Source organism: Actinophytocola sp. KF-1 (genome assembly GCF_054661535.1).
Map to the genome: position 1 here is coordinate 1 of NZ_BAAFVK010000004.1, position 57,460 is coordinate 57,460.

48 protein-coding genes and 1 pseudogene (1 of these 49 cut by a window edge) are annotated in these 57,460 nt (G+C 71.6%); 16 read left to right on the top strand and 33 right to left on the bottom strand.

Translation table 11 applies throughout. The features are described from left to right. Window positions 1–169 precede the first annotated feature (169 nt). Window positions 170–3,793, bottom strand: a complete 3,624-nt coding sequence (locus tag ACYQ77_RS13075) for a S8 family serine peptidase (RefSeq protein ID WP_459710777.1) — start codon at window positions 3,791–3,793, stop codon at window positions 170–172. A gap of 92 nt (window positions 3,794–3,885) precedes the next feature. On the opposite strand from ACYQ77_RS13075, the gene ACYQ77_RS13080 reads away from it, so the two are divergent. After that, window positions 3,886–4,803 carry a YihY/virulence factor BrkB family protein gene (locus ACYQ77_RS13080; RefSeq protein WP_459710779.1) on the top strand — a complete coding sequence of 306 codons (918 nt, stop codon included), beginning with the start codon at window positions 3,886–3,888 and terminating at the stop codon, window positions 4,801–4,803. 20 nt (window positions 4,804–4,823) lie between these two features. Here the strand turns inward: ACYQ77_RS13080 and ACYQ77_RS13085 are convergent. The 3 genes and pseudogenes from ACYQ77_RS13085 to ACYQ77_RS13095 all read right to left on the bottom strand — a co-directional run. Continuing rightward, window positions 4,824–5,024 (bottom strand): annotated as a pseudogene (locus tag ACYQ77_RS13085) (IS982 family transposase); the annotation flags it as partial. Window positions 5,025–5,354: 330 nt separating this feature from the next. Then, entirely contained in the window at window positions 5,355–6,479 is a 1,125-nt protein-coding gene (locus ACYQ77_RS13090; RefSeq protein WP_459710780.1) for a VanZ family protein, read from the bottom strand. A gap of 14 nt (window positions 6,480–6,493) precedes the next feature. After that, complete coding sequence (locus ACYQ77_RS13095; protein ID WP_459710782.1) at window positions 6,494–8,473, bottom strand: glycosyl hydrolase family 28-related protein; 1,980 nt, start codon at window positions 8,471–8,473, stop codon at window positions 6,494–6,496. A gap of 163 nt (window positions 8,474–8,636) precedes the next feature. On the opposite strand from ACYQ77_RS13095, the gene ACYQ77_RS13100 reads away from it, so the two are divergent. After that, window positions 8,637–9,473 (top strand): hypothetical protein, encoded by an 837-nt coding sequence (locus ACYQ77_RS13100; RefSeq protein ID WP_459710784.1) that lies wholly within the window; start codon window positions 8,637–8,639, stop codon window positions 9,471–9,473. Next, entirely contained in the window at window positions 9,440–10,282 is an 843-nt protein-coding gene (locus ACYQ77_RS13105; protein WP_459710786.1) for an ornithine cyclodeaminase family protein, read from the top strand. Before ACYQ77_RS13100 ends, ACYQ77_RS13105 begins: the two co-directional genes overlap by 34 nt. Window positions 10,283–10,321: 39 nt before the next feature. On the opposite strand, the gene ACYQ77_RS13110 is transcribed toward ACYQ77_RS13105, so the two are convergent. The 10 genes from ACYQ77_RS13110 to ACYQ77_RS13155 form a co-directional block, all read right to left on the bottom strand. Then, entirely contained in the window at window positions 10,322–11,893 is a 1,572-nt protein-coding gene (locus tag ACYQ77_RS13110; protein ID WP_459711909.1) for an alkaline phosphatase D family protein, read from the bottom strand. 47 nt (window positions 11,894–11,940) lie between these two features. Then, a complete protein-coding gene (locus tag ACYQ77_RS13115) occupies window positions 11,941–12,768 on the bottom strand; it encodes a carbohydrate ABC transporter permease (protein ID WP_459710788.1) in 828 nt (275 codons plus the stop codon). Then, entirely contained in the window at window positions 12,765–13,643 is an 879-nt protein-coding gene (locus tag ACYQ77_RS13120; protein ID WP_459710789.1) for a carbohydrate ABC transporter permease, read from the bottom strand. Before ACYQ77_RS13120 ends, ACYQ77_RS13115 begins: the two co-directional genes overlap by 4 nt. A gap of 3 nt (window positions 13,644–13,646) precedes the next feature. Then, complete coding sequence (locus ACYQ77_RS13125) at window positions 13,647–14,900, bottom strand: ABC transporter substrate-binding protein (RefSeq protein ID WP_459710791.1); 1,254 nt, start codon at window positions 14,898–14,900, stop codon at window positions 13,647–13,649. A 2-nt stretch (window positions 14,901–14,902) separates the two neighbouring features. Then, window positions 14,903–17,521, bottom strand: a complete 2,619-nt coding sequence (locus tag ACYQ77_RS13130) for an alpha-L-rhamnosidase (protein ID WP_459710793.1) — start codon at window positions 17,519–17,521, stop codon at window positions 14,903–14,905. Window positions 17,522–17,607: 86 nt separating this feature from the next. Next, entirely contained in the window at window positions 17,608–18,399 is a 792-nt protein-coding gene (locus ACYQ77_RS13135; protein ID WP_459710795.1) for a DeoR/GlpR family DNA-binding transcription regulator, read from the bottom strand. A 60-nt stretch (window positions 18,400–18,459) separates the two neighbouring features. Further along, the gene (locus ACYQ77_RS13140; RefSeq protein WP_459710797.1) at window positions 18,460–22,146 is read right to left on the bottom strand and encodes a glycosylhydrolase-like jelly roll fold domain-containing protein; all 3,687 of its coding nucleotides are present in this window, start codon (window positions 22,144–22,146) and stop codon (window positions 18,460–18,462) included. A 99-nt stretch (window positions 22,147–22,245) separates the two neighbouring features. Continuing rightward, window positions 22,246–23,541 (bottom strand): M28 family metallopeptidase, encoded by a 1,296-nt coding sequence (locus ACYQ77_RS13145; RefSeq protein ID WP_459710798.1) that lies wholly within the window; start codon window positions 23,539–23,541, stop codon window positions 22,246–22,248. Window positions 23,542–23,643: 102 nt separating this feature from the next. Further along, on the bottom strand, window positions 23,644–24,624 hold the full coding sequence (locus tag ACYQ77_RS13150; RefSeq protein ID WP_459710800.1) for a methyltransferase domain-containing protein: 981 nt from the start codon (window positions 24,622–24,624) through the stop codon (window positions 23,644–23,646). A 154-nt stretch (window positions 24,625–24,778) separates the two neighbouring features. Next, the gene (locus ACYQ77_RS13155; RefSeq protein WP_459710801.1) at window positions 24,779–26,344 is read right to left on the bottom strand and encodes an ABC-F family ATP-binding cassette domain-containing protein; all 1,566 of its coding nucleotides are present in this window, start codon (window positions 26,342–26,344) and stop codon (window positions 24,779–24,781) included. A gap of 55 nt (window positions 26,345–26,399) precedes the next feature. Between ACYQ77_RS13155 and ACYQ77_RS13160 the strand changes: the two genes are divergently transcribed. From ACYQ77_RS13160 to ACYQ77_RS13180, 5 genes are all read left to right on the top strand, one after another. Further along, a complete protein-coding gene (locus ACYQ77_RS13160; RefSeq protein ID WP_459710803.1) occupies window positions 26,400–27,095 on the top strand; it encodes a TetR/AcrR family transcriptional regulator in 696 nt (231 codons plus the stop codon). Window positions 27,096–27,115: 20 nt separating this feature from the next. Next, window positions 27,116–27,559 carry a MarR family transcriptional regulator gene (locus ACYQ77_RS13165; protein ID WP_459710805.1) on the top strand — a complete coding sequence of 148 codons (444 nt, stop codon included), beginning with the start codon at window positions 27,116–27,118 and terminating at the stop codon, window positions 27,557–27,559. Beyond that, window positions 27,556–29,274 (top strand): MFS transporter, encoded by a 1,719-nt coding sequence (locus ACYQ77_RS13170; RefSeq protein ID WP_459710806.1) that lies wholly within the window; start codon window positions 27,556–27,558, stop codon window positions 29,272–29,274. The genes ACYQ77_RS13165 and ACYQ77_RS13170 overlap by 4 nt, the downstream gene beginning before the upstream one ends. 370 nt (window positions 29,275–29,644) lie before the next feature. Then, complete coding sequence (locus ACYQ77_RS13175) at window positions 29,645–31,717, top strand: choice-of-anchor J domain-containing protein (RefSeq protein ID WP_459710808.1); 2,073 nt, start codon at window positions 29,645–29,647, stop codon at window positions 31,715–31,717. Between the two features lie 78 nt (window positions 31,718–31,795). Beyond that, on the top strand, window positions 31,796–32,566 hold the full coding sequence (locus tag ACYQ77_RS13180; protein WP_459710810.1) for an alpha/beta fold hydrolase: 771 nt from the start codon (window positions 31,796–31,798) through the stop codon (window positions 32,564–32,566). Here the strand turns inward: ACYQ77_RS13180 and ACYQ77_RS13185 are convergent. Further along, entirely contained in the window at window positions 32,547–32,954 is a 408-nt protein-coding gene (locus ACYQ77_RS13185) for a PGPGW domain-containing protein (RefSeq protein WP_459710812.1), read from the bottom strand. The two genes, ACYQ77_RS13180 and ACYQ77_RS13185, sit on opposite strands and share 20 nt — an antisense overlap. Before the next feature lie 79 nt (window positions 32,955–33,033). Between ACYQ77_RS13185 and ACYQ77_RS13190 the strand changes: the two genes are divergently transcribed. After that, window positions 33,034–35,136, top strand: a complete 2,103-nt coding sequence (locus tag ACYQ77_RS13190; protein ID WP_459710814.1) for a glycoside hydrolase family 15 protein — start codon at window positions 33,034–33,036, stop codon at window positions 35,134–35,136. Window positions 35,137–35,330: 194 nt separating this feature from the next. Here ACYQ77_RS13190 and ACYQ77_RS13195 read toward each other — a convergent pair whose 3' ends face one another. Continuing rightward, the gene (locus ACYQ77_RS13195) at window positions 35,331–36,539 is read right to left on the bottom strand and encodes an alpha/beta fold hydrolase (protein ID WP_459710816.1); all 1,209 of its coding nucleotides are present in this window, start codon (window positions 36,537–36,539) and stop codon (window positions 35,331–35,333) included. After that, on the bottom strand, window positions 36,536–37,432 hold the full coding sequence (locus ACYQ77_RS13200; RefSeq protein WP_459711910.1) for a LysR family transcriptional regulator ArgP: 897 nt from the start codon (window positions 37,430–37,432) through the stop codon (window positions 36,536–36,538). The genes ACYQ77_RS13195 and ACYQ77_RS13200 overlap by 4 nt, the downstream gene beginning before the upstream one ends. Before the next feature lie 69 nt (window positions 37,433–37,501). On the opposite strand from ACYQ77_RS13200, the gene ACYQ77_RS13205 reads away from it, so the two are divergent. After that, the gene (locus ACYQ77_RS13205; RefSeq protein ID WP_459710817.1) at window positions 37,502–38,116 is read left to right on the top strand and encodes a LysE/ArgO family amino acid transporter; all 615 of its coding nucleotides are present in this window, start codon (window positions 37,502–37,504) and stop codon (window positions 38,114–38,116) included. A 7-nt stretch (window positions 38,117–38,123) separates the two neighbouring features. Here the strand turns inward: ACYQ77_RS13205 and ACYQ77_RS13210 are convergent, their stop codons facing one another. Beyond that, on the bottom strand, window positions 38,124–38,393 hold the full coding sequence (locus ACYQ77_RS13210) for a hypothetical protein (protein ID WP_459710819.1): 270 nt from the start codon (window positions 38,391–38,393) through the stop codon (window positions 38,124–38,126). Between the two features lie 106 nt (window positions 38,394–38,499). Between ACYQ77_RS13210 and ACYQ77_RS13215 the strand changes: the two genes are divergently transcribed. Continuing rightward, complete coding sequence (locus ACYQ77_RS13215) at window positions 38,500–39,228, top strand: thymidine kinase (RefSeq protein ID WP_459710821.1); 729 nt, start codon at window positions 38,500–38,502, stop codon at window positions 39,226–39,228. 247 nt (window positions 39,229–39,475) lie between these two features. Next, entirely contained in the window at window positions 39,476–39,820 is a 345-nt protein-coding gene (locus ACYQ77_RS13220) for an RNA polymerase-binding protein RbpA (protein WP_184809837.1), read from the top strand. Between the two features lie 66 nt (window positions 39,821–39,886). Here the strand turns inward: ACYQ77_RS13220 and ACYQ77_RS13225 are convergent, their stop codons facing one another. Further along, a complete protein-coding gene (locus ACYQ77_RS13225; protein WP_459710823.1) occupies window positions 39,887–41,089 on the bottom strand; it encodes an FAD-dependent monooxygenase in 1,203 nt (400 codons plus the stop codon). A gap of 74 nt (window positions 41,090–41,163) precedes the next feature. Here ACYQ77_RS13225 and ACYQ77_RS13230 point away from each other — a divergent pair, with 74 nt between their 5' ends. Beyond that, entirely contained in the window at window positions 41,164–41,697 is a 534-nt protein-coding gene (locus ACYQ77_RS13230; RefSeq protein WP_459710825.1) for a TetR/AcrR family transcriptional regulator, read from the top strand. Window positions 41,698–41,747: 50 nt separating this feature from the next. On the opposite strand, the gene ACYQ77_RS13235 is transcribed toward ACYQ77_RS13230, so the two are convergent. The 3 genes from ACYQ77_RS13235 to ACYQ77_RS13245 form a co-directional block, all read right to left on the bottom strand. After that, window positions 41,748–42,497 carry a polyprenol monophosphomannose synthase gene (locus ACYQ77_RS13235; RefSeq protein WP_459710827.1) on the bottom strand — a complete coding sequence of 250 codons (750 nt, stop codon included), beginning with the start codon at window positions 42,495–42,497 and terminating at the stop codon, window positions 41,748–41,750. Window positions 42,498–42,545: 48 nt separating this feature from the next. Next, window positions 42,546–44,087: an apolipoprotein N-acyltransferase gene (lnt, locus tag ACYQ77_RS13240; protein ID WP_459710829.1), complete on the bottom strand. Its 1,542-nt coding sequence runs from the start codon at window positions 44,085–44,087 to the stop codon at window positions 42,546–42,548. Window positions 44,088–44,261: 174 nt separating this feature from the next. Further along, window positions 44,262–44,666 carry a DUF5313 family protein gene (locus ACYQ77_RS13245; protein WP_459710831.1) on the bottom strand — a complete coding sequence of 135 codons (405 nt, stop codon included), beginning with the start codon at window positions 44,664–44,666 and terminating at the stop codon, window positions 44,262–44,264. Between the two features lie 48 nt (window positions 44,667–44,714). Between ACYQ77_RS13245 and ACYQ77_RS13250 the strand changes: the two genes are divergently transcribed. Then, window positions 44,715–45,188, top strand: coding sequence for a MarR family winged helix-turn-helix transcriptional regulator (locus ACYQ77_RS13250; protein WP_459710833.1), 474 nt, complete (start codon window positions 44,715–44,717; stop codon window positions 45,186–45,188). Here ACYQ77_RS13250 and ACYQ77_RS13255 read toward each other — a convergent pair. From ACYQ77_RS13255 to ACYQ77_RS13265, 3 genes are read right to left on the bottom strand one after another with little or no spacing between them, the layout of a single operon-like run. Beyond that, the gene (locus ACYQ77_RS13255) at window positions 45,152–45,814 is read right to left on the bottom strand and encodes a response regulator (RefSeq protein WP_459710835.1); all 663 of its coding nucleotides are present in this window, start codon (window positions 45,812–45,814) and stop codon (window positions 45,152–45,154) included. The genes ACYQ77_RS13250 and ACYQ77_RS13255 overlap by 37 nt on opposite strands. Next, entirely contained in the window at window positions 45,811–46,941 is a 1,131-nt protein-coding gene (locus ACYQ77_RS13260) for a sensor histidine kinase (RefSeq protein ID WP_459710837.1), read from the bottom strand. Before ACYQ77_RS13260 ends, ACYQ77_RS13255 begins: the two co-directional genes overlap by 4 nt. Before the next feature lie 8 nt (window positions 46,942–46,949). After that, window positions 46,950–47,291, bottom strand: a complete 342-nt coding sequence (locus tag ACYQ77_RS13265; RefSeq protein WP_459710839.1) for a hypothetical protein — start codon at window positions 47,289–47,291, stop codon at window positions 46,950–46,952. 89 nt (window positions 47,292–47,380) lie between these two features. On the opposite strand from ACYQ77_RS13265, the gene ACYQ77_RS13270 reads away from it, so the two are divergent. Beyond that, entirely contained in the window at window positions 47,381–47,749 is a 369-nt protein-coding gene (locus ACYQ77_RS13270; protein WP_459710840.1) for a VOC family protein, read from the top strand. On the opposite strand, the gene ACYQ77_RS13275 is transcribed toward ACYQ77_RS13270, so the two are convergent. From ACYQ77_RS13275 to kdd, 7 genes are all read right to left on the bottom strand, one after another. Further along, the gene (locus ACYQ77_RS13275; protein ID WP_459710842.1) at window positions 47,736–49,787 is read right to left on the bottom strand and encodes an AMP-binding protein; all 2,052 of its coding nucleotides are present in this window, start codon (window positions 49,785–49,787) and stop codon (window positions 47,736–47,738) included. The two genes, ACYQ77_RS13270 and ACYQ77_RS13275, sit on opposite strands and share 14 nt — an antisense overlap. Window positions 49,788–49,876: 89 nt before the next feature. Further along, window positions 49,877–50,347 (bottom strand): GNAT family N-acetyltransferase, encoded by a 471-nt coding sequence (locus ACYQ77_RS13280; protein WP_459710844.1) that lies wholly within the window; start codon window positions 50,345–50,347, stop codon window positions 49,877–49,879. Window positions 50,348–50,384: 37 nt separating this feature from the next. Next, the gene (gene kal / locus ACYQ77_RS13285; protein WP_459710846.1) at window positions 50,385–50,771 is read right to left on the bottom strand and encodes a 3-aminobutyryl-CoA ammonia lyase; all 387 of its coding nucleotides are present in this window, start codon (window positions 50,769–50,771) and stop codon (window positions 50,385–50,387) included. Continuing rightward, the gene (kamE, locus tag ACYQ77_RS13290) at window positions 50,768–51,508 is read right to left on the bottom strand and encodes a lysine 5,6-aminomutase subunit beta (RefSeq protein WP_459710848.1); all 741 of its coding nucleotides are present in this window, start codon (window positions 51,506–51,508) and stop codon (window positions 50,768–50,770) included. Before kamE ends, kal begins: the two co-directional genes overlap by 4 nt. Further along, window positions 51,505–53,079: a lysine 5,6-aminomutase subunit alpha gene (kamD, locus tag ACYQ77_RS13295; protein WP_459710850.1), complete on the bottom strand. Its 1,575-nt coding sequence runs from the start codon at window positions 53,077–53,079 to the stop codon at window positions 51,505–51,507. The genes kamE and kamD overlap by 4 nt, the downstream gene beginning before the upstream one ends. 14 nt (window positions 53,080–53,093) lie before the next feature. Beyond that, on the bottom strand, window positions 53,094–54,644 hold the full coding sequence (locus ACYQ77_RS13300) for an amidohydrolase (protein ID WP_459710852.1): 1,551 nt from the start codon (window positions 54,642–54,644) through the stop codon (window positions 53,094–53,096). Beyond that, the gene (kdd, locus tag ACYQ77_RS13305) at window positions 54,641–55,669 is read right to left on the bottom strand and encodes an L-erythro-3,5-diaminohexanoate dehydrogenase (RefSeq protein ID WP_459710854.1); all 1,029 of its coding nucleotides are present in this window, start codon (window positions 55,667–55,669) and stop codon (window positions 54,641–54,643) included. Before kdd ends, ACYQ77_RS13300 begins: the two co-directional genes overlap by 4 nt. A gap of 83 nt (window positions 55,670–55,752) precedes the next feature. On the opposite strand from kdd, the gene ACYQ77_RS13310 reads away from it, so the two are divergent. Continuing rightward, entirely contained in the window at window positions 55,753–57,177 is a 1,425-nt protein-coding gene (locus tag ACYQ77_RS13310) for a KamA family radical SAM protein (protein ID WP_459710856.1), read from the top strand. Between the two features lie 60 nt (window positions 57,178–57,237). Here ACYQ77_RS13310 and ACYQ77_RS13315 read toward each other — a convergent pair whose 3' ends face one another. Beyond that, a protein-coding gene (locus tag ACYQ77_RS13315) for an aldo/keto reductase (RefSeq protein ID WP_459710858.1) crosses the window boundary here: on the bottom strand, window positions 57,238–57,460 show its final stretch. It continues 602 nt past the right edge of the window; the window shows 223 of its 825 coding nt (coding positions 603–825); its start codon lies off the right edge, out of view; the stop codon is at window positions 57,238–57,240.

Genomic DNA, 57,460 nt, shown 5'->3' on the forward strand with positions numbered 1-57,460 from the left:
CAAACCCACCCACCCACTCCGCCAGCAAACCCACCCACCCACTCCGCCAGCAAACCCACCCACCCACTCCGCCAGCAAACCCACCCACCCACTCCGCCAGCAAACCCACCCACCCACTCCGCCCTTCGAGGCACCGCATGCCTCGAAGGGCGTCGCTCCTCCTCGGTGATCACCGAAGGGCGTATACCCTCGTCACCGTCTCCGTGACCGCGTTGCCGTTGTGCGCGACGGCGGTGGCGCGCAACGACGCATACCCGCCTGCCTCGCCACCGCCCGGGAGACGGACCTGGAACTTCCCCGCCTTGCGGTCGACCGTCGCCTGGTGCCAGGTCTTGCCCTCGTCGTACGAGACCGCCACCGTCACCGACCGGATGCCGGACTCGCGTGCGCCCGGCTGGGTCGCCACCGTCACGCCACCGGTCAGTGCACCGCGGGCAGCGCGGTTGTGGGCGTCGAGCGGCAGCGACCACCGGATGTCCAACAGCGGGAGCGCCACCCGCTCCCCCGTGCCTGCCGCCGCCGTGAACGTCCACGTCGCGCTCGTGTGGGTCGACAGCGCCGGTTCCAGCGTCGCCGCGGCCGGGCGGTTCGCGGTCGCCTCCACCGTGAACGTGCCCGGGCCCGGCGGCACGTCGAACGTGCCCAGGGCCGGGACGTCGTCGCGGCGGGCGATCTCCCTGCCCTGCGCGCGGACGACCGTGGTGCCGGTGTTCGTCGCGTCGAAGGAGCCCGCGTTGGCCGGGTCGTTGTCGGCGAACATGGGGATCGCCAGTGTCAGCCTGTTGCCCTGGCGGTACGCGTACGGCACCGGTTCGCCGTCCTGCCTGCTCGTCGGGGCCGCGGTCAGCTCCGGGCCGAACGGGGCGCCGAACATCCGCACGTGCTTGCGCTCACCGCGGCGCACCGTCATCGGGATCGCCACCTCGTTGCCGAAGCCGCCGTCGTCGGTGAAGCCCGCCGAGCCGTACATGGTCAGCGCGGCGCCCGGGGTGACGTAGTCGGTGCCCCGTCTCGGCCACGCGACCTCCACGTCCGCGCCCGCCGTGAAACCGCCGTACGACCAGTTCGCCGGCAGGTACCGGTACTTCTTCGCGGGCAGCGTGTCCACCAGCTCGCGGTCGATGGCGCCCAGCTCCTCGCGCGCGAAGCGGAACGCGTGCCCGTCCGGGACGCGGCCGTCGACGCGGCCCGCGAGGAAGTACGACGCCGGGCTGTTCGCCCTGCCGGTCGCGGTGACGGTCACCGGGCCGTCCGCCAGCCGCGCCGCCATCTCCTGCAGGTCCGCCAGGTTGAACACCATCACGACCGGCAGCGGCAGGTCCGGCTCGTCCGGGTCGCTGTACTGCGGGTTGAAGTTCGACAGCACCAGCGTCGCGCCCCGCTCCGCCAGCAGCGCGATGCCCTCCTGCAGCTGTTCCTCCGGCGGGTACACCGGGTCGTCCGGGCCCGTCGAGGCGATCACCGCGATCTTGCCGCGCACGTCGCCCGCCGCGTCGATGGCCGCCCGGTCACCGTGACCGACGTACGCGATCTCACCGGTGATCGTGCCGGTCAGGCGCGGGTGGTGCGCGACGTAGATGTCCTCGACCTCGAAGCCGTCCTGTCCGTCGACGGTGATGGTCGCGAACGGGTGGGTCCAGTACCCGAAGTGGACGAGGCCGACGCCCTTCATGCGCGGGCCGCCTATCGTGTACAGCTTCTGGCGGCGGGACACGTTGCTGGTGCGCGCCACGCTCGCGCCGGTGCCCGCCACCTGGGACTGCACGGCCGTGCCGCCGCCGTACTGCCACCGGGCGCCCGGGTCGTCCAGCGACACCGTGATCTGCTTGCCCCGCTTGGTGTCCACGACCAGTTCCGTGTCACCGGCGACCGCCGCGGGCTCGACGAACAGCGTGTCCGTGCCCTCGGTGAAGTCCATGGCGCGGCCCAGCACGCGGTAGTCGCCCTCGGGCACGGTGAACGTGGCGGTCTCCCCGGCGAAGAACACGCCGCTCTGCGCCTTGCCGGTGCGCGTGTCCTGCACGACCAGCAGCGACGTCACCGGGTTCGCGCCCCGGGGCACGACCGTGACCGTCAGCGTGCGCGCGGTCCCGGGCAGGTACGCGGTGAGCGGCGTGGTCAGCCGGACACCGTCCCCCGTGGCGACGAGCGCGCCGCTCGGCTCGCCCGCGGCCTCGTCCGGCACGCGGAGGGTCACGGTGACGGCCGCCGTGCCGTGCGCGGGCACCGTGACGCGCGTTCTGTCCACAGTGAACAGCTCGCGGTCCGCGCCGAGCGCGAGGTCCAGCGCGACCGGGGTGTCGCCGTCGTTGACGTAGCCGACCTTCCTGGTCACGGTGTCCGCGTCACCGGCCCACGTCGTGCCGAAGCCCAGCACGCCCTCGGCACGCACCCGCTGGCTCACCGCGCGGGCGACGTCGAGCCGTCCCGCGCCCTGCGCGTAGGTGTCGACACCGGCGAGCCGGTGCGCGCTGCCGACGAGCGCGTCCTTGATCCGCGCCGCGTTCCAGTCCGGGTGCTGCCCGGCGAGGATCGCGGCCGCGCCCGCCACGTGCGGGGTCGCCATGGAGGTGCCGGACATCCGCGTGTAGTGCTCGTCGACGGACGTCCCCGGGTCGGTGCCCGCGGCGCGCGCCGCGACGATGTCCGAGCCCGGTGCGGCGAGCTCGGGTTTGAGGCCGTGGTCGCCGATGCGCGGGCCCTGGCTGGAGAACACCGACAGCCGGTCGTCCTTGGTGACGCTGCCGACGGTCAGCGCGCGGTCCGCGGTGCCGGGCGAGCCGACGGTCTCGCGGGCCCCGCTGTTGCCCGCGGCCACGACGAACAGGGTGCCGCCGGCGTCGGACAGCTCGTTCAGCGTCTGCGACATGAGGTCCGTGCCGTCGGTCGGGCCGCCGCCGAGGCTCATGTTGACCACGTCCGCGCCCTGGTCGACGGCCCACTGCATGCCGGCGATGATCCCGGCCTCGGTGCCGCCCCACTCCCCGAGCACCTTGCCGATCAACAGCCGCGCGCCGGGCGCCACGCCCTTGCGGCGACCGTCGGACGCGGCGCCGGAACCGGCGATCGTGCTCGCCACGTGCGTGCCGTGGCCGACGGTGTCGGCGATCCCCTCGTCGGTGAAGTCCGCGGTGGCGTCGACGATCCCGGCGAGGTCGGGGTGGCCCGCGTCGTAACCGGTGTCGAGGACGGCGACCTTCGCGCCCGTGCCGGTGAACCCGGCCGCCCACGCCCGCGGCGCGCCGACCTGCGGCACGCTGTCCTCGAGCGTGGGGTGCACGCGGCCGTTGAGCCACACCTTGCCCGAGGACCGGGCCGTGCGCATGCCCCGCCACGCGGTCCCGTCCTTGGGCGCCTCGACGACGGTGAGCCCGCGCGCGGGCACGGCCGCGGTGCGTTCGGTCGCCCGTGGCGCGGCGCCCTCGACGATCAGCGGCACGGTGGCGGTGGCCGCGTCGTCCAGGCCCTGCGCGACCAGTTCGGTGACGTCGAACAGCCGCCGGTCCAGCCGGTCCTGCTCGACCAGCGGCGCGGCGTCGGCGGGCAGCACGTACTGGTGGCCGTTCATCTCGTACTGCCACACGGGTTGTGTCTCGCGTCCGGGCGCCATCCGGATCCCGGCGACCTTCCCGTCCAGGACGCGGACCTGATCGCCGGTCAGCAGGGTGACCGTGGTCGGCGTCCCGGCGGTGGGTGCCACCGGGTGCGGGACCGCGATCCCGGGCGGGGCGGACACGACCGCCGCCACGACGGCGAGACCGGCGACGGCGCCGGTGGTTCTGCGCAGGCTCATGCATGTTTACACGCGAATGGTGCGAGCGGGGTTGCATCGGCTGCCGCGGGGGGTAACCGCGTTCTCGACGCGATGCAGCACAGGAGGACACCATGCGTGCCGAGACGCCGACCGACCTGCCCAAACACGCGTGGTGGAGTGCGCTGAAGCGGACGTTCAAGGAGTTCATCGACGACAACCTCCCCGACTGGGCGGCCGCCCTCACCTACTACAGCGTGCTGTCGCTGTTCCCCGCGGTGCTCGTGCTCGCCAGCCTGATCGGGCTGGTCGGGGATCCCGACAAGCTCGCCGACAACCTGCGGCAGTTCGCGCCGACCCAGGCGCAGGACACGCTCGTCGACGTGGTCAAGCAACTCGCGGGCTCAGCGTCGATCGCCGGGCCGCTCGCGATCATCAGCCTGCTCAGCGCGCTGTGGGCCGCGTCCGGCTACCTGGGCGGGTTCATCCGCGCGTCCAACGCGATCTACGACGTGGAGGAGGGCAGGCCGATCTGGAAGACCGTGCCGCTGCGGATCGCGTTGACGCTCACGATGATGGTGCTGCTCACCCTCACCGCCGTGGGTGTCGTCCTGAGCGGTGGCATCGCGGACCGCGTCGGCCACGCGCTGGGCTTCGGGTCGACCGGCATCGTGGTGTGGAACATCGCGAAGTGGCCGGTGCTCGCGGTGCTGGTCAGCCTGGCGATCGCGATCCTGTACTGGGCGGCGCCGAACGTGCGGCAGCCCGGGTTCCGGTGGATCACGCCGGGCAGCCTGGTGGCGATCGTCGTGTGGGCGGCCGCGTCGGCCGGGTTCGCCATCTACGTCGCCAACTTCGCGTCGTACAACAAGGTCTACGGTTCGCTGGCCGGTGTCGTGGTGTTCCTGATCTGGCTGTGGCTGTCGAACCTGGCCATCCTGTTCGGCGCCGAGTTCGACGCGGAACTGACGCGTGGCAAGGAAGTCGCGGAGGGGTTGCCCGAGGACGAGGAGCCTTTCCTCCCGCCGCGCGACACGCGCGCGATGGACTAGACGGGTAATGCGTAACTCGGTCAGTGGTCGTAGGCGGTCAGGGATCGGGTGACGGGTTGGCCGGTGGCGCGGTTGTGCCAGATGGTTGCGGTGAGCGCGAGGAGGCGTTGGGCGATGCGGACTCCGACGCCCTCGATGGTGCGTCCGCCGTGTTGTTCGAGGTTGAGCTGGCCTGTGAGGGTGTCGTTGACCGACTCGATGAGCCGGCGGATCGACTTGAGCAGTGGCTCGCCGGGGTGAGGTGTGCGGTTGCGGTAGGTCCGAGGTGAACCCGAGCAGGGCCTGGGCCACCGCGAGGGTGACCAGCTCGGCGTCGGTCAGTCTCGGCGGTCTGCCCATGCGGGGCCTGTCCGCGAGGTGGTCATCGATCTTGACGTAAAGTGTCGCGAGAAGGGTGTTCAGCTCGAGTTTCCTGTTCGGCGGGGTCGTGGCATCCGGGCCAACACGCCCACCGGCAGATCACTCAGGAGGAAAAGCGGACCGAAGGCCGCCGCCGTCCCGTCCCGCAAAAAAATCGGACATCAACATAGCAAGTAGCTGTTTATCGCAAGCTACGAACCGGATGTGCTTGCCACCGCGGGCTTCTCGACCACGATCGCCACGTTCTGTGTCCTGGACAGGCGTTCGTACGGGGCGGGTTCGTCGCCGAAGAAGACTGCCAGTGGGGTCCACACACCGACGACGAAGACCGACACCAGGAGCCCCGCGGGGATGAGGAGTTGTTGCGGCGAACCGAAAACGTCCCACCGGTCCACCGTCAGCGCCAGCCACACCAGCCAGAGCGGCGACAACAGCACGCCGTTGCGCACCAGCCACGACAGCGGCCCCGCACGGCGGCCGTCGGCACGTTCCACGCGCAGCAGCATGGCCCGCTTCCCGACCGTGCCATCCGCCAGCACGGGCACCACCCAGAAGTACCCCAACGCCAGCACCGCCACGACCAGGCCGCGTGACACGTCGACGCCGAACAGCTTCGCCAGCCCCAGCACCAGGACCACGAGCACCCCGAACGCCACGGCGTCGGTCAGCAGGGCCAGCACGCGACGGCTCGCGGTGACGCGGGTGGCGTACCGGCGGCGGTCACGGGACGGGTCGAGGTCCGGCAGCAACCGGATCAGCGGGCCCGCCACGACCCACCCCAGCACGGCGCCCGCCGTGTTCAGGATCAGGTCGTCCACGCTGAACAGCCGGTACGCGCACGGGTAGATGAACCACAGCCCGGTCAGCTGCGTCAGCTCGAAGAACAGCGACGTCCCGAACCCGAGCGCGACCGCGGGCAGGAACCGCGTGCCGAACAGGTACCGGGCGAAGAAGGTGAGCGGCGCCAGCAGCACCACGTTCAGCGCGGTGCTCCACAGCGCCGGGTTCAGCCACGTCCCCGACACCCGCGCCCGCGTCTGGAGCACGTCCACGAAGTAGAACGGCCGCAGCTGCGGTGTCGACGCGTACGACTGGCCCGCGCAGTACTCCCCCGGGTTGGCGGGCAGCGGCACGATCGTCTGCATCAGGGCCGCGAGCAGGTAGAAGAGAAAGCAGTAGAAGACGAGCGTCGTCCACCCACCCGCCCGGCCGCGGCGGCGGTACGACACCACCGCGACCGGGAGCATCACGATCAACGCGAGCAGCGGGAAGACCGTCAGCGCCGTGGTGACCGGCAGCAGGTAGGTCTCGAACACCCGCTAGTAATACCTCACCACTCCGACGGCGGCGGCGGTGGCACCACCGGGGGACGGTCGTCGCAGGTGATGGTGTTCGGGAGCATCCACGGCTGGAGCCAGCCGCCGTCGTTGCCGCCCGCGTCGGTCACCGTGAACTCCGAGCCCGTCGCCGGGAAGTTGAACGAGCCGCAGTTGTTCACGCCGACCGCGCCCACGTTGCGGGCGTCGGTGTTCTCGAACGTCGCGCCGCCCATCACGCGGGCACTCAGTACAGATGTACCGGTTCCGTCGATCCGCGTGTCCATGAAGCGCACGCCGCGGATCGAGTACCGGTCCTTCACCGGCCAGTCGCTCACGAACATGATCGCGTTGTACGTGCTGTCGAGGAAGTGGTTGCCGGTCACCTGTATCGCGGCGTCGATGTCGCGGTCCAGCGCGTAGAACCAGATCGCGCCGAGGCCGATGTTCCAGTTCAGCTCGTACGTGCCGGCGCGGACCGTGGTGTTGCCGGTGATCCACACGTGCCCGGTGAACGGCTGCGCCCCGAACCGCGAGCCGACGTGGATGCCGCTGCCCTCGCGGATCGGGTCGGCCACGAGGTTGCCCGAGACGGTGTTGTCGGTACCGCCGTACAGCGCGATGCCGTTTGCCAATACCGGTGTCTGCACGGTGTTGTGGTCGACGACGTTCCTGGCGTTCTGCTGGTGCTCCGCCCACATGGCGAGGCCGTCGTCGCCGGTGTTGCGCACGAAGTTGTTGCGCACCACCGAGTCCGTGACGCCTACGTGGAAGTTCAGCGCGTCCGCGATCTGGTCGGTGACGATGTTGTCCGCGACGACCGTGCGCGCCATGGGCCCGTCGAACCACAGGCCGACCTTGGTGTGGTGGATGTACAGCCCGCGGATCGTCGAGTCGCTCATCGCGCCGCCGATACCGTTGACCTGGTCGGTGTCGATGCGCTCGCGGACGTCGCCCTCGATGGTGAACCCGCGCAGGTGCACGTTGCGGGAGCCGCCGTCGGCCGCGTCCCGGCCGTAGAACCCGACGCCGGTGTGCGCGGAACCGTCCGGCGCGGGCGGGTCGAGCGCGACCTCGCGGCCCTTGACGACCGTGTGCCAGTTGCCCGCGCCGACGATCGTGACGTCGTCGACGATGATGTGCCGGTTGACCTGGAACGTACCCGGCGGCAGGTAGACGGGGACGTTCAGGAAGCGGGCCAGCGCGACCGCGTGCTCGATCGCGGGCGCGGCGTCCCGGCGACCGGTCGGGTCGGCGCCGAACAACCGCACGTCGAGTGCCCTCTTCTCGACGTGCGGCCGTCCGACCAGTTCGGAGTCGAGCAGGTCGACGACGGTCCACGCGGCGCCGTCGGTCGCGGTGAGCCGGATGGTGTCGCCCGCGCGGTAGGTGCGGTCGAGCCGCAGGCGCTGCTCGTCGTAGAAGTGCGTGGGGCGGAACGGTTTGCTGATCACCGGCGGCGGGTTCGTCTGCGACGGCACGCACGAGCACTCGGTGATCCACCAGTCGGGGTGCAGGAGGTCGGCGCCGGGATCGTTGGTGAACGGGTACTGGTTGTAGAGCCACGCGTACTGCGACGTGAGCGTCATCGTCGCCCGGTGCTTGCCGTTGACGGCGACGCGCAGCGGTGCGGTGATGCCGCCGCCGCGCGGCGCGTCGGGAATGCTGTACCGGACGGTGATCGCGTTCGCGTCGGCCGGGAGCGTGAACTCGACGTGCTGACCGGGCGCGAGCCGGACCGCGGTGCGCCCGGACGCCTCGGCGGGCAGCGTGTAGGCGGTCCGGTCGGGCCCGATGACCGTGCCGTTCGTGGCCGCGTTCTCGGCCTCCTGTTCCAGGAACGCGACGTCCGCGCCCCGGCCCGCGACCAGCTGCGGCGCGAGCGCGGCCCGCGTGACGACCGGAGCCGCCCTCGGCACCTCGGCCACCGCCGCCGCGTCACCCACACCCAGGGCGACCACCGCGCCCACCACCCACCACCGTCTCCACGTCACGTGGCGGACCGTAACCCAGATCACACCGCATTGCTAGATAGTTGCGCGGATTCGTCGAAAATTTGCACTACGCACCGCAACGGACGTGACACTCTGTAGTCACGACCACGTAACGCCTCGGGTCGCCCCGCAACACCCAGCGCCCGCGGGGCGAGCCTCCAACATGGACGATGAATACGCTCTCAAGTCGTACAGATATCTCCGGATCGCCATGATCACGGTCATTTTCATGCTGTTGATCGCGGTGGTCGTGGAACGGTTGAGCACCGATCCACGTTGCTGGCAGGGCTCCCTCAGCGCGTATTACTACACCCCGGTCCAATCCGTTTTCGTCGGCGCGCTCATCACCATCGGGGTGTGCATGGTCGCCCTGCGGGGTCAAGGAGACGGGGAAGACGTCCTGATGAACCTGGGCGGCATGCTCGCCCCGGTCGTCGCCCTGGTGCCGACGCCGCACCCCGGTGGCTGCCGATCGGTCGGCGTGGCGGTGAACGCCGCCCCGGAGAACATCAAGAACAACATGACCGCCTTCTTCATAGCCGGGGTCATCGCCCTCGTGGCGGGGTTGATCACACTGCTCAGGCAGAAGCGGCGCACAGCCTGGCAAATCGCGGGATTCGCGGCGGCCGTGCTGATCTTCTTGGGCGGTGTTTACTGGTTCCGGGAAGGTCGTACCGGTTTCGACGCCTACGCGCACTACAGCGCGGCGATCCCCCTGTTCGTCTGCATCGTCATCGTGGTGTTCCTGAACGCGCGGCGGACGTGGAAATGGCTGTACGGGACGATCGGCATCCTCATGGCCATCAGCGCCGGGGTCCTCGGGGTGATCACCTGGCGCACCGGCTGGGCGCACGGGATCCTGGTCATCGAGGTCACGCTGATCCTGCTCTTCGCGGTCTTCTGGGTCGTCCAGACCGTCGAACGCTGGAAGAAAATGCCCGAGCAGCAGCAGCGTACTGTGCGGAAATGGTCCCGTTCCTCGGTCATGACACCGTCCTGAGGCTCGGCTACGCGGGTGCCGTCGCCGCGTTGCGGGAGGCGCTGCTGTCCGGGTTGGACGTGGACGCCGATCCCCCGCGCGCGGTCGTGCCGGTGCCCGCTGGTCAGGTGCTGCTGATGCCGTCGTCGGGTGCCCGGTACACGGGCGTGAAGCTGGCGACGGTGGCGCACGAGGGCACACCGCGGATCAAGGGCGTGTACGTGCTCATGGACGCGGCGACCCTGGCACCGCTCGCGCTGCTCGACGGTCCCGCGCTGACCACGCTCCGCACCCCGGCGGTCTCCGCGCTCGCGGTGGACCACCTGGCACCGCGGGCCCCGGCCCGCCTCGTGGTCTTCGGCAAGGGCCCGCAGGCACACGGCCACGTGGCGGCCATCGGCGCCGTCCGGGAGGTGGCGGCGGTGACCCTGCTGGGCCGCACCGACGACCCGGCGCCGGTCGCCGACGCCGACATCGTCTGCTGCGCGACGACGGCCCGCACTCCCCTGTTCCCCGCCGGCCTGGTCCGTCCCGCCGCGACGGTCGTGGCGGTCGGCTCCCACGAACCCGACGCCCGCGAGCTGCCGCCGGACCTGATGCGCACGGTCGTCGTCGAGTCGGTCCCGACCGCACTCCGCGAGGCGGGCGACGTGATCCTCGCCGGGACGACGGACCTGATCCCCCTCGCGTCGATCGTCCGGCGCGAGACCACGGTGCCCGCCGACCGTCCACGCGTGTTCAAGAGCGTCGGCATGGCCTGGGAGGACCTGACCGTGGCCGCCGCCGTCTACGAGGCGCAGACTCCGGCGGCCACCGGCTCGGTCCGGTGACCGGGGCTCGTTGGCGGACGTGCCCCGGTCACCGGGGTCTCAGGCCTCCTGGACGCCGGGCACGCGGTCCTCGACCACGAAGCTCGCCCGCGTGGTCACCGGGGCGCCCGGCTGCTGCACGTACGGCAGCACCCGGAAGTCGCTCTGCCAGCGCTCGCGGTTGACGTTCACGCGCACGTACCCGCGCTGCGCGTTGAAGAACTTCATGTGCGGGTTGGCCGCCATGAACTTCACGCCGTCGTCGTTCATGTCGGCGCCGTCGCCGCCGCTGGTGACCGACGTGCCCACGAACTCCGTCGCCACCGTGGGCGAGGTCGGGTCGGCGTAGTCGCGCTTCAGGTCCCACGCGTAGTTCTGGTGCCGGTCGCCGGTGATCACCACCAGGTTGCGCACGCCCCGGTCCTGCGCCGCCGCCAGCACGCGGTTGCGGTCCGCCACGTAGCCGTCCCACGGGTCGTACCACACGTCGACCGCTGGGCCCGGGTCGCGGTCGGTCTGGCCGATCGGGGCCTGGTTGCCCAGGATCTGCCACCGCGCGTGCGAGCGGGAGAAGCCGTCGACCAGCCAGTCCCGTTGTGCGGCACCGAGAATCGTGCGGTCGTCGTCGAACCGGTCGGCGCAGTCGACGCCGCCGCCGTCGCCGCACGGCTGGTCGTCGCGGTACTGCCGGGTGTCGATCATCGTGAGGTCGGCGAGCTTGCCGTAGTACAGCCGCCGGTGCATGCGGATGTCCGGCCCCGTCGGCATCTGCGCGCGGCGCAGCGGCAGGTTCTCGTACATGGCCTGGAACGCGTCCGCGCGGCGCTTGCGGAACACGGCCGGGTCCTGGTCCGGCTCGGTGTCGGCCTGCGAGATGTCCCCGGCCCAGTTGTTCTCGACCTCGTGGTCGTCGAACGTGGTGATGAACGGGTGCGCCGCGTGCGCGTTCTGCAGCGGCGCCTCCACCTTGTACAGCGAGTACTGCAGCCGGTAGCGCGCCAGGTCGAACGTCTCGGTGTGGAAGCGCGGATCCGTCACCACGCCGCGGCGGTTGGTGCGGACGCCCGACTCGTACAGGTAGTCACCGAGGTGCACCACGAAGTCGATGTCCTCGGCCGCGATGTGGTCGAAGGCGGTGAAGTACCCGTCCTGCCACGCCTGGCAGGACGCGAACGCGAAGTTCAGCTCGCGCGGGTTCGAGTGCAGCGCGGGCATGGTCCTCGTGCGGCCGGCCGGCGAGATCTCGTCGCCGACGCGGAACCGGTAGTAGTACTCGTGGTCCGGGGCGAGCCCGTGGATCTCCGGGTGCACCGAGTGCCCCAGCTCCGGGGTGGCGACGACGCTGCCGCGCCGCACGACACCGCGGAACCGCTCGTCGACCGCGACCTCGTACTCGACGCGCACGGGGCGGTCCGGCATGCCGCCCTTGCCGTCCACCGCGAACGGGTCGCTGGCGAGCCGGGTCCACAGCACGACACCGTCCGGTGCCGGGTCACCGGACGCGACGCCGAGCGTGAACACGCCACCCGCCTTGGGTGCCGCGAACGCGCCCGCCGCGTTCCACGCGCCGGTGCCCAGCAGCACCGCCGCGGCGCCGGCACCGCCGAGCCCTAACGCCCGTCGCCGGGACATGGGTGTGGTCAAGACAACCTCCTTGGTGGGGAAACCTGGGAGTTGAGCTAGCCCTTCAGGCCGCTGGAGAAGCCCTTGATCACGTACTTCTGGAGCACCAGGAAAATCGCCAGGATCGGCAGCGCGGCCAGCACGAGCCCGGCGAACACGAGGCCGTAGTCGGACACGTACTGCCCGACGAACGAGAAGACCCGCACGGGGATCGTCTCCTTCTCCGACCCGCCGAGGTACAGCAGCGGGGTCAGGAAGTCGTTCCACACGAACACCGCGTTCAGGATCAGCACGGTGCCGGTGACCGGCCGCAGCAGCGGGAACACGACCTGCCGGAACGCGCGGAAGTGGCTCGCGCCGTCGATCAGCGCCGCGTCGGCGTAGTCGTTCGGCAGCGCGCGGATGAACCCGGTGTAGAGGAAGATCGTGAACGGCAGCTGGATGCCGGTGTAGAAGACGATCATCCCCTGGTAGGTGCCGAGCAGGCCCGCGTCGTCGGCCATCGAGAACAGCGGGATCATGCCGAGCTGGAACGGCAGCACGATGCCGAGCAGGAACAGCACGTACAGGCCGTACCCGAGCCGGGTCTGGCAGCGCGCGATGAAGTACGCGGCGAACGAGCCGATCCCGATCAGCACCACCACGCTCGCGACGGTGATCACCGTGCTGTTCAGCAACGCGTCACCGAACGACGCCCGTTCCCAGGCGCTGCCGAAGTTGTCGAACGTCGGCGACGACGGGAGTCCCAGCGGCGACTCCGCGACCTGTCGCTGGTCCTTCAGGGACAGCGTCACCAGCGCGTACACAGGGAACAGGAAAGCCACCGCGACCGCGATCATCAACAACTCGAGCGCGAACGTCCGGAGTCCATATCGGAAACTCATGACGTGACCTCCCGACCGCGCAGGAAGTGGATCTGGACCAACGAGACCGCCGCGACGAACAGGGCGAGCACCAGCGCGATCGCCGTCGAGTAGCCGTAGTTGCCGAACACGAACGCCTGCTTGTAGAGCACAGTGGACAGCGTCTCGCTGGCGTGCCCGGGGCCACCGTTCGTGGCCGCGTACACCTGGTCGAACAGCTTGAGCCCGCCGATCGTGGACAACATCACGTTGACGGTGACCGCGGGTGCGAGCAGCGGCCACGTCACGTGCCGGAACCGCTGCCACCGCCCGGCGCCGTCGATCATCGCGGCCTCGTGCAGGTCGCCGGGCACCGACTCCAGCCCGGCGAGGAAGATCACCATCGAGTAGCCCGCGAACTGCCACACGACCATGAACGCCACCGACCACAGCGCGAGGTCGGGGTCACCGAGCCAGTCCTGCCGCCAGCCACCGAGCCCGAGCGCGCCGAGGATCCCGTTGAGCCCGGACTCGGGATCGGGGTTGTAGACGTACTTCCACAGGAACGCGACCATCACCGGGCTCACCACCGCGGGGGCGAAGAAGATCACCCGCAGCAGTGCCCGCGACTTGATGCGCGCGTGCACGCCGAGCGCGAGCAGCAGCCCGATCCCGTTCTGCACCACCACGATGGCGAGCGTCAGCAACAGCGTGTTGAGCAGCGACCCGCGTGCGGCTTCGTCGTTCCACAGCTGGCTGAAGTTGTCGAAGCCGACGAACGAGAAGTCGCCGATACCCGTCCAGTCGGTGAAGGCGTACACGATGCCGGCACCGCTCGGGTACAGCACGACGAGTGCGTACACGAGCAGCGCGGGCACCGCGAACCACCACGGCGGCAGGAGAAACCTGTGCCGCACGGGCTAGCTCTTCCGGTAGGTCTGGTCGAGCTTCGCGAGGGCCTCCGGGATGGTGGTCTGGCCACCGAGCAGCTCCTGCACGACCGCGAAGTGCGCGGGCTGCACCTCGGCGTTGGGCCACGCCTGGTCCATGAACGGCACCGCCCTGTTCTCGTCGAGGAACGGCAGGAACGGATCGAGCACCGGGTCGATCTTCGAGGAGGCGTCCCGCACGAGCGGCACGCACGCGACCGCCTCCGACCACGCGTTGATGTTCTCCTGCTCGCCGAGGAACTCGATGAACGCCGTGGCGTCGGCGAGCTTCTTGCTGCGGGCGTTCACGCCGAGCCCGACGACGATGCCCGCCGGGATCCACACGCCGTCCGCGGTGTCCGCGCCGGGCACGGGGAACATCGACAGGTCGTCCGGGCTGGGCGCGGCGTCGCGGAAGTCCGGCAGGACCGCGCTCACCTGGATCGCCATGGCGGCCTTGCCGGTCGCCACCATCGAGGTCTGCTGCTCGAACGTGGTGCCGTTCGGGTTGTCGTTGAAGTAGCCGCGCTTCTGCAGGTCCAGGTACATCTCGAACGCGTCGGCCCAGCCCGAGTCGGCGAAGCTGGCAGACCCGTCAGCCATCTTCTCGTCGAAGTCCGGGTCCTTCGCGTACACGGTGGACGGCACGAGCGCATAGGTGATCAGCTGCGTGATCCACGGGGTCTGGGCGCCGAGCGCGATCGGGACCTTGCCCGCCGCCTTGAGCTTCGCGCACACGTCGAGGAACTCCGGCCACGTCGTCGGCGGCTGCACGCCGACCTCGGCGAACACCTTCGTGTTGTAGATCGCGCCGATGACGCTCGCGCCCGCCGAGTAGATGTAGGTCTTGCCGTCTTTCTGGAAGGCCGGCTTGAAGTTCTCCGGGATCTTCTTCGTCCACTCCTGGTCGGACAGGTCGGCGAGCAGGTTCGCGTCCGCGATCTGCACCATGCTCATCGCGCTGCCGTTGCCCGGGTACACGACGTGCACGTCCGGCGCGTTGCCCGCGCCGAGCTGCGTGCGCACCGACGTCTGCACCTGGTCGGTCGGCGCGTACGAGGTGGAGAACCCGATCTTCTTGTACGCCTTGGTGAGCTGGTCGAGCGGCTTCTGCTGGTCGGCGACACCGATGAGCCGCAGCGTGTCGCCGCTGCCCGAACCGCCGCAGGCGGCCAGCGCCGCGGTCGCGGCGACCCCGCCGGTGAGCGCGAGGAACCCGCGCCGGGACAGCTTGTCGATGGTCATGATCACTCCTGAGGTGGCGGCGCTGCCGAGGTGAAATGGAAGTCCCCCGAGGTGAGCAGGCAGACGAGCGCGCCTGGCTCGGTGTGGAGCACGCGGACGCCGGCGGCCTCCCGCACCGGCAGGCCCCGTTCCCGCACGCTCGAGGGGTCGGCGGTCGGCACGTGCACGGTGGCGGTCGCGCCGGGTGGCACGGTGACGGCGAGGGTGAACCTGCCGTCCTCGATGGACCAGCCGGTCGCGACGGTGCCGCGGACCGACTCGTACCGGGCGCCCGCGCGCGTCAGCGGTCCCGGTCGCGGGCGGATCAGCAGGTCGCGGTAGCCGACCGAGCCGGGGGCCTGGTCGAGGCCCGCGACGCCGCGGTAGAGCCACTCGCCGACCGAGCCGAGCGCGTAGTGGTTGAACGAGTTCATGGCGGCGACCTGGAAGCCGCGTTCGGCGGTGTAGCCGTCCCAGCGTTCCCAGACCGTGGTCGCGCCGTGCCGCAGCGGGTACCGCCACGACGGCGGTTCGTCGTTGGCCAGCAGGGCGTGCGCGCGTTCGGGGTGGCCGAAGCGGTCGAGCACCGGCGCGATCAGGGAGACGCCGAGGAAGCCGGTGGCGATGCCGTCCTCGGTCAGCTCGACGAGCCGGGCGACGGCGTGCGGGACGAGGTCGCCGGGCAGCAGGTCGAACGCGAGCGCGAGCAGGTAGGCGGTCTGGGTGTCGCCGTGGAGGCGGCCGTCGCGCCAGAACCGCTCGACGAACGTCGCGCGGATGCGCTCGGCGAGCGTCGCGTCGTGCGGCTGTCCGAGGACGGCGGCGGCCCGGGCGGTGAGTTCGGCGCTGCGGGCGAAGTAGGCGGTGGCGACGACCTCGCGTGGCGTGGGGACCGGGGCGAGCCAGTCGGCGAAGTGCGGGCCGACCTTGTCGCGCCACACCAGGTCCGGGTTGTGGCGGTGCACGAAGGCGACCCACGCGCGCATGGCGTCGATGTTGTCCGCCAGGAACCGTTCGTCGCCGTAGACCTCGTAGAGGTGCCACGGGATGAGGACACCCGCGTCGGCCCAGCCGGGTGCGCCCTCGTCGGCGACGCCCGCGAGGCGCGGGGCGACGTTGGTGAAGCCGCCGTCGGGTGACTGCGCGCCCCGGACCTCGCGCAGCCAGCCCGCGAAGAACGCGGCCACGTCGGCGTTGAACGCGGCGGTCGGCAGGAACACCTGCGCGTCGGCGAGCCAGCCGAGGCGTTCGTCGCGTTGCGGGCAGTCGGTGGGGACGGACACGAAGTTGCCCCACTGGCCCCAGCGGATGTTCTCGTACAGCCTCTGCAGTTCCGGGTCGTCGCACGTGAACTCGCCGGTGTGCGGGGTGTCGCTGTGCAGGACGACGGCCGTGATGTCCGCACCGGACAGTGCCGGCACGCCGGTGATCTCGGCGTACCGGAAGCCGTGGTAGGTGAAGCGCGGTTCGAAGGTCTCGGTGTCCGCCCCGGCGATGAGGACGTCGGTCGCCGCCGCCGTGCGGAGGTTCGCGGTGTGGAGCGTGCCGTCGTCGTTCAGGGCCTCGCCGTGGCGGATGACCACGCGGTCGCCCGGCGTCAGGTTCCGCGCGGTGACGCGGACGCGGCCCGCGATGTTCTGGCCGAAGTCGACGAGGTGGCGGTCGCCCTGCTTCGTGATCGTCCAGGCCCGCAGTCGCCGCGTCGCGCGGACCGGTGGCGCGACCTGTGCGGTGAGGCGGCTGTGGTCGGTGTCGACGACGGTCGCGGGACGCCACTCACCGGGGTTCGCCGCGCGGTCGTGGCACTCCCCCATCAGCAGGTCGGCGTAGCGGACGCGGCCGCGGCGGGACTGCCAGGTGCCGTCGGTCGCGATCACCTCGTGGGTGCCGTCGGCGTGGTCGAGGTGCAGCTCGGCGAGCAGCTGCGGGAACGTGCCGTAGTGGGCGCCCGCGCGCCGCGGGTCGAACCCGACGTAGCCGCTCCACCAGCCGTCGGCGATCGTGACGTCGACGGTGTTGGCGCCGCTGGTGATCAGGTCGGTCACGTCGTGGGTCTGGTAGTCGATCCGGTCGCGGTAGTCGGTCCAGCCGGGCGCCAGCTCGTGGTCGCCCGCCTTGACGCCGTTGAGGTGCGCCTCGTACAGGCCGCGGGCCGTGACGTACAGGCGAGCGCGGACCGGTGCGGTGTGGACGGTGAACGTGCGGCGCAGGTCGATGGCGGGACGCAGGCCGTGGTCGGGGAGGGCGACCACGCCCTCCTCCGGCGCGTCCACGACGTCCACTTCGGACGGGTCGTGGGTGATCCAGGCCGCGGTCCACGTGCCGTTGCCGGTCTCGAACCAGGACGCGGCGGTGGCGGCGGCGCCGTCCTCGGCGGTGACGGTGACCTGCCAGTGGTAGCGGGTCCGGGGCGTGAGCGGCACGCACCGGGTGGACACGGCGGCCGGGTCCGCGACCTCGCCGGAGTCCCAGACCGTGGCGCCGCCGTCGGTCACCACCACGCGGTAGGACGCCGGGGTGTCGCCGCGGCGGCCGGAACGGAGGCGCCAGGACAGCAGCGGACGGTCGGTGCCGACGCCGAGCGGCTCGACCAGGTGATCGCAGCGGAGACCGTGAGGCGCCACCGTCGCGTTGTCGGTCATCCCGCTCCGATCACATGTCACCGATGAGATGTGAAGTTAACACCAGAGAGTGTGACGTGGAGCGTAGAGAGCCGAATTGAAACGTGTCAAGAAGTGGCGGCGACCTCGTGGACGACCTTGTGCTCGTCCAGCTCACGCAGGACATCGGCGCTCGCGCCGTCGTCCACGACGACCCGGTCGAACACCGCGAGCGGCGCGACCCGGTGGAGGGCGACCCGGCCGAGCTTGGTGTGGTCGACGAGCAGGACGCTGCGGGCGGCGGCGGCGAGCATGGCGCGCTTGACCGAGACGATGTGCTGTTCCTGGTGGTAGGCGAAGCCGCCGGACACCGCGGACGTGGAGACGAAGCAGAGGTCGACGCGCAGCGACTCGATGGCGTCGACGCAGGACATGCCGAGGAACGAGTCGTGCAGCGGGTCGTGGTCGCCGCCGAGGGCCATGAGGCGGATGTCGCGCTCGCGCGCGAGCAGGTTGATGGCCTCGAGGAAGTTGGTGACCACGGTCAACGGCGTGATCCCGACCAGCTGGCGGGCCAGCGCGAGTGCCGTGGTGGAGTCGTCGAGCATGACGGCCATGCCGGGCTCGATCATCGGCACGACGTGCGCGGCGATCGCGTCCTTGGCGCGCCGCATGGACTTCATCCGGTAGGCGACGTTGCTCTCGAACACCCCGGACGGCTGCGCGGTGACCCCGCCCCGGTACTTGCGGACGATGCCCTGCCGCTCGAGTTCGTCGAGGTCGCGGTGGATGGTCATGAGGCTGACGCCGAACAGCTCGGCCAGGTCCGCCGCACTCACCGAGCCCGCGGACAGCACGTGGTCGGCGAGTGCCTTCCGCCGCGAGTCCGGCCCTTTGCGGCTGCTCGTGTCGTTGCTCATGACCCTCTTAACATTTTCCGCGCCAACATCACAAAGCCTGTATCAGCCGGTGCGGTCCGGTCAAGTCCACAGCGTGACGGGGCCGAGCAGGCCGGAGACGCGCTGCCCCGCGTAGACCCCGAGCGTCGGCGAGGTGTCGTCCAGCCGGGGCCCGAGCGTGTTCCGCACGGTGACGGTGATCGAGTTGGTGCCGTCGCGGACGAGCCCGGTGAGGTCGAACCGGTACGGCGACCAGATCCGCACGCCCGCCGGCCGGCCGTTGACGTGCACCTCGGCCGTCCCGCGCACGGCGCCGAGGTCGAGGACGACGGTGCCGGGGTTGCTGAGGTCGAGGTCGCGGTGGTAGCCGACGGCCCCGGAGAACGACCCGAGCCCGAGGTCTTCCCATGGCCCGAGTTCGACGGTGCCGTCCTCGTCACGGAAGAACTCCGCTGGACCGTCCCACAGTGCGCCGCCTGTGCGGCCGTCCTCCGGGGTCACCCTGATCAGCAGCTCCCGGCCCGGCGGCAGCTCCGCACCGGTCACCGGCACCCCGTCGACCGACGCCTCCACCTCCCCCACGATGGGCAGCCGCACCCGTCGCGCGCCCGGCGGCACGACCAGCCGGAACCACTCGTCCCGACGCTCGTGCCCCGAGTCCGGCACGACGTCGAGCACCCCGGTCACCGGCGCCCCGTCCAGCCACGTCGCCCTCGGCAGCGGGTGCGGCCGCGCACGCAGCAGCGGCCACCTCGGGTCGTACGACTGCCGTCGCCGCAACGCCGTCGCCACCGGCGCGCCGTCGCGGGTGAACGACCACGTCGCCGCCGGGCCGTCGAAGATCAACGAGACCGGCGTGCCCATGTCCCGGAACACGACCTCGAGGCGGTTCTCCCCCGGCGCCAGCACGATCTCGTGCGGCAGCACCCGGGGATTGGGCCGCGTCGCGTACGGGTCGAACGCGCCCTGCACCGCCGCCTCAACGCCGTTGACCAGGAACGTCGCCGCGCCTTCCGTCCCCAGCTGCACCATCACCGGGCCCGGCTCGCCGACCACGGAAGCCGACGCCCGCACGGTCGTCCCCGGCACGCTGCCATCGGCAGGCGTCAGCCACTCCGGCCGCGCGAACGCCGCCGGGTCGTCGGTCAGCGCCCAGTAGCCGCGCAGCGGACCGTCCTCTTCGGACCGGACGACGACCGCCAACCGGTTGCGGTCAGCGCACTCCACGTCGAACAGGCGCAGGTAACCACCCGGGTCGTCCGGCAGTCGCGTCCCGTTCCACCACACCTCGACAGGCCCGTTCGCCGCGACGGCGAGCGTCCGCGCGCCCGGCGGCGCCGGCAGGAAGGTCCGCAGCCGGACCGTCGACGCCTCCTCGACGTGCCAGAACTCCTCCGGCACCCGCCCCTTCGGCCCGAGCGCGTGCACGTGGACGGGGTCCTTCTCGATCCCGCGCGACAGGGAGTACGCGACCGGCCGCCACGGCCCGCCATCCACGCTGACCTGCGCGAACTCGCCGTACGTCACGAGCACCTGCCGCCACTCGCCGTCGATCCGGTGCCACGGCCGCCACTGCTCGACCACCTCGGCGTCCACTGTGGACCGCCACGGGCCGGGCAGCGGCGACGGCGTCAGCGCAGGCGACGGCGCAGCGGTGACCGGCGGCCCCGCCTCGCCCGACCACACCAGCACTGCCGCGGGCGCCGAGTCGAACGCGACCGTCACCTCCGTGCCGCCGTCGACGGGCTGGCACGGCGCGGGCGACGCCGTCCCGGTCAGCGGGTCCCACTGCTCGACGTCGGTCACCGTCCCGGCCAGCCACACTGCGGTCGTCGCCGCGCGGCGGGACGGGTCGAAGGTGTACCCCCGCTCGCGCAGCAGCCGGTTGTACCGCGGCATGTCCAGGTCCTCGGCCTCGTCCGACCACGCCGTGCCCGGCAGGATCGGGTTGACCGTCGCCTCGCCCGCGGTCACCAGCAGCACCTCGCGGTCGCCGACCCGGCGGCGCAGCACGGGCGTGTCCGCGCGCACGGGCCGGTCCACCGACGGCAGCTCCGCCACCCCCAGCTCCCGCAGCCGGGCCACGGCCTCGTCGCCGTCGGGGGTGTCGGCGTGCTCCGGCAACGCACCCAGCAGCACCACCTGCCCGCCGTCCGACGCCAGCTCGACCAGCCTGCGCGCGGTCGCGGCCGCCAGCACCGTGCACGCGGGCACGACCACCACGCGGTACCGCTCCCCCCGCGTGTGCAGCGCGCCGTCCCGCACCGACGCGGTCGCGACGGTGTGGTCGTCGAGCACGTCGAAGTCCAGCCCGGCGGACCGCAACGCGCCGGGCGCGGTGTCGAACCACAGCATGCGGCCGACGACGTCGAGGTACGTGCGGTGCGCCAGCGCGGCGTCGGCGCGGGTGCCGTCGACGAGCGTGCCCGCGGCCACGGTCGTCGCGGGGAACAGCACGCCGACGTCGCACACGTGCTCGCCGCGGGTCAGCAGCTTGCACAGGCGGCTGACGGTGTCGGCGAAGTGGCGGTAGTGCGGCCAGTACGGCTGGCGCCAGCACGTGCTCGGCGGCGCCCACTCCCACCAGTCGGCGCCGGCCGAGGAGCCGGTCGCGTAGTAGACGGCGTGCGGGTTGTAGAGCGTGGCGCCGGAGAGCAGCCACGGCAGCAGCCAGTCGACGGTCTCCTCGAGGGTGCCGCCCCAGCCCGTGGAGTGGAACGCCTCGATCCACGTGCGCGGCCTGCCGTAGTGGTGGGCCAGCGAGCTGTGCAGCTTCGCGTCGCCCCAGTGGTCGCTGCCGGGCGCGCTGTACCAGCGGTGCGTGCGCGGGTAGTCGGCGTACTGGCGGACGGTGCCGAGCGGCTCCCCCGCCCGCGACGGGCTCTGCTGGTCGACGCCGACGGTCATGCCGTGCCGCTCGTGCCACTCGTGCAGGGGCGCGAAGAACGCCTCCTCGGCGAGCGCGGCACGGACCCGCTGGTAGTCGACGCGGACCCGCGCGGACTCGGGGCCCCAGTCGTGCCAGAGCGCGCCGATCAGCGTCTCGATCCGGTACCCGCAGCGCTTGGCGAACTCCTCGGCGAACCGCGGTGACCAGGTCGGCAGCGACGGCAGCTCGTCCTGGAAGGACCCGACGACCACGTCGCCGAGGTACTCGGGGAGCCGCCGTTCGAACTCGCCGTGGACCTGGTCGAACAGGACGGCGCACGCCTGCGGTGAGGTGTAGTCGAACCCGCGGCGCAGCTGGTAGGCGAGCAGGATCTCGCCGTCGTGGGTGGCCCGTCCGTCGTGGACGGCCAGCGGCCGCCGCTCGTCGACCGCCCACGCGGCGATGGCGTCGCCGCCGTCGGGCACGCGCAGCTCACCGCGTCCGGTGAGGTACTCGAGGGAGGCGCCCGCGAACGCCGGCCGCCCGGCGACGATCCGGCCCTGGAGGTTGGCGCCGGAGAACCCGATCTGGTCGTAGAACCAGAGCCGGGCGCCGCGGTCGCGGGCGTGGGCGCAGAGGCCCGCCCAGAGGGCCCACCAGTCGTCGGACAGGAGCGCGGGCTCGTCCGCCAGTGCCCCGTAGCTGGGCCCGGACGGTGCCAGGTTGATCACGACGACGTTGTGCACGCCCTGGTCGACGAGCTTGTCGAGCTGGTCGCGCAGGCCGGGCAGGGTGACCCGGCCACCGCTCCACCACCAGATCGGCGCGGGCGAGAACGCCGGGTCCGGGGTGACGAAGTCCGCGTGCAGCTCCGGGTGCCGCGACCGGTAGTCGACCATGCGCGTACTTAACCACAGTCGATGAGAAGTTCTCACCCCTCGCTGAGGTGAGCCAGGGCGCGACCAGCGGCGTGCGCTGCTCGCGCCCGGCCCGTCAGCTCAGAACTGCATGCTCCACCCGTTGATGTAACCCGTGTCCAGCGACGCGGCGTCGCGCACGCGCAGTCGCCACGTGCCGTTCGCGAGCTCGCTCGACGCGTTCACGACGTACGTCGTCGTGATGTTGTCGGTGCCGCCGCCGGTGCGGTTGTGGAGGTTGTAGACCGAGCCGTCCGGCGCGACCAGGTCGACGACGAGGTCGCCGATGTAGGTGTGCCGGATGTCGACGCCCACCTCGAGGTGCGGCGGAGCGTACCCGGAGTGCGCACTGACCGTGATCGTGCTTTCCACTGTGGACAGATCGGGGATGGTGACGTCCGTGGTGTTCTCGTAGCGCGGACCGGTCGGCGGCGGGGTGCCCGCGGACAGCGTCCAGACGGCGTAGGCGATCGCGTCGGCGTTGCGGTCGAGCGCGGTCACGTTGATGTTGCTCGTCGTGTCGCAGGAGGCGTGGTAGCAGCGGTCGAACGCCTGTCCCGCCGTGCCGCCCCACTTCTGCGCCTGCGCGGACGTCTTCGTCACCTCGGCGCCGGTGAACAGCCCGCCGACCGGGATGCCGGCGTTCGCGAACGCGGCGTGGTCGGACCGCCCGCCCACCGACGTCAGCTCGGTCGGCACGCCCATGGTCGCGAACGGCGCCTGCAGGGTCTGTTGCAGGGCAAGGGAACCCGACGGCTGACCGCTCGCCGAGTACACGAAGTAGCCCGGGTTCGGCGAGCCGATCATGTCGAAGTTGAGGTACGCCTTGATGCGCGACCGTTCCGCGGACGGCAGGTTGTTGACGTAGTAGGTCGAGCCGACGAGGCCGCGTTCCTCCGCGCCCCACCAGCCGAAGCGGAGCCGCTTGCCGGGGTTGAGGTCCTGGCTCGCGACGGTCAGCGCGACCTCCAGCAGCGCGGCCGAACCCGAGCCGTTGTCGTTGATGCCGGGACCCGCGGTCACGCTGTCGAGGTGCCCGCCCGCCATGACCACGTTGTTCGCGTCGCCGCGCGGCCACTCGGCGATCAGGTTCCAGCCGGTCAGGCCACCGGACGTGAACGACTGCACCGACGTCGTGTAGCCGACGGCGTTCAGCTTCGCCTGCACGTAGTCGATCGACGCGCGGTACCCGGGTCTGCCGTGCGCCCGGTTCCCGCCGTTGGCGGTCGCGATCGACTGGAACTGGTTCAGGTGCGCCTGCACGTTCGCGACGGGGATGTCCGGCGCGGCGAGCACGGCGGGCGGCGCGGTGGCGGCCGCCGGGACGGCGAACGCGACGAGCGCGCCCGCGGTGAGTGAGACGAGGAAGGTACGCATGCTGCCTCCAGCAGGGGGAAGAAGGACAACGCCACACAGCGTGCGCCACGAACCGGTCGCGCACTACAGCCGAAAGCGTCCGGTAATTCCCGTACTTCCCATTCACCGCCCGCACACCGTGATCACCGGGTGCTGCCCGAACAGGCTGATCGGGTGGCGGCCGACCACGCGCCAGCCGGGCGGCGGGTCCTGCGGGCCGAGGTAGGTCAGCCGCCCACCCGGTCGCAGCACGCGACGCCACTCGCGCACGAACTCCGCGAACGTGCCACGGGACGCCACCTGCCGGTCCCACGGCGGGTTCGTCAGCACGTGGTCGACCGACCCCGTCGGGTACGGCAGCCGCCGGGCATCGGCGGTGAACCACGGGATGCCGGGCGCGTTCGTCCTGGCCGCCGCCACCCCGGCCCGGTCGCTGCCTGCGCGGAACGTGTCCGCCGGGGCCTCGGCCGGCAGGGTGCCCGCGCCACAGCACGGGTCGACGACCACGTCACCAGGCCGGATCCCGGCGAGGCGGACCATCGCGGCGGCGACCGGCGGGTGCAGGGTGCCGGGCACCGACGCGACCTTCCACGGCCGCCGGTGCAGCGGCGGCCTGGCACCGCGGAGTCCGATGTGGACACCGGAGGCGTCGATGGCCACGCGCCAGTCCACCGCGCCGGGCGGTGGTTTCGCGCCGCCGCGGCGGGACGCGTAGACCGCGCCGAACCGGGCCGCGAGGACGGTGCCGACGGCGTCCGCCACGTCGAGGTGGCTGTAGGTGCGGCGGCCGGCCGTCGACGCGGAGACGCTGAGCACCGGCGTCGGCGGCACCCCCAGTGGCGCCGACGCCAGTGCCCGCGCCAGCGCGCCGAGATCCGCTTTGGTGGCACCGGGATCCGGCAGGGCGAGCACGAGGTCGAACAGGTCGTCGACCGTCCTCGGTGGACAGAGAGCGGCCGGTGCGGTCAGCACGAGCTGGCGTAGGGTCACGGCGTGGACCGTGCAGCCCTGTTCGCGCAGTTCCGCCTCGGCCACCTTCTCCAGGCCGTGGACCGTGCGTGCGAACAGGCGGGTACCCACCGCCGGGCGGCGGTGTGCGGGCATGACGACACTCCCGAAGAGCGACCTGGCGCGACGGACAGCCGCCCCACATCGCCAGCCGCGGGTGTTCCTCGATCCGGCTAGCGGCGGCCGGCCGATCGGAAGAAGAACGTCGTCATGCGGTGCAGATTACCGGGAGTGAGCAACCGATTTCCGCTCACGTCCACACCGGGTGGTCCACCTCGGTCACCCGGCCGTCGCGGCCGAAGTGGAGGAAGCGGTCCAGCTCGCCCGCGAACCAGCGGTCGTGGGTGATCGCCACGACCGTGCCGGTGAACGCGGCAAGCCCGGCCTGCAGCGCCTCCGCGCTCGCGAGGTCGAGGTTGTCGGTCGGCTCGTCGAGCAGCAGCAGCGTCGCGCCCGCCAGCTCCAGCAACAGGATCTGCAGCCGCGCCTGCTGCCCGCCGGACAGCGTCTCGTACGTCTGGTGCCCGGCCGCGGCGATCTCGTAGCGGGCGAGCGCGGCCATGGCGTCGTTGCGGTGCAGCGCCGCGTCGGCCATCACGATGTCCGCGACGCGGCGCCCGCGCAGGTCCGGCCGGACGTGCGTCTGCGCGAACAGGCCGGGCACGACCCGGGCGCCCAGCTCGACCGTGCCGTCGTGCGCGACGTCCGCCCCCGCCAGCAGGTGCAGGAAACGGGACTTGCCGGAGCCGTTGCCGCCCAGCACCCCGACCCGCTCGCCGAACCAGACCGCCAGGTCGAACGCGTCGGTCAGCCCGGTCAGCGCGACCCGTGCACACGTCAGCGCCCGCTTGCCGGTCCGGCCGCCGGACAGCCGCATGCGGATGTTCTGCGCCTTCGGCGGCCGCTGCGGCGGACCCGCCTCCTCGAAGCGGTCGAGCCGGGTGCGGGCGGCCTTGTACGCCGAGGAGACCGCGTCGTTCTTCGCGGCGGCCTGCCGCAGCGTGTGGACCATGCCCCGCAGCCGCCGGTGCTCGTCCTCCCAGCGCTTGCGCTTCTCGTCCAGTTCGGCGACCCGGCGGTCCCGTGCCGAGGGGAACGTGGCGTAGCCGTCGCCGTGCACCCACACGTCCCGGTTCTCGACCGCCAGGACGCGGTCGGTGGCGTTCGCGAGCAACTGCCGGTCGTGCGACACGAGCAGGATCGTCTTGGCGCTGGCCCGCAACCGCTCCTCGAGCCACTGCTTCGCCGGCACGTCGAGGTAGTTGTCCGGCTCGTCGAGCAGGAGCAGCTCGTCCGGGCCGCGCAGCAAGGCCTCCAGCACCAGGCGTTTCTGCTCGCCGCCGGACAGCGTGTCCAGGGGCCGGTCCGCCGCGGCGCCGAAGGGCAGCCCGAGCGCGGCCGTCGTGCACGTGTCCCACACGACCTCGATGTCGTACCCGCCCGCGTCGACGTGCTCGGCGAGCGCGCCGGCGTACCGCAGCTGCGAGGCCTCGTCGTCGGCGAGCGCGGCCTCGGCCGCCGCGAGTGCCGCGGTGGTGGCCCGGATCCGGGCCGGTGCGACACCCAGCAGCAGGTCACGCACCCGCCCCGGCCCGGTGAACTGCCGCATCACGCCGATGCCGCCGGAGGTCGCGACCGTGCCCGCCGCGGGCGCCAGCTCACCCGCGACCAGCCGCAGCAGCGTCGTCTTGCCCGCGCCGTTCGGGCCGACGAGTCCCGCCGTCACGCCGTCGCCGACGCGGAAGGACACGTCGTCGAACAGGAGCCTGCCGTCGCCGAGCCGGTAGGTGAGGCCGGTGACGTCCACGTGCGCCAAGGGAGCCTCCTCGAACGTTGGTCGAGTGCTCGACCAACGTACTAGAGTGCCGTTCGTGGACGCGAAGGAATTGCGGGCGGGTGGCCGCGGCGGCCGGTCGGGCGGGGTCGCGGGCGAGGTGTGGCTGCGGGAGGAGAAACCCCGGCGGGACGCACTGACCCGCGAGCGCATCACGGCGGCGGCGATCGAGCTGCTCGACGAGCACGGCACCGCGCACCTCACGATGCGCAAGCTGGCCGAGCGCCTCGCCGTGGCGCCGCCGACGCTGTACTGGCACGTGAAGACCAAGGACGACGTGCTGGACCTGGCCGTCGACGCGATCTTCGCCGAGGTGGCGATCCCCGGCCGGACCGCCGACTGGGCGGCGGACGCGCGCACGCTCGTGCTGCGATGGCGGGCCACGATGCTGCGCCACCCGTGGTCGCCCGCCCTGATCGGCCGCCCGATGCTGGGCCCGAACGTGCTGGCGCGCACCGAGTTCCTGCAGTCCACGTTGGCGCGCAGCGGCCGGACCGGACCGGCGCTCGCCGCCGCGACCCACGGCCTCGCCAACCTCACGATCGGCGCCGCGCTCACCGAGTCGACCTGGCACGGCGCCCTGCCGAGGGCCTCGGCGCACGAGCTGATCCAGGCCAACGCCGACCGCTACCCCACCCTCGCAGCCACCCGCCACCTGGCCGCGCCGGACCAGGACGCCCTGTTCGACCAGGCCGTCCGCACCTTCCTGAGCGGCTTGCAGCAAGATACATAAGCGCGTGATATAAATGTCTTATGCATACTGACGCCGCCGAGCTGGCCATCGCCCTCGAAGAGGTGGTCCGGCTCTTCCGGCGCCTCAACCCGGCAGGTGGGTTGTCCCTGACCTCGGCGGCGACGCTCGCGAGCCTCGACCGCGACGGCCCGGCCCGCCTGACCGAGCTCGCCACGCAGCAGGGCGTGACCCAGCCCGCGATGACGCAGCTGGTCACGCGCCTGCAGGAGGCGGGCCTCGCCGAACGGGTGCCCGACCCCGGCGACGGCCGCGTGGTCCGCGTGCACATCACCGAGAACGGTCGCGCCGAGCTGGCCCGCCGCCGCGTCGTGCGCACCGAACGCCTCGGCGCCCTCTTCGACCGGCTGAGCGCCGACGAGCGGGCGGCGCTGTTCGCCGCCGTCCCCGCGATCAGGACGCTGACCCAGCTGGCCGCCGAACCACACGAAGGAGCAGCGGTATGACCGGCCAGACGGCCAGTCCTTTCAAGCAACCGAAAGCGGTGTTCGCGGTCGCGTTCGCCTGTGTCGTGTCCTTCATGGGCATCGGCCTCGTGGACCCGATCCTGCCCGCGATCTCCGCGGACCTGAACGCCACGCCGAGCCAGGTGACGCTGCTGTTCACCAGCTACCTGGTGATCACCGCGGTGGCGATGCTGATCACCGGCTGGGTGTCCAGCCGCATCGGCGCCAAGAAGACCCTGCTCACCGGGCTCGCGCTGATCGTCGTGTTCGCCGCGCTGGCGGGCGCGTCGGACTCGATCGGCGGCATCGTCGGTTTCCGCGCGGGCTGGGGCGTCGGCAACGCCCTCTTCATCGCGACCTCGCTCGCCGTGATCGTCGCGTCCGCGAGCGGCGGGTTCGTCGGCGCGATCATCCTGTACGAGACCGCGCTCGGGCTCGGCATCGCCGTCGGGCCCCTGCTGGGCGGCCTGCTCGGCGACATCAGCTGGCGCGGCCCGTTCTTCGGCGTCGCCGTGCTCATGGCCATCGCCGCGCTCGCGACGCTCGTGCTCGTCGAGCCGCTGCCGAAACCCGAACGCAAGACGAGTGTCCTGGAACCGCTGAAGGCGTTGCGCCACCGCGGTCTCGCGACCATGTCGCTCACCGCGCTCTGCTACAACTGGGCGTTCTTCACGGTGCTGGGGTACGCGCCGTTCCCCATGGGCCTCGGCGCGATCGAGCTGGGCCTGGTGTTCACCGGCTGGGGTGTGCTCGTCGCGGTCTTCTCGGTGTTCGGCGCGCCCAAGCTGCAGGCCCGCTTCGGCATCGCGCGCACGCTCTACGCGAACCTGTTCCTCTTCGCGCTCGTCGTGCTCGTGATCGCGATCTGGACGAACGAGACGCCCGTGCTCGTGACCGCGGTCATCGTGGCCGGCGTGTTCATCGGCGTGAACAACACGGTCACCACGCAGGCGGTCATGACGATCGCGCCGGTCGAACGGCCCGTCGCCTCGGCCGCGTACGGGTTCGTGCGGTTCATCGGCGGCGGCCTCGCCCCGTTCGCGGCGGGCAAGCTCGTCGAGGCGACGAACGTGCACGTGCCGTTCTACCTCGGCGCCGGCGCGCTGCTCCTCGGCATCGTCATCCTGCGGACGGCGCGCGGCGAGCTGGCCGAGGCGGAGCGGGTGCAGGCCAAGAGCGTGGCGCCGGCGGCGGCACCGGCGACCATGGAGCTGGGCACCGCGCTCGGCGGCACCGGCAACGGCGTGATCGTCGCCGCCGTCGACGACTCCCCCGTCGCCGAGCGGGTCACCGACGCGGCGGCCCGGCTCGCCGCGGTCAACGGCCGGGCGGTGCACGTGCTGCACGCGCAGGAGCACGCGAACACCACCGAGACCGCCGCGAGCGGCGAGGCGCTCGAGACCGCGGAGGCGCTCGTCCGCGCGCACCTGTCCCGGCTGGCAGCGGCCGGTGTCCCCGCGGTCGGGCACGTCCTGCTGAACGCGGGCGACCACGGTGCGGTCGGCAGGCTGATCGGCAAGCACGCCGACGACATCCACGCCCGCGCGGTCGTCATCGGCGCGCCGACCCACGGCGGGCTGCCCGCGTTGATGGACGCGAGCGCGGGCAGGGAACTCTGGCGGACCGTCCACTGTGACGTGGTCATCGTGAACCCCGGTTCGGCACCGCAGGGCACGGCGGGACCGGTGACCGCCGAGGCACACGCACGAACCTGATTCCTGCGTTCGCAGCAATTCCCGGCAGCGCTCGGAGCACCCGCTCCGAGCGCTGTCCGTTGTGCGCGAAACGGCGCGGAGAAGTCGCCACGACCAGTAGCCACTTGATCACCCGGTGCCCGTTAACCGGGAAAAACAAACTGGTGTGTGAATGAAACGACTGGAACGCCGCAACCGAAAAGGCGAGGTACGGGGGCATGTACAACTGTGCCCGCTTTCGTGGGCACCCCACGGGGTGGGCACGCATAGCGAAAGGGTTTCCATGCGACGACGCCGATTAGTCTCGGTCGCGGCCGCTCTGCTCGTGGTTCCACTTCTCCAGGTACTGCCCGTTACGGCGGCGGCCGGTGCACCCGCCGCGAAAGCACCGGTGGACGACACCCGTGAGCTGACCCGCAAGGACTTCACGCTCAACGGCAAGCCGGTGCACGTCCCGAGCAGCTACCAGCCGAGCAGCAAGAGGGCAGCGGCGGCAGCGGTGACACCGCCGGTCGGCACGGTCCGCCCGTGGCTCGCGCTGGACGACGCCCAGGGCCGCCTGTACCTCAAGGAGTACACACTCCGCGGGGTCGGTGACAAGATCGAGGTCTGGGTCGCGAACGACACGTCGTTCCCCGCGAACGACTGCCGGAACCAGATCCCGGACTCGACCACGGTCACCGACGAGCAGGTGGCGTCCTTCGTGCACGAGTTCGACACCAACATGTACCCGAAGGAGACGGCGGCGTTCTCGACACCGCCCGATCGTGACGGTTCGAACATGGACCCGGCACTGGAGGGTTTCGACTTCTCCGGTGACGGCGACAACACGGTCGCGCTGATCGACAACGTGCGCGACGACAACTACTACACGTTCCCGGCGGCGCCGACGTACATCGCCGGCTTCTTCTCGGCCCAGTTCAACGAACTGGTCGACCGGAACGTGATGACGATCGACGCGTTCGACTGGGCGCACCGCACCGGTGCCAACCCGGCCGACGAGCCGACGAGCGACCTGTGCACCAGCCGCCCGGCGCGCCCGCAGCTGTACGAGGGCACGTTCGCGCACGAGTGGCAGCACCTGTTGCACTACTACACCGACCCGTTCGAGGGGAACTGGATCAACGAGGGTCTTTCGGACTGGGCGCAGACCCTGACCGGCTACGTGGACCCGCGCCTGACCGTGTTCGACAAGGGCGGCGACAGCCACATCTACTGCTACCAGGGTTTCGGTACGGTGCAGACGCCGTACAACACGAACCCCCGGGACTGCGGTGGTGCGGAGAACTCGCTGAACCTGTGGGGTGAGGGCAACCCGAACGCCGTCCTCGCCGACTACGGCAACGCGTACTCGTTCATGCAGTTCCTGTCCGACCGGTACGGCACCGAGATCATGTCGCTGCTGCACCGGGACGGCGAGCACCAGGGTCTGGCCAGCCTCGACGCCGCACTGGAGGCCGAGGGGCAGTCGGACATGTACCGGGTGCTGCACGACTACCAGTCGATGACGTTGCTGGACAAGATCGTCGGCGACTCGCGGCGTGGTGTCGTGCTCGGTGTGCCGAAGTCGCGGGTGACCACGCCGAGCCTGCGCTCGACGGTGAACCTGGCCAACCCGCAGTCCTACGACGACCCGGGCGCGGCTCCGAACGGTGCGGACTTCGTGCCGCTCCAGAAGGCCGACGGCACCGTGCTGAAGGGCAAGGACCTCAAGTCCCTGTCGTTCGACGGTTCCGCGACGCTGCCGCCGCTCCCGCTCGAGTGGACGGTCGTCTCGGACGACCCGGACAGCGCCGGTGACCCGGTGCTGTGGTCGGGCAACGGCAACAACATCAACGCCACCGCGGTGACGTCGGTGGCGGTGCCGACGACCGACCCGACGCTGCGCTTCGAGGCGAAGTACGGCGCCGAGCTGGGTTACGACTACGGCTACGTGGTCGTGTCCACCGACGGTGGGGCGACCTACACCCCGATCAGTGGTGACAAGACGGTGCCGGGTCCGCAGGGTCCGGCGCTGAACGGCACCACCGACGGCTTCGAGCCGCACTCGTTCGACCTGTCCGCGTACGCGGGCCAGACCGTGCTGCTGGGCTTCCAGTACATCAGCGACGGCGGCGTCAACGAGGGTGGCCTGAAGATCGACGACATCACCGTGGGCGGCACCGCCGTCAGCGATGGTTCGTCGCTGGAGTCGTTCGACTCGCCGACCGAGATCCGGCCGTTCCCGGTGCACAACTGGAACCTGCGCCTGATCGCGTACGACGAGAAGAACCAGGTCGCGCTCCAGATGGAGATCGACGGCAAGAACAAGGTCAAGCTCGGCTGGCTGCAGCTGCTGTTCCTGACCCCGTTCCCGAAGGTCGTCGCGGTGGTCGCGTACGACGAGCCCACCGAGCTCGTCAACCAGTACGCGCCGTACACCCTGACGGTCAACGGCGTCGTCCAGCCGGGCGGTGCTTCCTGACCGGCTGAGTGACAACGAGCGGCCCCCGGCACACCCCGTGCCGGGGGCCGCTCCACGTCCGGGTGCCAGGATGGCGGCATGCGGTCGATGCGGGTCGAACGGGCGGGCACCACCCTCACCGCGCTCGTGCGGGACGGCGCGGGCGCGCCGGTGGTGCTGGTGCCGGGCGTGATGGCGGACGCCGAGTCCTGGCTGCCGGTCGTCGAGCACGTGGACGTGCCGAACCCGGTGGTCGTGGTCAACCGCCGCGGCCGCGCCCCGAGCGGGCCGCTCGGCGCCGGCTACTCGGTGCGCACCGAGGTCGACGACCTGAACCGGCTCCTCGACGAGCTCGGCACCGGGTCGCACCTGGTCGGCTGGAGCTACGGCGGGCTGATCGCCGCCGAGGCCGCCGCCGGGCGCGCCGACCCGCGGTCGCTCACCCTGTACGAGCCGGTCGCCGCCCCGTTCGTCGCCGAGCACGTCCCTGCCCTGCGGGCGGCCACCCCGGAGCGCGCCGTGGAGATCGTGAACCGGGACGTGTCCGGGTTCTCCGCCGAGTACGTCGAGGACCTGCGCCGGAGCCCGGCGTGGCCCGCGCTGGTGCGGCTCGCCGCGCCGCTCGCCGAGGAGCTGGCGGCGATCAACGCGCACCGCCCGGCGTTCGACCGCTACCCGGGCCTGGACGTGCGCGTGACGCTGATCGTCGGGGAACGGTCCGAGGGCAGGCACCCGTACGGCGAGCCGTTCGGCCGGTTCGCGGCCGCCTTCCCGGGAGCGCGGGTCACGCGGATCGCGGGCCAGGGCCACCTCGCCCACGTGCACGCGCCGGACGCGCTGGGCAAGCACATCACCGACGCCGTGCGGTGACCTTCCGGTAGGACCACGCCAGCAGCGCGAACAGCACGATCCCGGACAGGATCAGGCTCGACCCGGTGCTCCACCCCGCGAACGGCAGCCACGGGAACACCCGCAGCCCCCACACGATCCCCGCCGCGATCAGCCCCAGCCCGACGAGCACCGAGCCGGCGATCCGCAGCGGCGAGGACACGCTGTCCTCCGCCGCCTTCATCGCCCGGTCGCGGACCGGGTCGACGTGCCGTTCCAGTGCGGGAAACTCCGACGCGAGGATCAGCAGGCCCGCGAGCACCAGCAACAGCCCGGGCCCCGGCAGGACCAGCAGAGCGACACCGATGAGGAGCACGACCGCGCCTGCCACCGCGATCGTCGCCCGTTTCACCTGCTTACCGGCTGCCATGGTGATTCATCGTGCCCCCATTTCCCGGATTCCGCTCGCTCGTCGTGCAGGGCGCCACCCGGTGGGGCACCGTGGAAGCGTGCGGACGACAGCGCTGTTATCGGTCCTGGCGGTGATCGCGACGACGGCGGCGGCTCCGGGAGGTGACGCACCCGGCGCCCCCGGCGAGCCCGCCGTGTACCAGCCCGCGGACAAACAGGGCTTCGGCACGGCACACAGCGGCACGGCGAGCCCCGTGTGGTTCACCCTCGGCGGCGGGCGCATGACCGAGGTGTTCTACCCCGACCTCAGCACCCCGGCGAGCCGTGAGCTGCAGCTGGTGGTGACCGACGGGCGCACGTTCACCGAACGCGTGCGCGGCCGCACCGAGCAGGTCGGCGACCTGCGGTTCCGGCAGACGGCCCGCGGCACCGGCTGGGCCGCGACGATCACCTACGTCACCGACCCGGCACGCCCGACCGTGCTGGCGGACCTGGACTTCCGGTCCCACCGGCCGCTGCGGGTGTACGCGGTGTACGACCCCGCGCTGTCCCGCGAGGGCGGCGACGACACGGGCGCGAGCGGCGACGCACTGGTCGCGTCGGACGCGGCGGCGGCGTCCGCACTGGTGGCGGGCCGCGGGTTCGCGGCCACGTCGACCGGCTACCTCGGCACGAGCGACGGCTGGACCGACCTGGCCGACCACCGCATGGACTGGCGGTACCCGGAGGCGGGTCCCGGCAACGTCGTGCAGACCGGCGAACTGCGCGTCGACGGCACCCGGCACCGCCACGAGACGCTGGCGCTGGGCTTCGGCCCGCAGCGTCGGTCGGCGGTGAGCACCGCGCGGGCGTCCCTGTCGACGGGGTTCGCCCCGGCCGCCAGGTCGTACGCGAAGGGCTGGCGGGACTACCTGTCCGGGCTGCGCACGCCGAGGCTGGGGTCGCGCCACGAGCGGGCGGTGTACCGGAGTTCGCTGCTGGTGCTGGCGGCGTCGGAGGACAAGCAGAACCCGGGTGCCTACATCGCGGCGCCGGGTTTCCCGTGGGCGTTCGGCTTCGACCGGCAGATCGCGCCGGAGTTCGGGTCGTACGCGCTGGTGTGGCCGCGTGACCTGTACCAGATCGCGACGGGCCTGCTCGCCGCGGGCGACCGCGGTGGCGCCGAGCGCGCGCTGGACTACATGCTGACCGTGCAGCAGCAGCCGGACGGCCACCTGGCACAGAACACGAGGGTGACGGGCGAGCCGTACTGGACGAGCGTGCAGCTGGACGAGACCGCGGCCCCGATGCTGCTGGCGTGGCTGCTCGACCGCACCGACAAGTCCACACTGGACGGTCTCCGGCGGGCCGCCGACTTCATGGTGAACTACCCGAACGCCCCGTTCACCGAACAGGAGCGCTGGGAGAACCAGAGCGGCTACTCCCCCGCGACGATCGCGTCGGAGGTCGCGGGCCTGGTGTGCCTGGCGGACCTGCTGGCCCGCGCGGGCGACGAGGCGGCGGCGACCCGTTATCTGGCGATCGCGGACGAGTGGGCGTCGTCGATCGAGAAGTGGACGCTCACGACGACCGGCCCGCTCTCGCCGGAGCCGTACTACCTGCGCCTGACGAAGGACGGCGACCCGGACAAGGGCACGACGTACAACCTGGGCGACAACAACGTCGGCGAGGTCGACCAGCGCACGGTCGTCGACCCGAGCTTCCTGGAACTGGTCCGCCTCGGCGTGCGCCCGGCCGACGACCCGGCCATCCGCGACACGATCGCGGTGGTGGACCGCGAACTCGGCGAACGCACGCCGGCCGGAACGCTGTGGCACCGCTTCACGAGCGACGGCTACGGCGAACAGGCGAACGGCGGCCCGTGGAACGTGAACTGGCCGACCCCGACCCGCACGTACGGTCGCCTGTGGCCGATCTTCGCAGGCGAACGCGGCGAGTACGACCTGTTGGCAGGCAACCCCGCCGCCGCGTCCCGCCGCCTGTCGACCATCGCAGCGACGGCGAACAGCGGTCTCATGCTGCCGGAACAGGTGTGGGACAACGCCGCACCCCCGGGCGCACGACCAGGCACAGGAACCACGTCGGCGACGCCGCTCGCGTGGACCCACGCCCAGTACATCCGCCTGGCGTGGTCCATCGCGGAAGGCCACCCGGTCGAACAACCATCAGTGGTCGCCTGCCGCTACGCGAAATCCTGTTGAGCCGGAGCAGTGCGTGGCGACTCCACCGATGAGTTCGCCACCTTCGTCGGTCACCTCTGTGAGGAGCTGGGCGCTGGCGCGGCACTTCGAGTCCTCCCCGGAGTGGCGCTGACCGAGGTGCAGCGGGTGGTGGCGCGCATGCGCGTTCCACCGGCCGAGATGGATCCTCAACGGAATGGCGGCCGCCCGGGTCGTCACAGCATCTCCAGCAGCCGGGACATGACCTCGCCGTTGCTGACGCGGAGGCCGTCGTGCTGGTGGTCGGGGGTGTGCCAGACGCGGAGGCCGCCGATCAACGCGGCGGTCCGCAACGACAGGTCGCGGTTGACGTACATGTCCGTGTCGTACACGGCGGCGACGGCCGGGACCTCGTTGGCGCGCAACCGGTCCACGTCGTACAGGCGCGACCACTGTGGACGGTCGGCCAGCTCGTCCGCGACCGGGCGCAGCTCCGCGAGCAACGGGTCGTCGGAGAACATCCACGGGTAGATCATCTCGCCGGTGAAGTACACCGGGTCGCCGTCGAACTCGGGGAACTCCGCGCGCACGCGCTGGGCCGCCCACCCCGTCGCACCCGGCCCCTGGGCGTAGGTCGCCTCGTGGAGGAGCAGGTACAGCGGGTTCGCCGCCGACGCCCACGACAGTTCCGCCGTCACCGCCAGCAGGAACGCGTCCGCCGGCCGGTCACCGTCGAAGGGCGACTCCAGCAGGTAGTGCAGCCGCGCACTGCCGTCCCGCCCGCCGAGCAGGTTGCCCAGCGACTGGAACGCCTCCACCGTCAGCCTGCGGCCCGTCGGCAGGCGGACGTCGCGCGCACGCAGGTGCTCCGCCACCCGCCGCGCCGTCGCCACGTCCGCCGGGTAGGCCGCGTAGTGCGCACGGTTCTTCTCCGCCACCACCGGGTACAGCGCCCGGTACGCGCCGGCCGCGTCCGTCGCCACGCCCGGCAGCCCGCCGGTGATCAGCGCGGCCCGCAACCCCTCCGGCGCGAACGACAGGTACGTCACCGTGCAGAACCCGCCGAAGCTCTGGCCCAGCACGGTCCACGGCGCGCCACCGGTCAGCACGGGCCGGATCGCCTCCGCGTCCCGGACGATCGAGTCCGCGCGGAAGTGCGTGAGGTACTCCGCTCCCCTGGCCGCCGCCACCCGCCGCGTCACCGGCGTCGACCGGCCGGTGCCGCGCTGGTCGAGCAGCAGCACCCGGTAGTCCCGCAGCGCCCGCAGCAACCAGCCCTCGCCGCCGAGCGGGCGCGGCGCCGGGAAGCCCGGGCCACCGCCGAGGAACAGCAGCCACGGCAGCGACGGGTCGGCCGTGACCTCCCGCGCGTACACGGTGATCCGCTCACCGTCCGGGCGGTCGTGGTCGAGTGGCAGGTCAAACGTATGGTCTGCGAACTTCACGGACCGGTCCTCCGCAACGAGGTGGCGGCCCCCGCCGCGACGGCCTCGGCCACCGCCGACAGGGCGGGTGCGTCGAGCTTCCACTGCTGCCAATACAGCGGTACGTCCATCGGCCGGTCCGCCAGCACCTCCAGGGTGCCCGCGCGCAACCGCGGCCCGGCCTGTTCGACCGGCACCATCCCCCACCCGAAACCGGCGGTGACGGCGTCGGCGAACGACTCCGACGCCGGGACGTAGTGCCGCAACGCGCTCGCGTCGCGGCCGCTCACCGCGCGCACGAACGCGTCCTGGAGATCGTCGCGGCGGTCGTACACCACCACCGGCGCCGCGGCCACGTCGTCGGCGAACGAGCCCGTGAACCACCGCCGCGCGAACGCCGGGTTCGCGCACGGCAGGTACCGCAGGCCACCCAGCGGCCGCACCGAGCAGCCCTGCACCGGCGTCGCCGACGACGTGACCGCGGCCATCACGGTGCCGTCCCGCAGGAGGGTCGTCGTGTGGTCCTGGTCCTCGCGGTGCAGCTCGAAGCACACCGGCGGATCGGTGGCCACGCGGGACAGCGCGGGCAGGAACCACGTGGCGAGCGAGTCCGCGTTCACCGCGATCGGCAGCCGCACCGGCTCGCCCGCGCCGCTCATGCCCAGCTCGGCGCGGGCGTCGCGCTCCAGCGCCGCGAGCCGCCGCGCGAACCGCACCACGACCTGCCCCGGCTCGGTGAGCCGCACCGGCTTCGTGCGCGTCACCAGCACGCTGCCGGTGCGCTGTTCGAGCGCCTTCACCCGCTGGCTCACCGCCGACGGCGTCACGTGCAGCACCGCGGCCGCCGCGTCGAACGTGCCCTCGTCGGCCACGGCCAGCAACGTGCGGACCTGGTCGAGCGGCAGATCGGTCATCACGGTCGCTAATGTTACGTAAGAATCTTTAGCTGTACTGTCGATGGCCCTGGACCTAGCCTCGGGTCCATGAGAGACGCCCTGCTCGCGGCGGTCGCGGGGTTCGGCACGGGACTGTCCCTGATCGTCGCCATCGGCGCGCAGAACGCGTTCGTGCTGCGCCAGGGCATCCGCCGCGACGGGGTGCTCGCGGTCGTCGCGATCTGCGCGCTGTCGGACGCGGTGCTGATCGCGCTCGGGGTCGGCGGCGTCGGCGCGGTCGTGGCGGCGTTCCCGCGGGCGCTGACCGTCGTCGGCCTGGTCGGCGGCGCGTTCCTGCTCTGCTACGGCTTCCTCGCCGCGCGCAGGGCGTTCCGGCCGTCGGCCATGGACGTCACCGGCGCGCCGACGGGCTCCGCACGCCGCGTCGCGCTCACCTGCCTGGCGCTGACGTGGCTGAACCCGCACGTGTACCTGGACACCATCCTGCTGCTGGGCTCGGTGGCCGCCCACCGCGGCGACCTGCGCTGGGCGTTCGGCGTTGGCGCGGCGGTCGCGAGCCTGTGCTGGTTCGCGGCACTGGGCTTCGGCGCCCGCCTGCTGACCGGCGTCTTCGCACGCCCGTCGTCGTGGCGGCTGCTGGACGGCCTCGTCGCCGCGACGATGGTCGCGCTGGGCGTGTCGCTGGTCGTCGGCGCGAGCTGAACCCGGCTCAGTCCTCCACGCGGCTCGCGACGCGTTCGCCCAGGACGCTCACCCGGTCGGCGAGCCAGCCGCACGCCTGCGCCGCGTACCGGCCCGCGGCCTCGCCCGCGTGGCCGCTCACCCGCGCGGCGGTCAGTGCGGCCGTGTCCGACACGTCGGCGATCACCACGGCCGTGTCGTCCAGGAGGCCCGCGGTGCGGCCGGTGAGCCACGCGATGCCATCGGCTGCCTCGTCACGGGCCCGGCCGACCAGGCGGTACAGGGGAAGGGCGGACATACGACGACCTTTCGACCGGAGCGGCTGACACCGCCGTGGATACCCGTGGCCCGGAGGTCCCAAGCCACCCGGCGCGGCCGGGATAGGGTCACCTGCCGTGGAGCCCATGCCGACGCACCTCAACGACCCGACCGACGCGCTCTCCTCGGTGCCCGCAGCCGGGTCGCGGCGGGCAGTGCCCGTGGTGGGCCACCTCCGGTTCTACTACGGACCGATGGACTGCGGGAAGTCGACACTCGCGTTGCAGGTCGACCACAACCACGCCCGCCAGGGCCGCAAGGGGCTGCTCCTCGTCCACCACGACCGCTCCGGCAAGCCGCAGATCACCAGCCGCATCGGGATCACCCGCCAGGCGTACGAGGTGCACGGCGAAGTCGACCTGCGGGAACTGGTCCGCGCCCGCTGGGCCGAGGGCCACCGGGTGGACTACCTGATCGTCGACGAGGCCCAGTTCCTCACCCCCGCGCAGGTGGACCAGCTGGCCGAGCTGGCCGACGACGTGCAGGTCGACGTGTACTGCTTCGGCATCGCCACCGACTTCCGCAGCCGCATGTTCCCCGGCTCGCGGCGGCTGTTCGAGCTGGCCGACGAACTCGAGCCCGTCCAGGTCGACGTGCTCTGCTGGTGCGGGCTGCCCGCCCGGTTCAACGCGCGTGTGGCGGACGGCACGGTGATCCGCGCCGGCGACACAGTGCTCGTGGCGGATACGGACCGTGAATTACCGGATTCCACCCCACCCGCTACTGTGCGTTACCAAGTGCTGTGCCGCAGACACTTCCGCGTCGGCGACCTGGGGCCCGCCGTGGCCGGGCGCGGACAGCTCAGCCTGGCTTGACCGGCCATCCTGGGCAACTCGTACCCCCAAGTGGGCGACATCATTCGGCAATCCGACGAGTGTCGCGTCACGAACACGTTTACGGGACCTCTCTACGGTGGAAGCTATAGAAGCAGGGGTTGCCGCAGGTCACCCTGAGCAACTGGGAGTGGCGGGCGGGAACGTTTCGACCCACTCGGACGTTGCTCTTGGTGAGCACCACCCTGGCTCCAGCTGGGAGCTGTGAGCCGAACGAAAGGACGTCGCCATGGCCGACCGTGTACTCCGTGGAAGCCGACTTGGCGCGGTCAGCTACGAGACCGACCGCAACCACGACCTCGCGCCCCGGCGGACGATCCGCTACGCCTGCCCGAAGGACCACGAGTTCGAGGTGCCCTTCTCCGACGACGCCGAGGTCCCGTCGATGTGGGAGTGCCGTCTCCACGGCACGGCGTCGAAGCTGATCGACGGCACCGAGCCGGAGACCAAGAAGGTCAAGCCGCCGCGCACCCACTGGGACATGCTCCTCGAGCGCCGGACCATCCCGGAGCTGGAGGACCTGCTGACCGAGCGCCTTCAGGAGCTGAAGGTTCGCCGCAGCCGTTCCGCCTGAGCCTCCCGCGGCTCCTTACGCCGAATGCCACATCGGGCGTCGTCCCGATGTGGCATTCGGCGTGTTTCACCTGGTCACGGGTGCTCGGTAGTCCTTGACCGGCATCGAGTCGTGCAGCCGGACGCCCTTGGCGTTGAGCTTCGCGACCGCCCTGCTGACCCCCGCGGGCAGCGCGGAGATCAGCCGCGCGCCCTGGGTGAGCCCCCACACACCGAGCCGTGACGACGGGATCAGGCTCTTGGCGGCGCCCAGCGCGAACGCCCTGCTCCGCAGCACGATGTCGGCGAGCTCACGTTCGTACGCGGCGAAGGCCCGCTCGTGGTCGCCGTCCGCGGCGGCCAGCTCCCCCGCCAGCACGTACGCGCCGAGCACCGCGAGGCTCGTGCTGCCGCCGACCGCGGGCCCCGGGCAGTAGCCCGCGTCGCCGACGAGCGTGACCCGGCCGCGGGACCACGTGTCCATCCGCAGCTGGGTGATCGAGTCGAAGTAGAACGCCTCGGCCCGGTCCAGTTCCGCGAGGTAGGAGTCCACCTGCGGGTGCATGCCCGCGAACGCCGCCCGCAGCAGCTCCTTCTGCCTCGGGACGTCCCGGTAGTGGTAGTCCAGCGGCCGGTCGCGGCGGAACAGGAACACCGCACGCGCGTCGTCCAGGTGCCGTGCGCTGTGCACCCCGGCCATGCGGCCGGGGCCGAGGTGCACGACGTACTCGGCGCCCAGTCGCGCCTCGGCGGGCAGGGTCAGCACGGCGAGGTACGCGCCGATGTAGGTCTCGAACCCCTCGCCGAACACCAGCCTGCGCACGTTCGAGTGCAGCCCGTCGGCGCCGACCACGACGTCGAACCGCCGCGGCGCGCCGCGCTCGAACGTGACGGTCCGGTCGTCGATGCCCGTGATCGAGTCGCCGAAGACGTACTCCACGTCCGCGCTGGTCGCGTCGCGGTAGATCGCGCTCAGGTCGCCGCGCATGATCTCGACGTGCCGGTCGGAGGTGGCGCTGAAGATCTTCGTCAGGTCCACGGTCACCGGTTTCGCCGTGCCCTCGCGCAGCACGGACATCCGCGTCATGCCGGTGGACGCCGCCTCGATCCTGGCCAGCACGCCCATGCGCTCGGAGATGTCCATGGCCGGGCGGAACAGGTCGACCGCATGACCGCCCGCCGTGCGCGGCCGGGGTGCCCGCTCGACGACCGTGACCTCGAAGCCGTGGTGGTTCAGCCAGTACGCCAGCACCGGACCCGCGATGCTCGCGCCCGAGACGAGAACCTTCATGATCGTCCCTTACTTATCGGTAAGTAAGGCTAGCACCGCGACTTACCTATCGTTAAGTCAGTTACGCTGCGTACGTGGCATCGGACACGAAGAAGCGGATCCAGGCGGTGGCCCGCGAACTGTTCGCCGAGCGCGGCGTGCAGCGGACGAGCCTGCAGGACATCGCAGGCCGGCTCGGGATCACCAAGCCCGCGCTGTACTACCACTTCCCGTCCCGCGAGGACCTGGTGCGCAGCATCGTGCAGCCGCTGATCGACGCGGGCGAGGAGTTCCTGGAGCGGCAGGAGCGGGCGCGGGACCTCGATCCCAGGGCGCTACTGGAGGGCTTCTTCGACTTCCACTACGAGTACCGCGCGGACGTGCTGCTCGTGCTGACGGAGATGACCACGCTCGCCGAACTGGGGCTCATCGACGTCGTGTTGCAGTGGCGTGCCCGCCTCACCCGGCTGCTGTTCGGCACCGAGCCGACGCTCCGGGAGGCGACCAGGGCCGTCATGGCGCTGGGCGGGATGCAGGACTGCACGATGCAGTTCCCGGACATCCCGCGCGAGGAACTGCGGGCGGCGACCGTCGAGGCGGCCATGGCCACACTGGGTCTGCCCGCCTGATCCGGTGCCCGGCAGGGGTGGCCGCGTTGCCCACCCCCTGCCGGCGCCGGTCAGCGGTTGAACAGGGACTTCAGCTGGGTGCCGCGGCGGCGCAGACCCCACTTGGTGACGCGGATCAGCGCCTCGCGGATCACGTCGCTGCTCATCTTCGACACGCCGTGCTCGCGCTCGGTGAACGTGATCGGCACCTCGACGACCGTGAAGCCCGCCTCGATCGTGCGCCAGCCGAGGTCGATCTGGAAGCAGTAGCCACGCGACGCGACGTTGTCGATGCGGATCTTCTGCAGCGCCTCGCGGCGGTAGGCGCGGAAGCCCGCCGTCATGTCCTTCACCCGCGCGCCGAGCGCGATGCGGGCGTAGGTGTTGGCGCCCCACGACAGCAGGTAGCGGTGCTTCGGCCAGTTCACGACCTTGCCGCCCGGCACGTACCGGGAGCCGATCGCGAGGTCGGCGTCCTGCAGCGCGTCCAGCATGCGCGGCAGGTCCTCCGGCGCGTGCGAGCCGTCGGCGTCCATCTCGACCAGCACGGCGTAGTCGCGGTCGAGGCCCCACTGGAAGCCCGCCACGTACGCGGCGCCGAGCCCGTTCTTCTCGGTGCGGTGCATCACGTGCACGTGTCCGTCGGACTCGGCGGACAGGCGGTCGGCGATCTCGCCCGTGCCGTCCGGGCTGCCGTCGTCCACGATCAGGGCGTGCGCGTTCGGCAGTGCGGCACGCAGCCGGGTCACGATCCGCTCGATGTTGTCCCGCTCGTTGTACGTCGGGATCACCACGAGCACCGGCTCGAGCTGCTCCGCCATACGTCACCCTCCTCGCCGGCGCTCCTGGCGCGCCGGTCACTCACTCGTTCAGTTGCTTGCCCTGCCGCGCCGCCGGACCACGATCGCGACGCCGAGCGCGCCGAGTCCGGCGAGCACCATCACCCACTCCGGGGCCGGGCCCAGTTGGTCAGACAGCGTAGTCGTCGTCCGCAGCGGCACCGTCTCGACCAGCGCTCCGGGCACGAACATGCCGGTCGACTGGCTGATCGAGCCGTCGGGCCGGACGAACGCGCTGACCCCGCTCGTCGCCGCCACGGCCACGGCCCGGCCGTGCTCGACGGCACGCACGCGGTCCATGGCGAGCTGCTGGTAGGTCATCTCCGTGTAGCCGAACGTGGCGTTGTTCGTCGGCACGGCGAGGAGGTTCGTCCCCTCGACCGACTCGCGCACCACGCCGTCGAACGCGACCTCGTAGCAGGTGGCGAACCCGACCGTGGCGTTTGCCATGCGGAACGAGACCGCCTTGTCCCCCGGCACGAACTGACCCGCCCGGTCCACGGCCGAGGTGAAGAGCCGGAAGAACGACCGCCACGGCATGGTCTCGCCGAACGGCTGCAGCTTCCGCTTCGTGTACTGCTCGACGGGCCCGCGCTCGGGGTCCCACAGCAGGATCGTGTTGCGCGGCAGCCCGTCGTCGCCGAGCAGGACGGACCCGACCGCGATCGGCGCGTCGATCGCGCGGGCGGCGGCGTCGATGCGCGCCCACGCGTCCGGGTTGCGGTACGGGTCGATGTCGGAGGAGTTCTCCGGCCAGATCACCAGGTCGGGCTGCTTGACCTTGCCCGCGCGGACGCCCTGGGCGAGCTGCTCGGTGCGGGCCGCGTGGTTGTCGAGCACGGCGCGGCGCTGGGCGTTGAAGTCCAGACCGGCCCTCGGCACGTTGCCCTGGATGACCGCGACCGTCGCCTCTCCGTCGTTCGCGTCCGTCCCGACCAGCGGCAACGCGCCGAACGCGGCCCCGATCGGCAGCAGGAACGCCAGCGCGGGCGCGACGATCCGCCGCGGGTGGCGGTCGACCAGCAGGGCGCGCACCAGCATCGTCAGCCCGAACCCGGTCATGGCGACCGCGAGCCCGATCAGCGGCGTGCCCGCGACGGTGGCCAGCGGCAGGTAGACGCCGTCCGGCTGCGTGAACGCGATCCGCGCCCACGGGAACCCGCCGAACGGGAAGATCGCGCGCAGCCACTCCCCCGCGACCCAGACCAGCGCGGCCCACACGGGCCAGGCGGGCAGCACGCTCACCGCGGCGATCCCCGCCCCGGCCAGCCCCATCAGCAGCGCTTCGACGAGGGCGAGCGGCAGCCACGCGACGACGCCGACGAACTCGCCGGTCCACGCCAGCAGCGGGACGGTGAACCCGAGGCCCGCGCACAGGGTGTAACCGAACCCGGCCCTGGCCCGGCGCCCGTAGAGCACCGCACCGAGGACGGCGAACCCGAGTGGCGCGAGCCACCACAGCGTCCGCGGCGGGCCGCTGAAGTAGATCATCACGCCCGCACCGGTCGCGATCACGACGCGCAGGAGCACGTTTCGCCAGGCAGGCGGGTGTTCGTCCGTTTTGTCGGACACCGCCGGCTCGTCCGGCGAAACTACGGGTGCGGCCACCCGGCAAGGGTACGGCGTCGGGTGTTCACTCCGTGTTCCAGCCGACCCGCGTCCGCTTCATCGGGTGACAAGGCGACCGAAACCGTGCACTGCGTGCGGGTGCCCGCGCCCCGCGGCACGTGCTGTGGCGCCGGGTCGTCAACGGGTGATCTGGTCGCGGGGTTCGGTGCGGAACTGGGCGGCGTAGCGGGCCCGCGCAGCTTCCTCGGCCTTCTCGTTGCGGGCGTCGCGGGTGGCGCGGGCGATGCCGTGCCGGTAGCCGTGCTTCACTGCCCGCAGCTCGCAGCTCTCGTCCACGTACGACAGGGAGAAGTACACGCCGACGATGGCCACCAGCAGCACCATCGCGAGCCGGAGCCCCAGCGGGCCCGGGAGGGCGAGGCACGCGGCCGCGATCGGCACGAGGACCACGACGCCGCGCGCCGCGTGGCGCCAGACCCACGTCCTGGCGGTCACGTCGTGCAGCACCCACGGGGCCAGTCGCTCGGGCAGCCGTCCGCCCACCGCGTACCAGAGCCACTGGAAGGGGTTGGGTCGTTGCATATTCAGTACACTAACACTTAGCACACTAACTATCAGGGACTATGAGGCATGCCACCGATCGATCTCGGCCCCGACCCGCTGGCGCTGGACCGGCAGGTCTGCTTCGCGCTGTCGCTGGCGTCGCGCAGCGTCATCGCGATCTACCGGCCGCTGCTGGAACCGCACGGCCTGACGCACCCGCAGTACCTGGTCCTCCTGGCGCTGTGGGACCGCTCACCCCGAACCGTCCGGGACATCGGCGAGACGCTCCGCCACGAGCCCGCGACCCTCTCCCCCATGCTCAAGCGCCTCGAAGCGCTGGGCTACATCAGCCGCGGTCGCAGCGCCCGCGACGAGCGGGCGCTGGCGGTCGACCTCACCGACAAGGGCCGGGCCCTGCGCGCCGAGGCGGAGAAGATCCCCTACCAGGTGGTCGAGGCACTGGGCATGGAGCTGTCCGAACTGGAGGAGCTGCACGCCGCCCTCTCCCGCGTGCTCGCGGCCACTCAGAGGACGCCGGGCGACACCAGGCCGGTCTCGTAGGCGACCACCACCGCCTGTGCCCGGTCGCGGATGCCGAGCTTGAGGAAGATCCGGCTGACGTGCGTCTTCACCGTCTGCTCGGCCAGCACGAGCCGGGTCGCGATCTCCGTGTTCGACAGGCCGCGCGCCACCCACACGAGGACCTCCCGCTCCCGCGGCGTCAGCTCCGCCAGCGACGGCGGCGTGCTGACCAGCGTGGGCTGGCGTGCGAAGTGCGCGATGAGCCTGCTCGTCACCGCGGGCGCGAGCAGCGACTCCCCCGCCGCCACCACCCGCACCGCGGCCACGAGCTCGTCGGGTGTCGCATCCTTGAGCAGGAACCCGGACGCGCCCGCCCGCAACGCCGCGTAGACGTAGTCGTCGATGTCGAAGGTGGTCAGCATGAGGACCCGGGACGGCGTGCCCGCCAGGCGCTTCGTGGCCTCGACCCCGTCGAGCACCGGCATGCGGACGTCCATCAGCACCACGTCCGGTGTGGTCGCCGCGCACAGCTCCACCGCGGCCTGCCCGTCGGCCGCCTGCCCGACGACCGCGATGTCCGGCTGCGCGCCGAGCAGCGCCGCGAACCCGGCCCGCACCATGTCCTGGTCGTCGACCACCACCACGCGGATCGGTGCCCCGGTCACAGCGGCAGCTCCGCCCGCAGCCGCCAGCCGCCGTCCGGCTGGTCCACCTCGAACCGCCCGCCCAGCAACGTCACCCGTTCGCGCACGCCCACCAGCCCGTGCCCGCCTTCCTTCTCCGTGAACGGGCTCGCGCCCGCCACCCGTTCGTTCGTGACCGCCACCGCCAGCACCCCGTCCGCCACGGCGACGTCGACCCACGCCCTGGCGCCCGCCGCGTGCCGGACCACGTTGGACAGACCCTCCTGGACGATCCGGAACACCGCCAGCTGCAGCACCCTGGGCAGGTCCTCGGTCCCCCGGCCGACCGTCAGCGTCACCGGTGTGCCCGCCGCCTCGATCCGTGCGACCAGCGCGGGCAGGTCCGCCAGCGTGGGCTGCGGGGTGCGGGCCGGGTCGGCGCCGTCGTCGCGGAGCGCCGACAGGAGGCCGCGCAGCTCCGACAGGGAACCCCTGGCCAGCCGCGCGATCTCGGTGAACTCCGCGGCCGCCTGGTCGGGCAGCCCCGTCAGCCGGTACCGGGCGGTCTCCGCCTGCACGACGATCACCGACATGTGGTGGGCCACCACGTCGTGCAGTTCGCGGGCGATCCTGGCGCGCTCCTCCACCACCGACCGCAGCTCCCGCTCGGCCGCGCTGACCTGCCGCTCCTCCGCCAGCTCCGCGACCACCCTGCGCCTGCCGTGCACGACGTCGCCGACGAGGATCCCCACCCCGCACAGCACGGACGAGACCACCACCGCGGTCAGGTCGCCGCAGCCCGGCCACCACCACAGCAGCAGGCCGATCCCGGTCAGCACCCCCAGCATGACGACCGAGAGCCGCCGGTGCCCGTTCGCCGCGACCAGCCCGCCCAGCGCGGTGAACGCCGCCGTGCTGGTGACGGCCCACGGCCACGGCTCGGCGGGGGTCACCGGCGTCGACACCACCGCCAGCCCGACCGCCGTCGACAGCTCGAGGAGCCAGGCCTCGAGCGGCATCCTGCGCTGGAACAGCAGCGGCACGGCACGCACGACGCTGAACGCGAGCGCGGCGGGCGGGTCGGTCCGGTAGTGCTGGACCAGGTCGAGCGCACCGAGCGCCACCAGCAGGGCCACGGTCACCCCGAGCCCGAGGCGGCGGTAGGTCACGGCGACCATTAGACCGCCTCGACGAGCTTCCGTCCGTGCAGGCGGCGGATCACCGCCATACAGACGACCTGCATCCCGAGCGCGCACGTCGCGTGGACGAACCACGCGCCCGCGAGCGTCGGGCCACCCCAGGCGCCGTCGAACGACGCGTCGGCGGTGAACGGGTGCCCGACGGCGGCGAACGAGTCGGGCCGCAGCGGGTAGAGCAACCCGCTCCAGGAGAGGAACACGACGAGCACGGCGAAAGGGAACGCGAGCAGCACCGCCGGCCGCCACGAGTAGCCGAACCGGGCGGCGATCCCGGGCGCCGGGACGAGTGCGTAGGCGAGGTGGCGGAGTGTGCGTCTCATGGGGACGACGGTAGGGACGGCGGGCCGCGTGATCGTCACACCGCGGAGCCAACCTGCGGGTAGTACCGGGGTACTACGAGAATCGCAGCATGTTGCGCATCGGATCGACCGTATTGGGAGCGTCGGACGTGCGGCGCGCCGCCGAGTTCTGGGCACGCGCGCTCGGTTACGTGCCGAGGGACGGCATCGACGACCGGTTCACAGTGCTGGCGCCCGCGGACGGCGTGGGGCAGAACATCTCGCTGATGCTCAGCGAGACACCCGTTCAGGAGAAGCCGCGGGTGCACCTCGACCTCTACAGCGACACCCCCGAGGAGGAGGTCGGCCGGCTGCTCGGTCTCGGCGCGACCCGCGTGGACTGGACGGACTACCCGCCGGACGCCGACTTCACCGTCCTCGCCGACACCGAGGGCAACCGGTTCTGCGTGATCGACAAGCCCGACGTCAGCTCTCCATGAGCAGCTGCCGCCGGACCACCTTCCCGGTCGCGTTCCTCGGCAGCGCGTTCACGAAGATCACGTCCCGCGGCACGGCGAACCTCGGCAGGTGCGCGTGCACGTACTCGCGCACCGCCGTGGGGCTGATCGCCGCGCCCGGCATCGGCACCACGTAGGCGGCGAACCGCTGGCCGAACTCCCGGTCCGGCACCCCGACCACGGCCGCGTCCATGACCTGCGGCAACGTCAGCAGCAGCTCCTCGACCGGCCGGGGGAAGACGTTCTCGCCACCGGAGACGATCATGTCGTCGTCGCGGCCGGACACGAACAGCCTGCCGTCCGCGTCGAGGTAGCCGCGGTCGCCGGTGACCATCATGTCGTCGAAGACGGCGTTGCTGCCGCCACCGGTGTAGCCCTCGAACAACATGTCGTTGCCGACGCAGATCTGGCCCACGACACCGGGCGGCACGGGACGGCCGTTGTCGTCGAGGATGCCGACGCGGGTGCCGACCGGGCAGCGGCCCGCCGTCGTCGGCGCCGCCTTCAGGTCCTGCGGGTCGGCGATGCTCGCCCACGACACCTCGGTCGACCCGTACAGGTTGTAGAGGATGTCGCCGAACTCGGCCGTGAACCCGGCGACCAGCGACGCGGGCATGGCCGACCCGCTCGACGCCACGATCCGCAGCGACGACGTGTCGTAGTTGCGGATCACCTGCTTCGGCAGGTCGAGGATGCGCTGCAGCATGATCGGCACCGCGATCAGCGTGGTGCAGCGGTGTTCCTCGATGGCCGCCAGCGTCGCCTCGGGGTCGAACCTGCGGTGCAGCACCAGCTTCGCGTGCAGCGGCATGCCGAGCTGCATCGCCGCGAGCCCCCACGTGTGGAACAGCGGCGCGGCGACCATCATCCGTTCGCCTGCCTGGAACGGGATCCGCGACAGCACGGCCGCGGCGGTGCGGATGCCGTGCGGGTTGCGCCGCCGCGCGCCCTTCGGGTTGCTGGTCGTGCCGGACGTCAGCACGATGATCTTGCCGGGCGCGGACGGCGCCTTGATCCGCTCCGGCGACGCGTCCTCGATCAGCCCGTCGATCGTGAGGTCGCCGGGGTGCCCGCTGCCCCACGTGAGGATGCGCGGCAGCGACGCGGGCAGGTAGTGCATCAGGGAGATGAACTCCTCGTCGACGAGGACGGCCGCGGGCCGGTGCGTCATCACCGTGTCCCGCACCTGGTTCGCCGACAGGCCCGTGTTCAGCAGCAGCACGCTCGCGCCGAGCTTGCCGCACGCGACGATCGACTCGACCATGCCGGCGTGGTTGCGGGCCATCACCGCGACCCGCCGCCCCTGCCGGACCCCGTGCTTGCTCAGCGCGTTCGCGAGGCGGGTGGTGCGCTGGTCGATCTCGGTGAACGTCAGCGTGCCCAGTTCGTCGGCGATCGCGTGCTCGTTCGGGAACCGCACGCACGCCGCGCGGTAGCCGCCCGCCACGGTCGCGCCCCACTTCGCCAGCACGTTCAGCTGGCGCAGCAACCGGTCGGGCCGGGCAGGCGTCAGCACGCCCGCCTTGGTCAGTATCCGCGCGGCGGTGAGCTGCGACTGGCTCTTCGCGGCCTGGTCGATGCCCTTGCGGGACGTCGTGATCGGGATGCCCGCCAGGTGGTGGTGGATGAGCGTGAACGCGCGGCGGACGCGTTTGCGCAGCCAGTTGGCGGTGATCCAGGTGTCGACGTTCGGCATCGAGACGTTCAGCTGCACCTCGGTGCTCGACGGCGACACGGCGGCGAACTTCAGCGACACGTGCCCGCCCGGCCAGCGGTCGCTGACGATCACCAGGTGTTCGTGGGGGCGGTTGACGAGGATCTCCACGCGGTGCCGCACGACCGGTCCCTGGTCGACGCAGAACCGCACCTCGTACCGGCCCGTGCCGGGCTCGTCGAGGGGCTCGCACCACGCCACCTCGGCGACGAACCTGGGGTAGCTCTCGAGGTCCGTCAGCAGCGCCCACACTGTGTCGAGCGGGTGGTCGAGGACTTCCGTCACCTCGACGAGATCGGTCGCCATGCTCCTCCGTCCGCGGGGCGAACGCCCAGAGCTAGAGTTACTAGCAGCGTGCTCCATTCGGAGCAAGACCCGGTTCCGTGATGTGGACGTTATATCGCACGGGCCAGCAGTTCCGTGCGGACCCTGGGGTCGCTCTCCAGCGGAGCACTTACCCCGGTCGGCTCGAATCCATGCCTGAGGAACAGCTTCCGGGCCGCGTCGTTGCCGTCCGCGACCCGGAGCACGACCCGGGACCAGCGGTTTTCCCCCGCCCACCGCAACACGTCGGTGATCAGCGCGTCGCCGGCCCCGAGCCCCCGCGCGCCGGGCCGCACCCACATGGCCACGAGCATGGGCGTGTCGTCCGGGACGTACGCGCCCACGAGGCCGACCGTCTCGTCCTCATGGCGCACGACCGTCCACAGCGCGCCCGGGTGGATGCGGCGGCGCCACTCCGCCTCGCCGAACGCCTCCTCGATCGCGAGGGACGACCCGTACGCGTAGGGGGCGTCGGCGAGCGCGGCGAGGCGGACGTCGCGCAGCAGCCGCCAGTCGTCGCCGGTCAGCCGTATGGTTTCCATGCCCGACGGTAAGTCAGCCGACCCGCGAACCGCCTGCCTATTTCGGCGGCACCACGATCGTCGCGGTCGCCTTCGTCGCCACCACCGGCGGGTCGAGGACGTCGGCGGCGGACGGACCGCGCTCGGGTGCCGCGCGGCAGAGGACGCGTGCCTCGAACGAGAGGTCGCGGGAGCGGTTGCCGACCCGGGTGACCGTGGCGGTCACCTCGACCACGTCACCGGCCTGGATCGGCGCGAGGAACTCGACGTTCGAGTACCCGGCGAGCAGGCTCTCGTCGCCGTCGGTGTGGATGGCGAGGTCGGTCGCCACGTCCCCGAACATCGCCAGCCCGTAGGCGCCGTCGACCAGGTTGCCGCCGTAGTGCGCGTGCGCATAGGGGACATAACGCCGGTGCGTCACGGAAAAACCGACTTCGAGGCTCACGCAGCCACCTTCCTGTTCTCCTTCATCGCGTGCACGAGGTAGCTCGCCACCTCGCCGGGCGTGGTGCCGCGGCCGAAGACCCGGTCCACGCCGAGCTGTTCGGCCATCATCGGGTCGAACCGGGGACCGCCCGCGATCAGCACCGGGCGCCGGTCGCCCATGGCCTCGCGGAACGCCGCGGACATCTCCTGGGTGTTGAGGATGTGCGCGTCGCGCTGGGTCACGACCTGCGAGACGAGCACCGCGTCGGCCTTCTCCGCGCGGGCGCGTTTCACCAGCTCCGGCACGGTGACCTGGGCGCCGAGGTTGATCACGCGCAGCTCGCGGTAGTACTCGAGGCCCTTCTCGCCCGCGAAGCCCTTGATGTTGAGGATCGCGTCGATGCCGACCGTGTGCGCGTCGGTGCCGATGCAGCCGCCGACCACGACCAACTTGCGCCGCAACAACTTCCTGACCTCGCCGTTCACCTCGGACGGCGAGAGCAGCGGGTACTCGCGCTCGACCACGGTGATCGCGTCGAGGTCCACGAGGTGGCGCACCGACCCGTAGACCACGAAGAACGTGAACTCGCCGCCGATGCCGTGCGAGTGCACGACCATCGCCGGGTCGATGCCCATCTTGTTCGCGAGCTGCATGGCCGCGCCCTCGGCCTTCGGGCCGGGCGGCATGGGCAGCGTGAACGACGTCTGCACCATGCCGTCGCCGGTGGTGTCGCCATACGGGCGTATCGAGCTCATTTCGTCTCCCCCGACTCGAGCAGGTCAGCGGCGGGGTTGCGGTAGCCGTCGGCCTTCTCGACCACGCCGTCGGCGCCCTTCCCCTTGTCCGGCGGGCGTTTCATGAGGCCGAACGTGCCGTCGGCGATGGCGTTCAGCAGCCCGTCGTCGACGATCCGCTCCAGCAGGTCCACGGCCTCGCCGAGCACCTGGTGGGCGCGCTTGACGATGAAGCCGTCGGGCGCCGGGCGGAAGTCCTCGCGCAGCCCGGCGGCCGCGTTGAGGACGTACCGGACGTTGCGCAGCGCGAGGTCGCGGTCGGACAGGAACGGCGTCACCACGGCCTCGGTCATCATGCCCACCAGCAGGATCGACTGCCCGCTCAAGACACCGGCCAGGTTGAAGAACCCGTCGAGCAGGTAGCCGCCGAACACGTCGCCCGTCATGTGCTTGGTGGGCGGCATCCACTTGAGCGGCGCGTCCGGGAACAGCTCGCGGGCCAGCAGCGCGTGCGCCAGTTCCAGGCGGAACGAGTCCGGCACCGCCGGGTTGATCTCGAAGGCGTGCCCGAGGCCGAGCAGCTCGTCGGGCAGGCCCGCCTCGTGCGCGAAGTGCTCGTTGAGCAGCTGCGACACGGTGACCGTGTGCGCGGCGTCGACCGCGTCGGCGGTGGTGAGGTAGTTGTCCTCGCCGGTGTTGATGATGATCCCGGCGCGGGCGTGGACCTGGCGGGAGAACCGCTGGTCGACGAACGTGCGGATCGGGTTGATGTCGCGGAACAGAATCCCGTACATCGAGTCGTTGAGCATCATGTCGAGCCGCTGCAGGCCGCCGAGCACGGCGATTTCCGGCATGCACAGGCCCGACGCGTAGTTGGTGACGCGGATGTAGCGGCCGACCTCCTTGGACACCTCGTCCATGGCGGCGCGCATGATCCGGAAGTTCTCCTGCGTGGCGTAGGTGCCCGCGAAGCCGTGGTGCGTGGCGCCTTCCGGCACGTAGTCCAGCAGGGACTGCCCGGTCGAGCGGATGACCGCGATGATGTCCGCGCCCGCGCGGGCCGCGTTGGCGGCCTGCACGACGTCCTCGTCGATGTCGCCGGTCGCGACGATCAGGTAGATCCACGGCCGCTGCGGCGGGTTGCCGTACTTCGTGACCAGCCGGTCGCGCTGGACGCGATTCCGGTCAACCGTACGGATTCCCTTGGCGATCGCGACCCGGCCTGCCTTCGCGGCGCGCTCGGCGTCGCGCCCCTCCGGGACCCGGTACTGGATCTGCCCGGCGGCGGTGGCCTCGGCGAGCTCGGTGAGCGACCCGAGGTCGTGCTCGCGCAGGGCGTGAAAGGCGGGCAGCACCACGCCGTGCTCGAGGCCGCAGTGCTCGCGGACGGTGTCGACGACGCGGTTCACCCACGGCACGTCGCCCGCCCGGTGGGTGGAGTCCGCGCCGGTGATGCCCGCGAGGCGCAGGGTCGCCCGCTCGACGGCGACCGTGGTGTGCGCCTTGGCAATACGCACGACCGGTTCCGCGGCCCGCGCGGCCAGTTGCCGCGCGGTCGTGACGACGTCGGGATCCAGGTCCAGCAGAGGCATCAGCGCGCTCCCCTTCAATTGTCGCTCCGCTCGTTCGCCAGGACGCCGTCTTCCCTCGTCGCGTGCTCGGCGCCGGCGCGCCGGCGCGCGCTCCCCGGTCCGGACGGCGCACGCTCCTTCGCTCCCGCGACGCGGTGGATCGTTGTCCCGTTGAGGACGGTCCGCAGACAGCGCGGGGACGTGCGGGGATCGCCGTCCCACACCGCGAACGTGGCCGGGGCGCCGGCCTCGAGGCGGCCGCCGGTCGTGCCCGCCGCGCGCCAGCCGCCCTCGGTGTGGGCGGCGAAGGCCTGCTCCCACGTGAGCCCCGAGCCCGGGGTCCGGTGCTCGACGGCCGCGCGGACGGTGGCCCACGGGTCGACCGCGGTGACCGGGGCGTCCGACCCGAACGCCAGCGTGACGCCGCGGGCGGCGAGCGCCGCGAACGGGTTCAGCGCCGCCGCGCGGTCGCCGAGGCGCTGCGCGTACATGCCGTCCGGCCCGCCCCAGTACGCGTCGAACAGCGGCTGCACCGACGCGATCACGCCGAGCCGCGCCAGCTCGTCGATCTGCTCGCCGGTGACCATCTCCAGGTGCTCGAGCCGGTGCCCGGCCGCGCGGAGCGCCTTCTCCCCCACGACCTTCTCGGCGAGCTGGAACCCGGCCACCACCTCAGCCACCGCCGCGTCCCCGATGACGTGGAACCCGGCCTGGCGGCCGGCTTCCGTGCACGCGACCACGTGGTCGGCGATCCGCTGCGCGTCCAGGTAGCGGGCGCCGCTGGTGTGCGGGGCGTCGGTGTACGGGGCGCGCAGAGCCGCGGTGCGGGAGCCGAACGCGCCGTCGACGAAGAGGTCGCCGGCCTGTCCCCGCACCCCCGGCACCGGCTCGCCGAACGCGCCCCAGTAGCCGACCACCTCTGGCAGGTCACCTGACCTGGCAAGCAGCTCGGCGAGGTCGTCGGCGCCCGAGATGTCCGGGCCCGCGCACTCGTGCACGCAGGCGATGCCCATCGCCGCGGCGTGCCGGAGGAACGCCAGCTGCGCCTCCTCCCGCTGCGCGGGGGTGATCGCGGCCATGGCGGCGCGGCGCACGTGGTGGTGCGCCTCCTGGGCGAGCGGGCCGTCGGCCGACCAGCCCGCCGCCGTCCGCGCGGCGGGTGCGCGGTCGACGAGCGCGGTGGACACGAGCGCCGAGTGCACGTCGACCCGGGACAGGTAGACCGCCGCCCCACCCGCCACCGCGTCCAGCTCGGCACGGGTGGGCGGGCGGTTCTCCGGCCAGCGGGTCTCGTCCCAGCCGTGCCCCCACAGCAGTACACCGGTATCGGCACGATCGCGGACCGCGTCGAGCAGGTCCGGCAGCGACTCGGTGCCGGTCAGGTCCAGGCCGGTGCGGAGCAGGCCCGCCGACGTGGCGTGCACGTGTGCGTCCACGAACGCGGGCGTGACGAACGCACCGCCCAGGTCGACCGTGCCGGCGACCGGGCCCGGGTAGTCCGTCCCGAGCCAGGTCACCTGACCAGCGTCGACGGCCAGCGCGGTCGCCCCGCCGGCGAGCCGCGCGTTCGTGTACAGGGTCGTCATGTCGAAGCAGTGTGCCGTTCCCGGGCCTCGAACAGCTCGCGCACGCCTGGCGTTTCGCGGAACAGGTCGAGGGCGAACCGCGCGTGCCCCGGCACGTAGCCGTTGCCGATGAGCATGCGCACGTCCGCGGCCAGGCCCTCGGCGCCGAGCGCGGCGGCCGAGAACGACGTGGCCATGGAGAAGAACACGATCGTGCCGCCGTCGGCGGTCGCCAGGACCGCACCGTGCTCACAGCCCGGCACGTCGACGCACACGATCGTCACGTCGACCTGGTCGCCGACCGCCTCGGCCACCGCGACCGGGTTCCGCGCGTCCGCGACCACGATCTCGTCGGCGAGCCCGGCCGCGCGCACGGCGTCGGCCTCGGCCTGGGTGGGCACGAGCGCGACCAGCCGTCCGGCACCGGCCCGCCGGGCCGCCGCCAGGGACAGGCTGCCGGACTTCCCGCCGCCACCCAGAACCAATACGGATGACCCGGAACCGGCCTCACGCACCACGCGGTCGGTCAGCGCGGGCGCACCGCACACGTCCAGCACGGACAGGGACAGCTCGTCCGGCAGGTCCGGCGGCAGCACCGCGGCGATCGAGCGGCCGAACAGGACCGCCGTGCCCCGGCACGGCACCTGCTCGCTCTCCCCCGACCAGTCGGCGAGGCCGTCGTCGATCCGCAGCGGCGTGAGCGTCAGCGACACAAGTGTGGCGATCCGGTCACCTGACTTGAGACCGAGCGGGGACTCGGGACCGACCTCGCGGACGGTGCCGAGCAGCATCCCGCCGGAACCGGTCACGGGGTTGTGCATCTTCCCGCGCTGCTCGATGATCGCCGCCACCGCGGCGCGCACCGCCTCCGGTGACCCGTGCTCCTCCCGTAGCTGACGGTAGGAGGCCGCGTCCAGGTTCAGGCGCTCGACGTCCACCAGAACTTCATCCGGCCACGAGCCAGGCTCGGTCGACAGTCGCCACGCTTGCTGCGGCAGCACACCGGCGGGTTCGACCACGCGGTGCAGACCGTATGGAGACGACACGCACGACCTCCTTCCGTAGGATTTGCGTCTGTACTACGTTCTGGCAGCATATCTTTACGTCAACCTAGCGACCAGGAGGACGGATGACGGCAGTGCACGACGCGGTCACCGCCGCCACGACGGTCTCCGACGCAGTGGCGGAGACCGGGCGGCAACCGTACGAGTACGTCAGACGAGAGCTGGTCGAGCCTGACTGGCGCCGGTTCCCGGGGTGGCGGCACGTCACCGAGGCGCAGTGGCGGGACGCGCAGTGGCAGCGCGTGCACTGCGTGAAGAACATCAAGCAGCTGCGCGCTGTGATGGGCGACCTGCTGTCGGAGTCCTTCTACGAGGACCTGGCGGCGGACCAGGAGCGGCTCGCCACCATGTCGATGCTGCTCCCGCCGCAGATGCTGAACACGATGGCGCCGACAGCGACCGGGGACGACATCACCAAGGCCTTCCTCGCGGACCCGGTGCGCCGGTACATGATGCCGGTCGCGAGCGACCGCGACCCGGTGTGGCCGAACCACCCGCACTCGTCGCGCGACTCCCTGCACGAGGCGGAGATGTGGGTCGTCGAGGGGTTGACCCACCGCTATCCGACCAAGGTGCTGGCGGAGCTGCTGTCGACGTGCCCGCAGTACTGCGGGCACTGCACGCGGATGGACCTGGTCGGCAACTCGACCCCGTCGGTGGACAAGCACAAGCTGGCGCTCAAGCCGGTCGACCGCCAGGACCAGATGATCGACTACCTGAAGAAGACGCCCGGCGTGCGCGACGTCGTGGTCTCGGGTGGCGACGTGGCGAACGTGCCGTGGCACCAGCTCGAGTCGTTCCTCATGCGGCTGCTGGACATCGAGACGGTGCGGGACATCCGGCTCGCCACCAAGGCGCTGGCCGGGATGCCGCAGCACTGGCTGCAGCCGAAGGTCGTCGAGGGTCTGGAGCGGGTCGGGCGCACCGCGCACCGGCGCGGCGTCAACCTGGCGATACACACGCACGTGAACCACGTGCAGTCGGTGACCCCGCTGGTCGCGGAGGCGGCGCGCACCGCGCTCGACGTGGGTGTGCGTGACGTCCGCAACCAGGGCGTGCTGATGCGGGGCGTCAACGCGACCCCGGACGACCTGCTGGACCTGTGCTTCGCGCTGCAGGGCGAGGCGAACATCCTGCCGTACTACTTCTACATGTGCGACATGATCCCGAACGCCGAGCACTGGCGGGTCGCCGTGTGGGAGGCCCAGGCGCTCCAGCACGCGATCATGGGGTACCTTCCCGGCTACGCGACGCCGCGCATCATCTGCGACGTGCCCTACGTCGGGAAGCGCTGGGTGCACCAGCTCGCGGAGTACGACCGCGAGCGCGGGGTCTCGTACTGGACGAAGAACTACCGCACGGGCATCGAACGCACCGACCCCGACGCCCTGTCCCGCCGCTACCCGTACTACGACCCGATCTCCACCCTGCCGGAGAGCGGCCAGAAGTGGTGGCGCGACTACGAGAACTCGGCCGGCTCGGAGGCCTGACGGGGTGCGCCCGGCGTGCGCAGGGGCGACGCCGGGCGCATCACCCGTGGTAAGAACCCGTCAGTTGAACCGGTCGGGGTCCGGGCCGGTGCGCAGGCCGCGGTCCAGACCGGACAGCGCGGCGACGTCGTCGTCGGCCAGTTCGAAGCCGAAGACGTCGATGTTCTCCGCGATCCGCGACGGGGTGACCGACTTCGGGATCACGACGTTGCCGAGCTGCAGGTGCCAGCGGAGCACGACCTGCGCGGCGGTACGGTCGTATTTCTTCGCGAGCGAGGTGACC

Excerpts from the sequence above, each read along its gene's own strand:
- ACYQ77_RS13075 (WP_459710777.1), bottom strand. The coding sequence starts at position 3,793 with ATGAGCCTGCGCAGAACCACCGGCGCCGTCGCCGGTCTCGCCGTCGTG.
- ACYQ77_RS13080 (WP_459710779.1), top strand. The coding sequence starts at position 3,886 with ATGCGTGCCGAGACGCCGACCGACCTGCCCAAACACGCGTGGTGGAGT.
- ACYQ77_RS13100 (WP_459710784.1), top strand. The coding sequence starts at position 8,637 with ATGGACGATGAATACGCTCTCAAGTCGTACAGATATCTCCGGATCGCC.
- ACYQ77_RS13105 (WP_459710786.1), top strand. The coding sequence starts at position 9,440 with ATGGTCCCGTTCCTCGGTCATGACACCGTCCTGAGGCTCGGCTACGCG.
- ACYQ77_RS13110 (WP_459711909.1), bottom strand. The coding sequence starts at position 11,893 with ATGTCCCGGCGACGGGCGTTAGGGCTCGGCGGTGCCGGCGCCGCGGCG.
- ACYQ77_RS13115 (WP_459710788.1), bottom strand. The coding sequence starts at position 12,768 with ATGAGTTTCCGATATGGACTCCGGACGTTCGCGCTCGAGTTGTTGATG.
- ACYQ77_RS13125 (WP_459710791.1), bottom strand. The coding sequence starts at position 14,900 with ATGACCATCGACAAGCTGTCCCGGCGCGGGTTCCTCGCGCTCACCGGC.
- ACYQ77_RS13130 (WP_459710793.1), bottom strand. The coding sequence starts at position 17,521 with ATGACCGACAACGCGACGGTGGCGCCTCACGGTCTCCGCTGCGATCAC.
- ACYQ77_RS13135 (WP_459710795.1), bottom strand. The coding sequence starts at position 18,399 with ATGAGCAACGACACGAGCAGCCGCAAAGGGCCGGACTCGCGGCGGAAG.
- ACYQ77_RS13140 (WP_459710797.1), bottom strand. The coding sequence starts at position 22,146 with ATGGTCGACTACCGGTCGCGGCACCCGGAGCTGCACGCGGACTTCGTC.
- ACYQ77_RS13145 (WP_459710798.1), bottom strand. The coding sequence starts at position 23,541 with ATGCGTACCTTCCTCGTCTCACTCACCGCGGGCGCGCTCGTCGCGTTC.
- ACYQ77_RS13150 (WP_459710800.1), bottom strand. The coding sequence starts at position 24,624 with ATGCCCGCACACCGCCGCCCGGCGGTGGGTACCCGCCTGTTCGCACGC.
- ACYQ77_RS13165 (WP_459710805.1), top strand. The coding sequence starts at position 27,116 with ATGCATACTGACGCCGCCGAGCTGGCCATCGCCCTCGAAGAGGTGGTC.
- ACYQ77_RS13170 (WP_459710806.1), top strand. The coding sequence starts at position 27,556 with ATGACCGGCCAGACGGCCAGTCCTTTCAAGCAACCGAAAGCGGTGTTC.
- ACYQ77_RS13180 (WP_459710810.1), top strand. The coding sequence starts at position 31,796 with ATGCGGTCGATGCGGGTCGAACGGGCGGGCACCACCCTCACCGCGCTC.
- ACYQ77_RS13185 (WP_459710812.1), bottom strand. The coding sequence starts at position 32,954 with ATGGCAGCCGGTAAGCAGGTGAAACGGGCGACGATCGCGGTGGCAGGC.
- ACYQ77_RS13200 (WP_459711910.1), bottom strand. The coding sequence starts at position 37,432 with ATGACCGATCTGCCGCTCGACCAGGTCCGCACGTTGCTGGCCGTGGCC.
- ACYQ77_RS13205 (WP_459710817.1), top strand. The coding sequence starts at position 37,502 with ATGAGAGACGCCCTGCTCGCGGCGGTCGCGGGGTTCGGCACGGGACTG.
- ACYQ77_RS13210 (WP_459710819.1), bottom strand. The coding sequence starts at position 38,393 with ATGTCCGCCCTTCCCCTGTACCGCCTGGTCGGCCGGGCCCGTGACGAG.
- ACYQ77_RS13215 (WP_459710821.1), top strand. The coding sequence starts at position 38,500 with ATGCCGACGCACCTCAACGACCCGACCGACGCGCTCTCCTCGGTGCCC.
- ACYQ77_RS13220 (WP_184809837.1), top strand. The coding sequence starts at position 39,476 with ATGGCCGACCGTGTACTCCGTGGAAGCCGACTTGGCGCGGTCAGCTAC.
- ACYQ77_RS13225 (WP_459710823.1), bottom strand. The coding sequence starts at position 41,089 with ATGAAGGTTCTCGTCTCGGGCGCGAGCATCGCGGGTCCGGTGCTGGCG.
- ACYQ77_RS13235 (WP_459710827.1), bottom strand. The coding sequence starts at position 42,497 with ATGGCGGAGCAGCTCGAGCCGGTGCTCGTGGTGATCCCGACGTACAAC.
- ACYQ77_RS13245 (WP_459710831.1), bottom strand. The coding sequence starts at position 44,666 with ATGCAACGACCCAACCCCTTCCAGTGGCTCTGGTACGCGGTGGGCGGA.
- ACYQ77_RS13250 (WP_459710833.1), top strand. The coding sequence starts at position 44,715 with ATGCCACCGATCGATCTCGGCCCCGACCCGCTGGCGCTGGACCGGCAG.
- ACYQ77_RS13265 (WP_459710839.1), bottom strand. The coding sequence starts at position 47,291 with ATGAGACGCACACTCCGCCACCTCGCCTACGCACTCGTCCCGGCGCCC.
- ACYQ77_RS13270 (WP_459710840.1), top strand. The coding sequence starts at position 47,381 with ATGTTGCGCATCGGATCGACCGTATTGGGAGCGTCGGACGTGCGGCGC.
- ACYQ77_RS13275 (WP_459710842.1), bottom strand. The coding sequence starts at position 49,787 with ATGGCGACCGATCTCGTCGAGGTGACGGAAGTCCTCGACCACCCGCTC.
- ACYQ77_RS13280 (WP_459710844.1), bottom strand. The coding sequence starts at position 50,347 with ATGGAAACCATACGGCTGACCGGCGACGACTGGCGGCTGCTGCGCGAC.
- kamE (WP_459710848.1), bottom strand. The coding sequence starts at position 51,508 with ATGAGCTCGATACGCCCGTATGGCGACACCACCGGCGACGGCATGGTG.
- kamD (WP_459710850.1), bottom strand. The coding sequence starts at position 53,079 with ATGCCTCTGCTGGACCTGGATCCCGACGTCGTCACGACCGCGCGGCAA.
- ACYQ77_RS13300 (WP_459710852.1), bottom strand. The coding sequence starts at position 54,644 with ATGACGACCCTGTACACGAACGCGCGGCTCGCCGGCGGGGCGACCGCG.
- ACYQ77_RS13310 (WP_459710856.1), top strand. The coding sequence starts at position 55,753 with ATGACGGCAGTGCACGACGCGGTCACCGCCGCCACGACGGTCTCCGAC.